General features: G+C 63.9%; 49 protein-coding genes and 1 tRNA gene (1 of these 50 running past the window's edge). 24 read left to right on the forward strand and 26 right to left on the reverse strand.

Features of this window, described 5'->3' with window-relative positions; all coding sequences use genetic code 11:
- The 10 genes from GJ700_RS25210 to GJ700_RS25255 form a co-directional block, all read left to right on the forward strand.
- Positions 1–976: WD40/YVTN/BNR-like repeat-containing protein (locus GJ700_RS25210; RefSeq protein WP_154379179.1), on the forward strand; the 976-nt coding region annotated here is incomplete at its 5' end.
- Positions 977–988: 12 nt separating this feature from the next.
- Positions 989–5,125 (forward strand): carboxylesterase family protein, encoded by a 4,137-nt coding sequence (locus GJ700_RS36285; RefSeq protein WP_195764013.1) that lies wholly within the window; start codon positions 989–991, stop codon positions 5,123–5,125.
- Between the two features lie 217 nt (positions 5,126–5,342).
- Positions 5,343–6,485: an ABC transporter substrate-binding protein gene (locus GJ700_RS25220; RefSeq protein WP_154379181.1), complete on the forward strand. Its 1,143-nt coding sequence runs from the start codon at positions 5,343–5,345 to the stop codon at positions 6,483–6,485.
- On the forward strand, positions 6,482–7,528 hold the full coding sequence (locus tag GJ700_RS25225; RefSeq protein ID WP_154379183.1) for a branched-chain amino acid ABC transporter permease: 1,047 nt from the start codon (positions 6,482–6,484) through the stop codon (positions 7,526–7,528). Before GJ700_RS25220 ends, GJ700_RS25225 begins: the two co-directional genes overlap by 4 nt.
- Positions 7,528–9,399 (forward strand): branched-chain amino acid ABC transporter ATP-binding protein/permease, encoded by a 1,872-nt coding sequence (locus GJ700_RS25230; protein ID WP_154379185.1) that lies wholly within the window; start codon positions 7,528–7,530, stop codon positions 9,397–9,399. The genes GJ700_RS25225 and GJ700_RS25230 overlap by 1 nt, the downstream gene beginning before the upstream one ends.
- An 8-nt stretch (positions 9,400–9,407) precedes the next feature.
- Complete coding sequence (locus tag GJ700_RS25235; RefSeq protein ID WP_154379531.1) at positions 9,408–10,136, forward strand: ABC transporter ATP-binding protein; 729 nt, start codon at positions 9,408–9,410, stop codon at positions 10,134–10,136.
- A gap of 66 nt (positions 10,137–10,202) precedes the next feature.
- Positions 10,203–11,996: a tannase/feruloyl esterase family alpha/beta hydrolase gene (locus GJ700_RS25240; RefSeq protein WP_154379187.1), complete on the forward strand. Its 1,794-nt coding sequence runs from the start codon at positions 10,203–10,205 to the stop codon at positions 11,994–11,996.
- A gap of 10 nt (positions 11,997–12,006) precedes the next feature.
- Entirely contained in the window at positions 12,007–13,791 is a 1,785-nt protein-coding gene (locus GJ700_RS25245; protein ID WP_154379189.1) for an acyl-CoA dehydrogenase C-terminal domain-containing protein, read from the forward strand.
- A gap of 4 nt (positions 13,792–13,795) precedes the next feature.
- Positions 13,796–14,887: a porin gene (locus GJ700_RS25250; protein ID WP_154379191.1), complete on the forward strand. Its 1,092-nt coding sequence runs from the start codon at positions 13,796–13,798 to the stop codon at positions 14,885–14,887.
- Between the two features lie 150 nt (positions 14,888–15,037).
- A complete protein-coding gene (locus GJ700_RS25255; protein ID WP_229507242.1) occupies positions 15,038–17,611 on the forward strand; it encodes an EAL domain-containing protein in 2,574 nt (857 codons plus the stop codon).
- A 12-nt stretch (positions 17,612–17,623) separates the two neighbouring features.
- Here the strand turns inward: GJ700_RS25255 and GJ700_RS25260 are convergent, their stop codons facing one another.
- The 4 genes from GJ700_RS25260 to GJ700_RS25275 form a co-directional block, all read right to left on the reverse strand.
- The gene (locus GJ700_RS25260) at positions 17,624–18,385 is read right to left on the reverse strand and encodes an SDR family NAD(P)-dependent oxidoreductase (RefSeq protein ID WP_154379195.1); all 762 of its coding nucleotides are present in this window, start codon (positions 18,383–18,385) and stop codon (positions 17,624–17,626) included.
- Between the two features lie 62 nt (positions 18,386–18,447).
- Positions 18,448–19,698 carry a thiolase family protein gene (locus GJ700_RS25265; RefSeq protein ID WP_154379197.1) on the reverse strand — a complete coding sequence of 417 codons (1,251 nt, stop codon included), beginning with the start codon at positions 19,696–19,698 and terminating at the stop codon, positions 18,448–18,450.
- A 12-nt stretch (positions 19,699–19,710) separates the two neighbouring features.
- A complete protein-coding gene (locus GJ700_RS25270) occupies positions 19,711–21,588 on the reverse strand; it encodes a feruloyl-CoA synthase (protein ID WP_229507243.1) in 1,878 nt (625 codons plus the stop codon).
- A 28-nt stretch (positions 21,589–21,616) separates the two neighbouring features.
- The gene (locus tag GJ700_RS25275) at positions 21,617–22,399 is read right to left on the reverse strand and encodes a crotonase/enoyl-CoA hydratase family protein (protein ID WP_154379199.1); all 783 of its coding nucleotides are present in this window, start codon (positions 22,397–22,399) and stop codon (positions 21,617–21,619) included.
- A 132-nt stretch (positions 22,400–22,531) separates the two neighbouring features.
- Between GJ700_RS25275 and GJ700_RS25280 the strand changes: the two genes are divergently transcribed.
- A complete protein-coding gene (locus GJ700_RS25280) occupies positions 22,532–24,103 on the forward strand; it encodes an acyl CoA:acetate/3-ketoacid CoA transferase (RefSeq protein ID WP_154379202.1) in 1,572 nt (523 codons plus the stop codon).
- On the opposite strand, the gene GJ700_RS25285 is transcribed toward GJ700_RS25280, so the two are convergent.
- Together GJ700_RS25285 and GJ700_RS25290 are read right to left on the reverse strand one after the other, a co-directional pair.
- Entirely contained in the window at positions 24,104–25,072 is a 969-nt protein-coding gene (locus GJ700_RS25285) for a PDR/VanB family oxidoreductase (RefSeq protein ID WP_154379204.1), read from the reverse strand.
- The gene (locus GJ700_RS25290; RefSeq protein WP_154379206.1) at positions 25,069–26,130 is read right to left on the reverse strand and encodes an aromatic ring-hydroxylating dioxygenase subunit alpha; all 1,062 of its coding nucleotides are present in this window, start codon (positions 26,128–26,130) and stop codon (positions 25,069–25,071) included. The genes GJ700_RS25285 and GJ700_RS25290 overlap by 4 nt, the downstream gene beginning before the upstream one ends.
- Before the next feature lie 97 nt (positions 26,131–26,227).
- Here GJ700_RS25290 and GJ700_RS25295 point away from each other — a divergent pair, with 97 nt between their 5' ends.
- From GJ700_RS25295 to GJ700_RS25305, 3 genes are all read left to right on the forward strand, one after another.
- Positions 26,228–26,707 (forward strand): MarR family winged helix-turn-helix transcriptional regulator, encoded by a 480-nt coding sequence (locus GJ700_RS25295; protein WP_154379208.1) that lies wholly within the window; start codon positions 26,228–26,230, stop codon positions 26,705–26,707.
- A gap of 73 nt (positions 26,708–26,780) precedes the next feature.
- Entirely contained in the window at positions 26,781–27,263 is a 483-nt protein-coding gene (locus GJ700_RS25300; protein ID WP_154379210.1) for a MarR family winged helix-turn-helix transcriptional regulator, read from the forward strand.
- Positions 27,260–28,105 carry a CPBP family intramembrane glutamic endopeptidase gene (locus tag GJ700_RS25305; RefSeq protein ID WP_154379212.1) on the forward strand — a complete coding sequence of 282 codons (846 nt, stop codon included), beginning with the start codon at positions 27,260–27,262 and terminating at the stop codon, positions 28,103–28,105. The genes GJ700_RS25300 and GJ700_RS25305 overlap by 4 nt, the downstream gene beginning before the upstream one ends.
- 55 nt (positions 28,106–28,160) lie before the next feature.
- Here GJ700_RS25305 and ychF read toward each other — a convergent pair whose 3' ends face one another.
- Positions 28,161–29,252, reverse strand: a complete 1,092-nt coding sequence (gene ychF / locus GJ700_RS25310; protein WP_154379214.1) for a redox-regulated ATPase YchF — start codon at positions 29,250–29,252, stop codon at positions 28,161–28,163.
- A 105-nt stretch (positions 29,253–29,357) separates the two neighbouring features.
- On the opposite strand from ychF, the gene GJ700_RS25315 reads away from it, so the two are divergent.
- Entirely contained in the window at positions 29,358–29,804 is a 447-nt protein-coding gene (locus tag GJ700_RS25315) for an acyl-CoA thioesterase (RefSeq protein WP_154379216.1), read from the forward strand.
- Here the strand turns inward: GJ700_RS25315 and GJ700_RS25320 are convergent.
- A complete protein-coding gene (locus tag GJ700_RS25320; RefSeq protein WP_154379218.1) occupies positions 29,801–30,376 on the reverse strand; it encodes a hypothetical protein in 576 nt (191 codons plus the stop codon). The genes GJ700_RS25315 and GJ700_RS25320 overlap by 4 nt on opposite strands.
- A 20-nt stretch (positions 30,377–30,396) precedes the next feature.
- Here GJ700_RS25320 and GJ700_RS25325 point away from each other — a divergent pair, with 20 nt between their 5' ends.
- Both GJ700_RS25325 and GJ700_RS25330 read left to right on the forward strand, forming a co-directional pair.
- Positions 30,397–31,014: a flavin reductase family protein gene (locus GJ700_RS25325; RefSeq protein WP_154379220.1), complete on the forward strand. Its 618-nt coding sequence runs from the start codon at positions 30,397–30,399 to the stop codon at positions 31,012–31,014.
- 152 nt (positions 31,015–31,166) lie between these two features.
- Positions 31,167–32,438, forward strand: a complete 1,272-nt coding sequence (locus tag GJ700_RS25330; RefSeq protein ID WP_154379222.1) for a cyclic di-GMP phosphodiesterase — start codon at positions 31,167–31,169, stop codon at positions 32,436–32,438.
- Here the strand turns inward: GJ700_RS25330 and pth are convergent, their stop codons facing one another.
- The 7 genes from pth to GJ700_RS25365 form a co-directional block, all read right to left on the reverse strand.
- Complete coding sequence (gene pth / locus GJ700_RS25335) at positions 32,439–33,023, reverse strand: aminoacyl-tRNA hydrolase (RefSeq protein WP_154379224.1); 585 nt, start codon at positions 33,021–33,023, stop codon at positions 32,439–32,441.
- 97 nt (positions 33,024–33,120) lie between these two features.
- On the reverse strand, positions 33,121–33,738 hold the full coding sequence (locus tag GJ700_RS25340) for a 50S ribosomal protein L25/general stress protein Ctc (protein WP_154379226.1): 618 nt from the start codon (positions 33,736–33,738) through the stop codon (positions 33,121–33,123).
- A gap of 175 nt (positions 33,739–33,913) precedes the next feature.
- Positions 33,914–34,864 carry a ribose-phosphate pyrophosphokinase gene (locus GJ700_RS25345; RefSeq protein ID WP_154379228.1) on the reverse strand — a complete coding sequence of 317 codons (951 nt, stop codon included), beginning with the start codon at positions 34,862–34,864 and terminating at the stop codon, positions 33,914–33,916.
- A 148-nt stretch (positions 34,865–35,012) separates the two neighbouring features.
- Positions 35,013–35,089 (reverse strand) — tRNA-Gln (locus GJ700_RS25350).
- A 93-nt stretch (positions 35,090–35,182) separates the two neighbouring features.
- A complete protein-coding gene (gene ispE, locus GJ700_RS25355) occupies positions 35,183–36,064 on the reverse strand; it encodes a 4-(cytidine 5'-diphospho)-2-C-methyl-D-erythritol kinase (protein WP_154379230.1) in 882 nt (293 codons plus the stop codon).
- 35 nt (positions 36,065–36,099) lie between these two features.
- The gene (locus GJ700_RS25360; RefSeq protein WP_154379232.1) at positions 36,100–36,699 is read right to left on the reverse strand and encodes an outer membrane lipoprotein LolB; all 600 of its coding nucleotides are present in this window, start codon (positions 36,697–36,699) and stop codon (positions 36,100–36,102) included.
- A gap of 21 nt (positions 36,700–36,720) precedes the next feature.
- A complete protein-coding gene (locus GJ700_RS25365) occupies positions 36,721–38,535 on the reverse strand; it encodes a tetratricopeptide repeat protein (RefSeq protein WP_154379234.1) in 1,815 nt (604 codons plus the stop codon).
- 102 nt (positions 38,536–38,637) lie between these two features.
- Between GJ700_RS25365 and mutM the strand changes: the two genes are divergently transcribed.
- From mutM to mutY, 3 genes are read left to right on the forward strand one after another with little or no spacing between them, the layout of a single operon-like run.
- Complete coding sequence (gene mutM / locus GJ700_RS25370; protein ID WP_154379236.1) at positions 38,638–39,474, forward strand: bifunctional DNA-formamidopyrimidine glycosylase/DNA-(apurinic or apyrimidinic site) lyase; 837 nt, start codon at positions 38,638–38,640, stop codon at positions 39,472–39,474.
- Positions 39,475–39,489: 15 nt separating this feature from the next.
- Positions 39,490–41,421, forward strand: a complete 1,932-nt coding sequence (locus GJ700_RS25375; protein WP_154379238.1) for a dynamin family protein — start codon at positions 39,490–39,492, stop codon at positions 41,419–41,421.
- An 18-nt stretch (positions 41,422–41,439) separates the two neighbouring features.
- Positions 41,440–42,597: an A/G-specific adenine glycosylase gene (mutY, locus tag GJ700_RS25380; RefSeq protein WP_154379240.1), complete on the forward strand. Its 1,158-nt coding sequence runs from the start codon at positions 41,440–41,442 to the stop codon at positions 42,595–42,597.
- Here mutY and GJ700_RS25385 read toward each other — a convergent pair whose 3' ends face one another.
- The 8 genes from GJ700_RS25385 to GJ700_RS25420 form a co-directional block, all read right to left on the reverse strand.
- Complete coding sequence (locus GJ700_RS25385) at positions 42,598–43,734, reverse strand: deoxyguanosinetriphosphate triphosphohydrolase (RefSeq protein WP_154379242.1); 1,137 nt, start codon at positions 43,732–43,734, stop codon at positions 42,598–42,600.
- A 13-nt stretch (positions 43,735–43,747) separates the two neighbouring features.
- Positions 43,748–45,370 carry a bifunctional shikimate kinase/3-dehydroquinate synthase AroKB gene (aroKB, locus tag GJ700_RS25390; protein WP_154379244.1) on the reverse strand — a complete coding sequence of 541 codons (1,623 nt, stop codon included), beginning with the start codon at positions 45,368–45,370 and terminating at the stop codon, positions 43,748–43,750.
- 126 nt (positions 45,371–45,496) lie between these two features.
- Positions 45,497–47,731 (reverse strand): Ig-like domain-containing protein, encoded by a 2,235-nt coding sequence (locus tag GJ700_RS25395; RefSeq protein WP_195764014.1) that lies wholly within the window; start codon positions 47,729–47,731, stop codon positions 45,497–45,499.
- Between the two features lie 45 nt (positions 47,732–47,776).
- The gene (locus GJ700_RS25400; RefSeq protein ID WP_195764019.1) at positions 47,777–49,921 is read right to left on the reverse strand and encodes a type IV pilus secretin PilQ; all 2,145 of its coding nucleotides are present in this window, start codon (positions 49,919–49,921) and stop codon (positions 47,777–47,779) included.
- A gap of 92 nt (positions 49,922–50,013) precedes the next feature.
- Positions 50,014–50,562: a pilus assembly protein PilP gene (locus GJ700_RS25405; RefSeq protein ID WP_229507244.1), complete on the reverse strand. Its 549-nt coding sequence runs from the start codon at positions 50,560–50,562 to the stop codon at positions 50,014–50,016.
- On the reverse strand, positions 50,559–51,227 hold the full coding sequence (locus GJ700_RS25410; protein ID WP_154379248.1) for a type IV pilus inner membrane component PilO: 669 nt from the start codon (positions 51,225–51,227) through the stop codon (positions 50,559–50,561). Before GJ700_RS25410 ends, GJ700_RS25405 begins: the two co-directional genes overlap by 4 nt.
- Before the next feature lie 12 nt (positions 51,228–51,239).
- On the reverse strand, positions 51,240–51,899 hold the full coding sequence (locus GJ700_RS25415) for a PilN domain-containing protein (RefSeq protein ID WP_154379249.1): 660 nt from the start codon (positions 51,897–51,899) through the stop codon (positions 51,240–51,242).
- Positions 51,899–52,978, reverse strand: a complete 1,080-nt coding sequence (locus GJ700_RS25420; protein WP_154379251.1) for a pilus assembly protein PilM — start codon at positions 52,976–52,978, stop codon at positions 51,899–51,901. Before GJ700_RS25420 ends, GJ700_RS25415 begins: the two co-directional genes overlap by 1 nt.
- Positions 52,979–53,321: 343 nt before the next feature.
- Between GJ700_RS25420 and GJ700_RS25425 the strand changes: the two genes are divergently transcribed.
- Complete coding sequence (locus GJ700_RS25425; protein WP_154379253.1) at positions 53,322–55,640, forward strand: penicillin-binding protein 1A; 2,319 nt, start codon at positions 53,322–53,324, stop codon at positions 55,638–55,640.
- An 8-nt stretch (positions 55,641–55,648) separates the two neighbouring features.
- The gene (locus tag GJ700_RS25430; RefSeq protein ID WP_154379255.1) at positions 55,649–56,134 is read left to right on the forward strand and encodes a DinB family protein; all 486 of its coding nucleotides are present in this window, start codon (positions 55,649–55,651) and stop codon (positions 56,132–56,134) included.
- Here GJ700_RS25430 and GJ700_RS25435 read toward each other — a convergent pair.
- Genes GJ700_RS25435 through cyaY form a run of 3 tightly spaced genes read right to left on the reverse strand, consistent with a single transcriptional unit; the run spans position 56,103 to position 57,291 of the window.
- Positions 56,103–56,513 carry a carboxymuconolactone decarboxylase family protein gene (locus GJ700_RS25435; protein ID WP_371868121.1) on the reverse strand — a complete coding sequence of 137 codons (411 nt, stop codon included), beginning with the start codon at positions 56,511–56,513 and terminating at the stop codon, positions 56,103–56,105. The genes GJ700_RS25430 and GJ700_RS25435 overlap by 32 nt on opposite strands.
- Entirely contained in the window at positions 56,452–56,916 is a 465-nt protein-coding gene (locus tag GJ700_RS25440) for a MerR family transcriptional regulator (protein ID WP_154379259.1), read from the reverse strand. The genes GJ700_RS25435 and GJ700_RS25440 overlap by 62 nt, the downstream gene beginning before the upstream one ends.
- Positions 56,917–56,949: 33 nt before the next feature.
- On the reverse strand, positions 56,950–57,291 hold the full coding sequence (cyaY, locus tag GJ700_RS25445) for an iron donor protein CyaY (RefSeq protein ID WP_154379261.1): 342 nt from the start codon (positions 57,289–57,291) through the stop codon (positions 56,950–56,952).
- Between cyaY and lptM the strand changes: the two genes are divergently transcribed.
- Together lptM and lysA are read left to right on the forward strand one after the other, a co-directional pair.
- Positions 57,290–57,526 (forward strand): LPS translocon maturation chaperone LptM, encoded by a 237-nt coding sequence (gene lptM, locus GJ700_RS25450; protein ID WP_154379263.1) that lies wholly within the window; start codon positions 57,290–57,292, stop codon positions 57,524–57,526. The genes cyaY and lptM overlap by 2 nt on opposite strands.
- Positions 57,526–57,671, forward strand: the start of a protein-coding gene (gene lysA, locus GJ700_RS25455) for a diaminopimelate decarboxylase (RefSeq protein ID WP_154379265.1). It continues 1,132 nt past the right edge of the window; the window shows 146 of its 1,278 coding nt (coding positions 1–146); the start codon lies at positions 57,526–57,528; the stop codon falls past the right edge of the window. The genes lptM and lysA overlap by 1 nt, the downstream gene beginning before the upstream one ends.

Raw genomic sequence — 57,671 nt, forward strand, 5'->3', positions numbered from 1 at the left:
GGCCGTGCTGACGCAGCCTGCCATCCAGTCGGCCAAGGCCGGCGCGGCCGCCATGCTGGCCGTGACGCGCGCCGGCAAGCGGCTGGTGGCGGTGGGCGAGCGCGGCATCGTGCTGCTGTCCGACGACGATGGCGTCCATTGGCGCCAGGCCGCCACTCCGGTGCAGGTCAGCCTGGCGGCGGTGCAATTCGTCACGCCGGAACTGGGCTGGGCCGCCGGCCACCTGGGCGTCGTGCTGCGCACCACGGACGGCGGCCGCACGTGGACCAGGCAGCTGGACGGCGTGCAGGCGGCTGCAGCCATGGCGCGCGCGGCCGCCACGCCGGACGCGGCGCGCGCCGCCGCGCAAATGCAGGAGGACGGGCCCGACAAGCCTTTCCTCGACCTGCATTTCACCGATGAGCGCAACGGCTATGCCGTGGGCGCCTACAACCTGCTGTTCCGCACCACGGACGGCGGCGCCAGCTGGCAACCATGGCAGGAACACGCGGCCAATCCGAAAAGCCTGCACCTGTACGCGATGCGCGCCGCCGGCGCGGCGCTGTACGTGGCCGGCGAACAGGGCACCCTGCTGCGCTCGCTGGACGGCGGCGCCAGTTTCGAAGCGCTCGCCACGCCGTACAAGGGCAGCTATTTCGGCCTGCTGGCGGCGCCCGGCGGCGAACTGGTGGCATATGGCTTGCGCGGCAACGCCTGGTGGTCCGGCGACCAGGGGCGCAGCTGGCGCCAGGTCGAGACCGGCCTGCAGCAGTCGCTGACGGCCGGCATCGTGCTTGCCGACGGCAGCCTGGCCCTGCTGAGCCAGGGCGGCGACATCCTGCTCAGCCGCGACGCCGGCCGCACGTTCGCGCGCGCACCGGTCTCGCAGCCTTTGCCGGCCGCCGCGCTGGCGCAGGCGGCCGACGGTGCGCTGATCGTGGCCGGCCTCCGTGGCGTGCAGCGGCTGCCGTCTTCCCCACAGCAAAAAACTCCCTGAGCAGGAACCCTTATGCATACCGACCAAGACCTGGACCAGCAACCCGTCATCGCGCGGCTGCAGGACTTCGACACGCGCTCCGGCAACCTGGCCGAACGCGCGCTGTTCAATTTCCGGCCCGTGATCATTGCCCTGTGCCTGCTGCTGACGGCGCTGCTGGGCTGGCAAGCCACGCATTTGCGGCTGAACGCCAGCTTTGAAAAAATGATCCCGACCGGCCACCCGTATGTCCGGAATTACCTCGACAACAAGGCCGACCTGAGCGGCCTGGGCAACTCGCTGCGGATTGCCGTGGCGGCGCGCCAGGGCACCATCTTCGACGCGCGCTACCTGGCCACCCTGCAAAAAATGAATGACGAAATCTACCTGCTGCCCGGGGTCGACCGTCCGTTCATGAAATCGCTGTGGACCGCCAACACGCGCTGGACCGCCGTCACCGAGGAAGGACTCGACGGCGGCACCGTGATCCCGGACGATTACGACGGTTCGGCGCGCAGCATGGACGTGTTGCGCGCCAACGTCGAACGGTCGGGGGAAATCGGCCAGATCGTGGCGGCGAATTTCCAGTCGTCGATGCTGTTCGTGCCGCTGCTGGACGTCAATCCGCAAACGGGGAAAGCGCTCGATTACCGCGCGTTTTCACAGCAGCTGGAAGCCATCCGCGCCAAGTACCAGGCCGAAGGCGTCGACATCCACATCACCGGCTTCACCAAGATCGTTGGCGACCTGATCGAGGGATTGCAACAAGTGCTGCTATTCTTCGTCGCCGCCATCGCCATCGCCAGCGCGGTACTGTTCTGGTACACGCGCTGCTGGCGCAGCACCGTGCTGGTGATGCTGTGCTCCCTGGTGGCGGTGCTGTGGCAGTGCGGCCTGCTGTCGCTGCTGCACTATGAACTCGATCCGTACTCGGTGCTGGTGCCGTTCCTGGTATTTGCGATCGGCATGAGCCACGGCGCGCAGAAAATGAACGGCATCATGCAGGACGTGGGGCGCGGCACGCACCGGGTGGTGGCGGCGCGCTACACGTTCCGGCGCCTGTTCGCGGCGGGCATGGCGGCGCTGCTGTGCGACGCGGTCGGCTTCCTGGTGCTGACGATGATCCAGATTAAAGTCATCCAGGACCTGGCCGCCATCGCCAGCATCGGCGTGGCCGTGCTGATCTTCACCAACCTGGTGTTGCTGCCCGTCCTGCTGTCGTACACCGGCGTCAGCGCGCGCGCGGCGGCGCGCAGCCTGCAGGACGAGCAGCAGCAACAGACGCCGTGGCTGTGGGCCCTGCTGGACCGCTTCACGCAGCGCCGCTGGGCCACCGTGACGGTGGCGGCCAGCGCCGTGCTGGCGCTGCTGGGCTATATGGTCAGCCTGCAGTTGCAGGTGGGCGACCTCGATCCGGGCGCGCCGGAATTGCGCCCGGATTCGCGCTACAACCGCGACAACGCATTCATGGTGCGCAATTATTCCGCCAGCGCCGACGTGCTGGTGGTGATGGTGAAAACCGCGCCCGACCAGTGCACGCAATACCAGACGCTGGCCAAGGTCGACGCGCTGGCGTGGCAGCTGGAACAATTGCCGGGCGTCGATTCCACCAACTCGATGGCCTCGCTCAGCAAGCTGGCCGCCACCGGCTACAACGAAGGCAATTTCAAATGGTATAACCTGACGCCGAACCAGAGCGCGCTGGGCGCGGTGCAGACGCGCGCGCCGCGCGAACTGTTCAACCAGAATTGCTCGCTGCTGTCGCTGTACGTCTACCTGAAAGACCACAAGGCCGCCACCCTCAGCGCCGTGGTGGGCGCGGTGGAGCGCTTCGCCGCCGACAACGATACGCCGCAGGAGCAATTCCTGCTGGCCGCCGGCAGCGCCGGCATCGAAGCCGCCACCAATATCGTGGTGAAGAAAGCCATGCACGACATGCTGTACTGGGTCTATGGCGCGGTGGTGCTGCTGTGCTACCTGGCGTTCCGCTCGTGGCGCGCGGTGGCGGTGGCAGTGCTGCCGCTGGTGCTGACGTCGATTTTGTGCGAAGTGCTGATGGTCTGGCTGGGCATGGGCGTCAAGGTCGCCACCCTGCCGGTGATCGCGCTGGGCGTCGGCATCGGCGTGGATTACGCGCTGTACGTGCTGAGCGTGGTGCTGGCGCGCCAGCGCGCCGGCGCCACACTGTCCGCCGCGTTCCAGCATGCGCTGCAATTCACCGGCAAGGTCGTGATGCTGACCGGCGTCACGCTGGCCATTGCCGTGGCCACGTGGATCTGGTCGCCGATCAAATTCCAGGCCGACATGGGCATCTTGCTGGCCTTTATGTTCCTGTGGAATATGGTGGGTGCGCTGGTGCTGTTGCCGGCGCTGGCGCATTTCCTGTTGCCGGGCCAGCCGGCGCGCGATCCCGATCCGGACTCGCTGCGCGTGACGACACTGGGACCGGTGGTGGGCTATGCGGAACGCCACCAGACCCACGCGTGGCTGGGATTGCCGTATGCGCAGCCGCCGGTGGGCGCGCTGCGCTGGAAGGCGCCCCGGCCGCCACTGCCGTGGGACGGCGTGCGCCAGGCGCTGCAGTATGGCGCGGTGGCCATGCAATTCGCCGGCGAAACCATCGGTGCGCCGCGCAAGCAATGGGGCCAGGTGACGGGCTCCGAGGATTGCCTGACCCTTAACGTGTTCGCGCCGCGCGCGACGCCGGATGAACTGGCGCGCCAGGCGCCGCAATGGCCGGTGATGGTGTGGATCCACGGCGGCGCCAACACGGCCGGCAGCGCTTCCGCGTACACCGCGCTGCGCAACCTGGCGGGACACGACCAGGTGGTGGTGGTGTCGCTGAATTACCGGCTTGGCATTTTCGGCTGGTTCAGCCTGGCCGAACTGGCGCAGGACGATGACACGCCGCTGGACCGCTCCGGCAATTTCGGCACGCTCGACATCATCGCCGCGCTGCAGTGGGTGCGCAGCCATATCGCGGCCTTCGGCGGCAATCCGGACAACGTCACCGTGTTTGGCGAATCGGCCGGCGGCCTGAATGTCTACACGCTGCTGGCCAGTCCGTTGGCGCGCGGCCTGTTCCACAAGGCCATCCTGCAATCGCCGATCACGCTCAGCCACAGCATGGCCGAGGCGCAAAACGCCGCCGCCGACGCGGCGCCGGGCCATGCGCTGAGTTCGCGTGAATTGCTGTCGCGCTGGTTCGCCCCGGGCACGCTGGACGCCATGCCGCCGCAACAACTGGCGCAAGCGCTGCGCGACCGTCCGGCGGCGGAATTGCTGGCCGCCGTCACGCCGGCCGGACTGGGATTTTATGAAGCGCCGGTGGTGCTGCGCGACGGCGTGGTGTTGCCGGAAGCGCCGTTCGAGCAATGGTTCGTGGACAAGGCCCGCTACAACGCGGTCCCCGTGATCATCGGCAGCAACCGCGATGAATACAAGCTGTTCATGGCGAGCAACCCGGAATTCGTGCGCCAGTTGCCAGGGGGCGTGCCGCTGATCCGCAATGCCGCGCACTATGTGCGCCATGCGCGCTACATGTCGGACCTGTGGAAAGCCAATTGCGTGGACGCGCCGGCCACCAGCATCGCGGCCTCCGGCCAGCGCGACGTCTGGGTCTACCGCTTCGACTGGGATGAGCACCCGGCGGTGCCGCTGCTGCAACTGAAACGGTTGCTGGGCGCGGCGCACGTGGTGGAAATCGCCTTTGCGCTGCGCGACCTGGACGGCGAATTCGACCCGCTGCGCTGCGCCGTCAAGGCCAACCGCGCCGGCCGCAAGCTGGTGTCGGACGCCATGGCCGGTTACTGGACCAGTTTTGCACGCGACGGCGTCCCGGGGCGGGGCGTGCGTGCCGCGCGTCCCGAGTGGCCGCGCTGGCACGGGCCCGGCGCGCAGCAGGCGTGCCAGCTGATGCTGTTCGACGCCCCGGCCGGCGGCGGCGTGCGCGCCGCCAGCCTGCGCCTGGATGCCGAGACGCTGAAGCGCGAACTGGCGGCGGACACCACGTTCCAGCACGAACCGCGCGAGCGGCTGCGCCTGTATGCGCGCATGTTCAGCTGGTCGGTGTTCGCCAACCGGGTCGGCGCGGCGGAATTCGCCCACTTCGCCGCCACCCACCAGGTGACGTGCAGCCCGGAGGACTTCCGTCCGCTGCACTGGCCGTAATTGCGGCGGCCGGCGCCGCCGCCCCGGTGGCGCCGTAACTTTTCAGCAACACCCTCCTCCGTCCCCACCGGCATAACCGGCCAGGCGGCAGGCGCCCGTGCGCCTGCCGCTTTTTAGCGCTTGCTTTCGCCGCGCCAATCGTTATACTAAATAATAGTTATACAAAATAAGTAAATGGGAACGAACCCGATCCACCATCCATTTCTGGAGACACAGCATGACCATTCCATTCCGCGCCAGCGTGCTGGCGTTCACAAGCATCCTGGCCGCCGGCCAGGCCCGTGCCGACCTCACCATCGGCGTCAGCATGCCGCTGACCGGCCCCGCTTCCGGTCTCGGCATCCCGTCCAAGAACGGATTCGCGCTGTGGCCGGCCACCGTGGGTGGCGAAAAAGTCAAACTGGTGATCCTCGATGACGCCAGCGACCCGACCCAGGCCGGCAAGAATGCGCGCCGCTTCGTTGCCGAAGACAAGGTCGACCTGATCATCGGCTCGTCCGCCACCGCGCCGTCGATGGCGATTTCCGAAGTGGCGGCCGAGGGCCAGACGGTGCAATTGTCGACCTCCCCGGTGGAGCTGCCCGAGGGTAAAGGCGGCTGGACCTTCCGCCTGGCGCAATCGAACGCCGTCATGGCCAGCGGCCTGGCGCGCCAGATGAAGGCGGCCAACATCAAGACGCTGGGCTTCCTCGGCTATTCGGACGGCTATGGCGAAAGCTGGCTGCGTGAAATCACCGCCGCGGCGAAATCCATGGGCATCCAGGTAACGGCGGTAGAGCGCTATGGCCGCGCCGACACCAGCGTCACGGCGCAGGCCCTGAAAGTGGTGGCCGCGCGCCCGGACGCGGTGCTGGTCGTCGGTTCCGGCAGCGGCGCCGCCATGCCGCACAAGACGCTGATCGAGCGCGGTTTCCAGGGCAAGATCTACCAGACCCACAGCGCGGCGTCGAACGACCTGATCCGCCTGGGCGGCAAGGATGTGGAAGGCGCCGTGGTGGTGGCAGGGCTGGCGGTGACGCCGGAAGCGCTGCCGGACAGCCATCCATCGAAAAAACTGGCGGTGGATTTCGTCGAGCGCTATGAAAAACAATTCGGCGCCGGCACCCGCAACCAGTTCGCCGCGCACAGCTATGACGCCCAGCTGCTGTTGCAGTACGTGGTGCCGGAAGCGCTGAAAAAGGGCAAGCCCGGCACGCCGGAATTCCGCGCGGCGCTGAAGCAGGCGCTGGAAAGCACGCCCAACATCCCCATCACCCAGGGCGTGATCCATTACACCCCGGCCGACCACTTCGGCCTCGGCTCCAACTCGCGCATGTTGCTGACCATCGACAAGGGCGCCTGGAAAGCGCTGGCGCCATGAATCTCGACGCATCCATCGCCGCCATCCTGCTGCTCGATGGCGCCACCAACGGCATGGTCTATGCGCTGATCGCCATCGCGCTGGTACTGGTGTTCGCGGTCACGCGCATCCTGTTCCTGCCGCAGGGCGAGTTCGTCGCGTACGGCGCGCTCACGCTGGCCATGCTGCAACAGGGCCAGGTGCCGGGACCGGTGTGGCTACTGCTGGCGCTGGCCGTATGCGCCAGCGCCACGCGGGGCTGGGACATGCTGCGCACCGGCCAGGCGCGTGCGCTGCCCGCCATGCTGTTGCGCAACCTGGTGTTGCCGGCGCTGGTGGCGGCGCTGCTGATCTGGGCCGCGCCGCGCCAGTTCGCGCTGCCGCTGCAAGTGGCGCTGACCCTGCTGCTGGTGACGGCGCTGGGTCCGCTGCTGTACCAGGTGGTCTACGAATCGTTGGCCGCTTCCAGCGTGCTGGTGCTGCTGATCGTGTCGGTCGGCGTGCATTTCACGCTGACCGGGCTGGGCCTGCTGTTCTTCGGCGCGGAAGGCTTCCGCACGCCGGCGTTCTGGGACGCGCGCTGGACGCTGAGCGGCGTCACGCTGGGCGCGCAAACCGTGGCGGTGCTGCTGGCGGCGCTGGTGCTGATGGCGGCGCTCGGGCTGCTGCTGCAACGCACGCTGTACGGCAAGGCCCTGCGCGCCACCGCCGTCAACCGGCTGGGCGCACGCCTGATGGGCGTGTCCCCCGGCCTGGCCGGCCAGTTGACGTTCGCCATGGCGGCCTTTATCGGCGCGCTGTCCGGCATGCTGATCGGGCCGATGACCACGATGTTCTACGATTCCGGCTTCCTGATCGGCCTGAAAGGCTTTGTCGCCGCCACCATCGGCGGGCTGGCCAGTTTCCCGCTGGCGGCCGGCGGTGCGCTGGTGGTGGGCTGGATCGAGTCGTTCAGTTCTTTCTGGGCCAGCGATTTCAAGGAAGTCATGGTGTTCATGGCGCTGCTGCCGATCCTGCTGTGGCGTTCCGTCGCCAGCCCGGCCCACGATGAGGAGGAAGCGTGATGCACCATCCATCCGCACTGCACACCGCGCCGGCCCCCAAGGCCACCGCTACCCCGGCGCCGGCCGCCGTCCGGCGCGGCCGGCCATGGCTGGCACCTGCCCTGCTGCTGGCGGCCTTTATCCTGTTCCCGCTGTTGCCCACTCCGCAGTTCTGGGTGGTGCAAGCCAACTACATCGGTCTGTATGCGCTGGCCGCGATCGGCGTGGTGCTGTTGACCGGCATCGGCGGCATGACGTCGTTCGGCCAGGCCGCGTTTGCCGGCATCGGCGCCTATACCAGCGCTTACCTGTGCACCGCGCACGGCGTGTCGCCGTGGCTGACGCTGGGCATCGGCCTGCTGCTGACCGGCGCCAGCGCGCTGGTGCTGGGCTGGGTCACGCTGCGCATGTCCGGGCATTACCTGCCGCTGGCGACCATCGCCTGGGGGATCAGCCTGTATTTCCTGTTCGGCAAACTGGCCTGGCTCGGCAACTACGACGGCATTTCCGGCGTGCCGTCGCTGCGCGTGTTCGGCATCGACCTGGCGCAGGACCGCGCCATGTATTACCTGGTGTGGGGCATGGTGCTGCTGGCCGCCTGGCTCAGCCTGAACTTGCTCGATTCGCGTCCCGGCCGTGCACTGCGCGCGCTGAAAGGCGGCGCCGTGATGGCCGAAGCCATGGGCATCGACACCGCGCGCCACAAGATCCTGCTGTTCGTGCTGGCCGCGCTGCTGGCGTCGGTATCGGGCTGGCTGTTCGCGCACATGCAGCGCACCGTCAACCCGTCGCCGTTCAGCATCAAGATGGGCATCGAATACCTGTTCATGGCGGTGGTCGGTGGCGTGGCGCATATCTGGGGCGCCTTGCTGGGCGCCGGCATCCTCAAGTTGATGGAAGACCAATTGCAGGTATGGCTGCCACGCCTGTTGGGCGGCAACGGCAGCTACGAAGGCATCGTACTGGGACTGGTGCTGATCCTGATGCTGAAGTACGCCCGTCACGGCGTATGGCCGCAGGTGGCGGCGCTGGCCGCGCGCGTGCTGCCTTCATGGTTCGACAAGGTGCGCCAAGCGCCCGCCCCGGCCGAAGCGCTGCCTCGGCGCGCCATGCCGCCGGCCGGCAGCCCGCTGCTGCAGGTGGACACCATGACGAAACGGTTCGGCGGGCTGGTAGCCGTCAATGGCGTCAGCTTTACCGTCAAGGCCGGTGAAATCGTCGGCCTGATCGGCCCCAACGGCGCCGGCAAATCCACCACGTTCAACCTGGTCAGCGGTTTGCTCAAACCCACCGAGGGCACGGTGCGCTTCATGGGCGAAGCGGTCGCCGGCCACGGCGCCCGCGCCATCGCACGGCGCGGCATGGCGCGCACCTTCCAGCACGTGAAGCTGCTGCCCGCCATGACGGTGCTGGAAAACGTGGCGCTGGGCGCCCACGCGCGGCTCGACAGCGTCATGGGCGTGGACGTGGCGCGCGCCATGCTGCGCCTCGACCGCCGGACCGAGGCACGCCTGCTGGCCGAAGCGGCGCGCGCGCTGGAACAGGTCGGCCTGGCGCACCTGATGCACGAAACCGCCGGCAGCCTCGCGCTGGGCCAGCAGCGCATCCTGGAAATCGCCCGCGCGCTGTGCTGCGACCCGGTGCTGCTGTTGCTGGACGAACCGGCGGCCGGCCTGCGCCACCTGGAAAAGCAGGCACTGGCCGATGTGCTGAAGCGCCTGCGCGCCGGCGGCATGAGCATCCTGCTGGTGGAACACGACATGGAATTCGTCATGCAGCTGACCGACCACATCGTGGTGATGGAGTTCGGCACGAAAATCGCGGAAGGCACGCCGGAGCAGATCCAGGTCCATCCGGCCGTCATTGAAGCGTATCTGGGGGGCATAGAATGAGCGAGCAAATGGGCAAATTCGTGCTGGAAGTGGACCAGCTGCAGGTCAGTTACGGCAAGGTGCAGGCGCTGCACCAGGTCGGACTGAAGTTGGAAAAAGGCAGCATCGCCACCGTGATCGGCCCCAACGGCGCAGGCAAATCCACGCTGCTGAACGCGGTGATGGGTATCCTGCCGTCGCGCGGCGCGATCCGCTACCAGGGCCGCGCCATCGAACGCAGCACGCTGGAACAGCGCGTGCTGGACGGCATCGGCCTGGTGCCCGAAACACGCGAACTGTTTTCCACCATGCCGGTGGAAGACAACCTGCTGCTGGGCAGCTTCCGCCGCGTGCGGCTGGGCGAGGCCAACCCGCGCGACCAGCTGGCGACCGTCTACGACATCTTCCCGCGCCTGAAGGAGCGCCGTACGCAGCTGGCCGGCACGCTGTCCGGCGGCGAGCGGCAAATGCTGGCCATCGGCCGTGCGCTGATGGCCAAGCCGTCACTGCTGATGCTCGACGAGCCCAGCCTGGGACTGGCGCCGCGCATCGTCAAGGAAATCCTGCACATCATCGGCACGTTGCGCGATGGCGGACTGTCGGTGCTGCTGATCGAACAAAACGCCCGCGCCGCGCTGCAGGTGGCCGATTACGGGTATGTACTGGAACTGGGGCAGATGTCGATGAACGGGCCCGCCGCGCAACTGGCCGGCGACCCGCAAGTGGTGCAAGCCTACCTGGGATTCGGCAAGCACTGAACAGCGCCGGCGGCCCCGCCCCGGGGGCCGCCGCGTAGTCAAAAAAAATACATCAGGAGACATGATATGCGTTTAAACCATCGCAGGACCCTGCACGCCGCCACGCTGGCAAGCGCCACCGCCGCCGCCCTCCTCACGGCCGGCTGCGGCAGCACGGAAGCGTCATCCGAACCGGCCATCCCGCGCCTCGGCGCCGCCACGCCGGGCACGCTGACCGATTGCACCGGCCTGGCCGCCAAAGCCGGACTTGCCAACACCAGCATCACGTCCGCCACGCTGGCGCCGGCCGGCAGCGTCACCCAGGTTCTCGCCGGCCAGACCGTCCCCATGCCGGAACACTGCATCGTGCTGGGTAAAATGAACCAGCGCACCAGCGCGGTCGACGGCAAGAGCTACGCGATCGGTTTTGAAATGCGCCTGCCCACGGCGTGGAACGGGCGCTTCTTCTACCAGGCCAACGGCGGCAACGATGGCAGCATCAGCGGCGGCAACGCGGCCTTCGGCAACCTGCTGGGCGGCAGCCCGGTCAGCAACGCGCTGTTGCAAGGCTTTGCCGTCATCAGTTCGGACGCCGGTCACGTGCCCGACACGTCCTACCCTTCCGGCATCAACGGGCAGACGTATGGCCTGGACCCGCAAGCCCGCTCCGACTATGGCTACAACGCGGTGGCGCAACTGACGCCGATGGCGAAAAACCTGATCAAGACCGCCTATGGCCGGGCCCCGGACCGCTCGTATTTCGTCGGTTGCTCGAACGGCGGCCGCCATGGCTTTGTCGCGGCCAGCCGCTACGCCGACCAGTACGACGGCATCCTGGCCGGCAATCCCGGCTTCAACCTGCCCAAGGCCGCCGTGGCGGAAATGTGGGACAACCAGGCGTTCGCCGCGATTTCCCCCACCGGCGCGGACGGCTTGCCCAACCTGGCGGCCAGCTTCAGCGACGCGGACCTGAAGCTGGTGTCCGACAAGGTATTGGCCAAGTGCGATGCGCTCGATGGCGTGACGGACGGCATGGTGGGCGATCCGGCCCAGTGCCAGGGCAAATTCTCGCTGGCCACGGACGTGCCCACCTGCACCGGCGCGGCCGACGGTTCCTGCCTGACGGCGGCGCAAAAGGGAGCGCTGGCCAAGGTGTTCGGCGGCGCGAAAAACGCGGCCGGCACGGCGCTCTACAGCGACTGGCCGATGGATGCGGGTATCGGCGCGCCCGGCTGGCGCATGTGGAAGATCGGCAATCCGCCGGTCCCCGCGTTCAACATCTTCCTCGGTACGCCATCGATGGCGTACATCTTCTCGACGCCACCCGCCAGCCCGCAGGTGGTGGACGGCAGCATGGCGTCGCTGATGAAGTTCACGCTGGGCTACAGCTTTGAAACCGATGCGCCGAAAATCTTCGCCACCACACCGGTCTTTACGGAATCGGCCATGACGTTCATGACCGCACCCAACCCGGCCGACCTGTCCACCTTGCGCAACCGCGGCGCCAAGATGATGGTGTTCCACGGCGTCAGCGACCCGGTGTTTTCCTATCACGACACCATCAACTGGTGGAAAGCGCTGGACACCAGCCATGGCGGCAAGGCCGCCGACTTCGCCCGCGTCTACACCATCCCCGGCATGAACCATTGCTCGGGCGGCCCCGCGACCGACCAGTTCGACATGATGACGGCGCTGGTGAACTGGGTCGAACAGGGGCAGGCGCCGGCCAGCGTCAAGGCAACCAGCCGCAGCGCCGCGCAGAACAATGGCCTGGGCAACATTCCGCCCAACCGCACCCGCCCGCTGTGCCCCTATCCGAAGACCGTGAAGTACAACGGCAGCGGCAGCATCGAAGACGCGGCCAGCTTCAGTTGCCAGTAAGGGGGCCGCGATGCTGTCGTACACCCCGCCGCTGAAAGACATGCGCTTCGTGCTGGAACAGGTGCTGGACGCGCCGCGCATGCTGGCCGCCATGCCGGCATATGCGGAAGTCGACACGGACCTGATGCGCCAGGTGTGCGGCGAGGCGGGCCGCTTCGCCGCCGACGTGCTGTTCCCCCTGAACGCGGTGGGCGACCGCGCAGGCTGCCGTTACGAACAGGGCGAGGTCCGTACGCCGCCCGGGTTTGCCGACGCCTACCGCCAGTACAGCGCAGCGGGCTGGCCTGCGCTGGCTTGCGCGCCGGAGCACGGCGGGCAAGGCTTGCCGCAAGTGCTCAACTGCGTGCTGCAGGAAATGATCAGTTCCGCCAACCATGGCTGGGGCATGTATCCCGGCCTGGCGCACGGCGCCTATGCCTGCCTGGCGCAATACGGCAGCGCGGAACTGCGGGAACGCTACCTGGAAAAGATCGTCAGCGGCGAATGGCTGGCCACCATGTGCCTGACCGAGCCGCAAGCCGGCAGCGACCTGGGCCTGCTGCGCAGCCGCGCCGAACCGGCCGGCGACGGCCGCTACGCCATCAGCGGGGCCAAGATCTTCATTTCCGGCGGCGAACATGACATGACCGCCAATATCGTCCACCTGGTGCTGGCGCGCCTGCCTGATGCAGCGGCCGGCAGCAAGGGCATTTCCCTGTTCCTCGCGCCGAAATGGCTGCCGGACGGCGCGCGCAACGCCATCCATTGCACCGGCATCGAACACAAGATGGGGATCCGGGGCAGCGCCACGTGCAGCATGCAGTTCGACGGCGCCACCGGCTGGCTGGTGGGCGAACCGCACCGCGGCCTGGCGGCGATGTTCGTCATGATGAATGCGGCCCGGCTGCAGGTGGCGGCGCAGGGCCTGGGCATCGCGGAAACCGCGTGGCAAAACGCCGAGGCCTACGCGCACGAGCGGTTACAGGGCAAGGCTGCGGCCTGTCCCGCCGGCCAGGATGGCGGGCGCGCCGATCCGATTGCCAGGCATGCGGCGGTCCAGCGCCTGCTGATGACGCAGCGCGCCTATGTCGAAGGCGGGCGCATGCTGGCTTACTGGACCGGCCTGGCGCTCGACTGCGCGGAACAGCATGCCGACCCGGCCATGCGCGAACAGGCGCACGGCCATGTCAGCCTGCTCACGCCCGTGCTGAAAGCCATGCTCACCGAGCAGGGCTTTGCGGGCGCCAGCCAGGCCTTGCAAGTGTTCGGCGGTCACGGCTACATCGCGGAAACCGGCATCGAGCAATATGTGCGCGATGCGCGGGTGGCCATGATTTATGAGGGCAGCAACGAAATCCAGGCGGTCGACCTGTTGCTGCGCAAGGTGCTGGCCGACGGCGGCGCCCGGCTGGACGACTGGCTGGCCCTGGTGCGCGCCACGGCCGCACTGGAACGCGACGGCGAACTGGCCGCGCCGGCGCAGGCGCTGGCCGCGTTGGCCGAACGCACGCAGGCGGCGGTGCGCGCCATCGCGCAGGCGGCCGCCGCGCAACCTGCGCTGCCGTACCGCGTGGCGCCCGACATGCTGCGCGTGACCGGCCATTGCGGACTGGCCTGGATGTGGTTGCGCGCGGCGCGCGCCGCCATCGACGGACAGGCGCAGGATCCGGCCTTCCACGACGCCAAACGCGCCACCGCCGGCTATTACTTTGCCTGCGTACTGCCGGAAGTGGAGCAACTGTTCGCCGTTATCAACAATTGTTTGCAGCAAAGCGCCGGGGGAGCCGGCGCCTGTTTTTATCCCCAAGGAGACTAGAAAAATGAAACAAGCAATCCGTTACGCATGCGTACTGCTGGGAGGCATGGCCGCATCCGCCGCCATGGCGCAATCGTCGGTCACGGTCTATGGCCTGGTCGATTCCGGTATCGCCTACACCACCAATATCAACGCGGCCGGCGATTCGATCACGAAAATCCCGTCGCTGACCAGCAGCTTCCCGTCGCGCATCGGCTTCCGCGGCACGGAAGACCTGGGCAACGGCTTGCAAGCCGTGTTCACGCTGGAAAACGGCCTGGCGCTGGACACCGGCACGACCGGCCAGGGCGGCCGCCTGTTCGGCCGCCAGGCGTCGGTCGGACTGAAGGGCGCGTGGGGCACGCTGACCCTGGGCCGCCAGGTCAACATGACATACCTGTCCGGACTGAAGACCGACGTGCTGGGCCCGCACCTGTTTGCCATCGGCAGCATCGATCCCTACCTGCCGAATGCGCGCAGCGACAACGCCATCGGCTACCTCGGCAATTTCAATGAATTCACCGTGGGCGCGACCTACAGCCTGGGGCGCGACGCCTCGGCGGCGGGCGGCCCCGCCGCCACCAACTGCGCGGGCGAAGTGGCGGGCAACAGCAAGGCGTGCCGCCAAATCACCGGCCTGCTGGGCTATGACAACAAGCGCTTCGGCATCACCACGTCGTACGACATCCTGTACGGCAACACCGGCGCTGCGGGCGGCCTGACCAGCAGCAATAACAGCGACCGCCGCGTCACACTGAACGCTTACGCGATGGCGGGTGAAACCAAACTGGGCGGCGGCGTGATCGCCCGCAAGACCAATGCCGCCACCGGCGTCAGCGAATCCGACCTGTATTACTTCGGCGTCAGCCACCCGCTGTCGCCGTTGCTGGTCCTGGACGGCCAGGTGGCTTACCGCGACCTGAAAAACAGCAATGCCGACGTGACGATGTACGTGGCGCGCCTGACGTATCTGCTGTCCAAGCGCACCGCCACCTATGCCGCCATCGGCCGCATGAAAAACGATGGCGCCTCCGCCGTCGCGCTGGACGCGGGCGGCACCGTGGGCGTGGGCAAGACGCAGAACGGCGTCATGGCCGGCGTGCGCCACGCCTTCTGAAGCGCATGACGGGAATGTCAGGATTTCCTGACGGGAGTTCGGGAATACCCTGATGTTCTTTTGGGTAAGGCGGCCCTACCATGGAGAATCGACCGCCTTACCTACTTGTCGCTTGCCATGATTTTTTTTGCCGCCGCCGGGGCGGTTCTCTTGCCGCCAGTCATTTTTCTCCTCATCCTGCAGGCGCGCCGCATGCGGCGGCTGGCGGCACAGGTGAGCGAGGGCGCGCTGTTCCGCAACATGGTCAACCAGGTCAGGGACGTCGCCGTGACCATGCACGACATGGCCGATGGCGGCCGCGTGATCTTCGCCAACGACGCCGCCTGCCTGCACTTCGGCGTCAGCCGGGAAACGCTGCTGACCTGGCGTCCGCCGAACTGGAACCCTACCGTGGGCGCCGCCGATATCGCGGCGCTCTACCGCAAGCTGAAACATGGCGATTCGGACACGCTGGAAACCATGCACCGCATCGCCACGGGGGACCTGGTGCCAGTGGAAGTCATGCTGCTATGCCAGGTGCACGAGGGCGCGCCCGTCATCATCGCCTACACGCGCGACATCCGCGCCCGCAAGGCCGAGGAAGCGCGGCGCCTGGCGTATGAGCGGGCCGAAGGCTATGCGCATGACCTCAACGAGCGCAAGCGCCTGGAAGCGCTGTTGCAGCGGCGCGAACACAGTTACCGCACGCTGGTCGAGAACTTGCCGGACCCGCTGTTCCGCTACGACACCGAGTGCCGCCGCACCTACGTCAGCCCGGCGGTGGAACGCGCCACCGGCAAACCCGCGTCCGAACTGGTCGGCAGGACACCGGCCGACGCGCCACTGGTTGCCGGTGCCCAGAACGAGCGGCTGCTGGCCGATATCCGCCACGTGCTGGCGAGCGGCAAGCCGGTTGTCAGCGAAATGGCGTACCAGGCCCCGGACGGACGCCTGCGCCAGTTCCAGAACCACTTCGGGCCGGAATTCGACGCCAATGGCGCGGTGACCGGCGTGCTCTCCATCATGCGCGACATTACTGAACTGAAGCGCCTGGAAACATTGATGCGCAAGCGCGAAGAGGAATTCCGCGCGCTGGTGGAAAATTCGCCGGACATCATTTCCCGCTATGACCTCGATTGCCGCCGCGTCTACACCAATCCGCGCGGCGTGGCGTCGCTGGGCGGCGACCTGGCCCGGATCCTCGGCACGACACCGGCCGACCTGCCCGGCGGCGAGCCTGGCGCGCGCTACCTGGAAGCGATTGGCGATGTGATTGCGCAAGGCAAGGAGCGCAGCATCGAACTGGAGTGGCGCACGGGCGGCCCCGAGACGTGCCTGCACGTGCGCATGTGCCCGGAGTTCGACGTCCACGGCCGCGTGAGCCACGTGCTGGCGATCGGCCGCGACATCAGCGAAATCGATGAATACCGGCGCGTGATCCACCGCCAGGCGTTCAGCGACGCGCTGACCGGCTTGCCCAACCGCACCTTGCTGTCCGACCGCATCCGCCACGCCATCGCCGATGCCGCTTACCACGGGCATCAGTTCGGCCTGATGATGCTGGACCTGGACCATTTCAAGGAAATCAACGACACCATGGGCCATGGGGCCGGTGACGCGTTGCTGCGCATGGCGGCCCAGCGCCTGCAGGCCAGCGTGCGCCCGTACGACACGGTGGCGCGGCTGGGCGGCGACGAATTCTCGGTGCTGCTGCCGAACATGCGCAAGGGTGACGACCTGGCGACGGTGGCGGGCAAGATCCTGCATGAACTGGCCGAGCCTTTCGAGGTGGAAGGCCAGGAATTGTTTGTCTCGTGCAGCATCGGCATCGCGATGTATCCGGACGACAGTACCGGCTTCGACGCGCTGTACAAATACGCCGACTCGGCGATGTACCACGCCAAGCAAATGGGACGCAACAATTTCCAGTTTTACCAGCCCGAATTCACGCGCCGCTCGCAGGATCGGCTGGAGCTGGAAGCGGCATTGCGGCGGGCGCAAAAGCGCGGCGAATTGATGCTGTATTACCAGCCGCAGATCGAACTGCAGAGCGGAGGCATGGTCAGCGCCGAGGCGCTGCTGCGCTGGCGCCGCGATGGTTATGGCATCGTGGCGCCGGACCGCTTCATCCCGGCCGCGGAAGTGTGCGGCCTGATCATCGGCATCGGTGAATGGGTCTTGCGCACCGCCTGCGGCGACGTGGTGCGCTGGAACCAGGGGCGGGCCGTCCCGGTGCGGGTGGCGGTCAACCTGTCGACGCGCCAGTTCGTGCGCAACGACCTGGCCGGTTCGGTACGCCGCATCCTCGAAGAGACCGGCTGCGATCCGGCATGGCTGGAACTGGAAATCACCGAGAGCCTGTTGCTGGAAGATAGCCGCGAAGTCGCCGCCACGCTGGAAGCCCTGCACGGCATGGGGCTGTCGATTTCGATCGACGATTTCGGCACCGGTTATTCAGCGCTCAGCTACCTGAACCGCTTCCCGGTCAGCCAGTTGAAGATCGACCGCTCGTTCGTGCAGGGCGTTCCGGCGGAGCGCGACAAGTGCGAGCTGGTCAAGGCCATGCTGTCGATCGCCGCCGCACTGCGGCTGGAAACCGTGGCCGAAGGCGTGGAAACCGCGGAGCAGGCGGAATACCTGATGGCGCACGGCTGCCGCCTGGCGCAGGGCTACCTGTTCGGCAAACCCATGCCGCTGGCGCAGTTTGGCGCCCTGCTGCTGGAACAGGACGCGCCCGTGCAATAACGCGACGGGTGTTCAGCGCGGCGGCAGGCGCAAAGCGCCGTCGAGGCGGATCACTTCACCGTTCAGCGCCAGGTTGCCGGCGATATGCAGCGCCAGCGACGCGAATTCCGCCGCCTTGCCGAGGCGCTTGGGAAACGGAATCGACGCACCCAGCGATTGCTGCACTTCTTCCGGCAACTGGTACAGCAGCGGCGTCAGGAACAGGCCCGGGGCAATCGTGACCACGCGCACGCCGAATTGCGCCAGGTCGCGCGCCAGCGGCAAGGTCAGCGACACCAGCCCGCCTTTCGACGCGGCATAAGCGGCTTGCCCCACCTGGCCATCGTAGGCCGCCACCGACGCGGTGCACACGATCACGCCGCGCTCATTGTCTTCCAGCGGGTCCAGCGCCGTCATTTCCGCGGCGGCCAGGCGGATCACGTTGAAGGTGCCGATCAGGTTGACGTTGATGATGCGGCTGAAGTCTTCCAGCGGCATCGGGCCGTCACGTCCCACCAGCCGTTTCGCGCCGCCAATGCCGGCGCAATTCATCAGGATGCGCGCCGGGCCGTGCGCGGCGCGCGCCACCGCCAGCGCTTCGCGCACGCTGGCTTCGCTGGTGATGTCGCACTGCACGGCAATGCCGCCCACCTCGCGCGCCAGCGTTTCCGCCGCCGCGATATTCACGTCCAGCACCGCCACTTTCGCGCCGGCCTGCGCCAGCTGGCGCACGGTTTCCGCGCCCAGCCCCGATGCGCCGCCCGTCACCAGGGCGGCTTGTCCTTGTAGTTGCATGTCTGTCTCTCCGTATGGATATTCGTATGGATATTCGTGTATGTGCTGCCACACGGCCAGGATCAGTCCGCGTCGGGGTTGACCACCAGCAGCGCGATGCCCTGTCCGCCGCCCACGCAAGCCGACGAAATGCCATAGCGCTGGCCGCGCCGGCGCAATTCGCGCGCCAGGGTCACGGTCAGGCGCACGCCGGTGGCGGCCAGCGGATGGCCCAGCGCGATGGCGCCGCCGTTGACGTTCAGGCGGCTGCGGTCCAGCCCCAGCTCGCGCTCGACGGCCAGCACCTGCGCGCCCTGCGCCTCGTTGATTTCAAACAGCGCGATATCGTCCAGCGCCAGCCCGCTGCGCTCGAGCAGCAGGCGGATCGCGGCGGCGGGGCCGATGCCCATGATTTCCGGCGGCACCCCCACGGCGGCGGCGGCGGCCACACGCGCCAGCGGCTGGTGGCCGTTGCGGCGAACGTAGTCGCCCGACGCGACGATGGTGGCGGCCGCCGCGTCGACCAGCGCGGAACTGTTGCCGGCCGTTTGCACACCGCCTTCGTACAACGAACGCAACTTGGCCAGCGCTTCCAACGGCGACGGACGCGGATGGGTGTCGCGCGCGACGTCGCCTGCTTTCGGCGGCAATTTGATGCCGCGCGTGGCATAGCCGTCCAGCGTGAATTGTTCATTGCCCACGGCGACGATTTCGCCGTCCAGGAAGCCCGATTCCTGCGCCGCCAGCGCGCGCTCGAACGACAGCGCCGCGTAGGCGTCGACTTCGGCGCGGCTGATGCCGTAGCGTTTGGCCAGGTTTTCCGCCGTCTGCGGCATCGTCACGCCGGGCGCGGGGTCGATCAGCGCTTCCCACATGTAATCCTTGAATTCCACGGGCGCGCCCAGCTTGAAGCCGGTGCGGTGGCCGAACGCGGCGATCGGGTTGCGCGTCATGTTTTCCGTGGCCACCACCAGCGCCGCTTCCGCGTACCCCCGCTCGATCTGGTCGCCGGCCTGGCGGATCAGTTCAAAACCCGTGCCGCAAATGCGCTGCACGTTAATGGCCGGCACTTCCATCGGCACGCCCGCATACAGGCCGATGTGGCGCGGCAGCACGAACTGGAAGAAGTCGCCCGGCGCCATGTTGCCGGTGATGACGGAGTCGATATCCGTGGCCGGCACGCCGCTGCGGCGCAGCACTTCGCGCGCCGCCTTGATGCCCAGGTCCGTGGGTGAAATGCCGCCGAAATGGCTGCAATAGTCGACCATCGGCGTGCGTACGCCGTCTATCATCCAGATGTCGTCGAAACCGGCGTAAAAACCGTGTTGTTTCATGGTGCGTCCTTGTCAGGTATTGGGAAGGAGAACGGCGGGATCGGCGTCGTCATACAGCGCCGTCACCAGCGCCGCGCGCTGCGTCAGCACGGCGCGCTGGTTGATCGATCCCTTGTCGGTGATTTCGCCCTTGTCGATGCTGGGCGGATCGAGCAGGATCAGCGCGCGCGCCACGCGGTTCGCGCTGCCGGTACCATGCTGGTACAGGCGCTGCAGCATGGCCTGGAAGAATCCGCGCACCGGCGCCGATTGCAGCACCTGCGCGTCGCTGGCATCGGCCGCATCGAAGCCGTGCTGCGCGGCCAGGCGCCGGCACTGCGCCACGTTCGGGAAAATCAGGATGCCCACTTCGGCGCGGTCGTGGCCGGCGATCACCACGTCCTGCAGGCATGGCGCGCCTTCGATGATGATGCGTCCCCGCAGCGGCCCCACGCTGACCCAGGTGCCGGTGTACAGCTTGAAATCTTCCGCCACGCGGCCGTCGAACACGAAGCCCAGGTCGGGCTGGTCCGGGTCGTACCACTTCACCGCGTCGCCGGAACAGAAATACCCTTCGTCGTCGAACGCCGCCGCACTTTGCGCGGCGTCGCGCCAGTAGCCGGGCGTGACGTTCGGGCCGTGGTAGCGCACTTCGGTCTTGTCGCCGTTGGGCACCAGCTTGACCGTGATGCCCGGCAGCGGCACGCCGATCTGCCCTGCCCGCACCTGTTCCTGCACCACGAACAGCGCCGATGGCGCGGTCTCGGTCATGCCCAGGCCGCAATTCATGACGATGCGCTCGCCGCAATCGCGTTCTGCCACCGCGTGCAACTTGTCCCAGATGGTTTGCGGCAGCGCGGCCGCCGCATAGAACTGCATGCGCAGCCGGCTGTGGAAGGTGGCGCTCAGTTGCGGGTCGGCTTCCAGCGCGTAGGCGACTTCTTCCCAGCCTTTGGGCACGTTGAAGTAGACCGTCGGCGCGATCTCGCGCAGGTTGCGCAGCGTGACGCCGATGCCTTGCGGCGTCGGACGGCCATCGTCGATGTACATGGTGCCGCCGTTGTACAGCACCAGTCCGACATTGTGGTTGCCGCCGAACGTATGGTTCCATGGCAGCCAGTCGATCAGCACCGGCGGATCTTCCGCCAGGAAGGGCCAGGTCTGGCGCATCATTTGCAGGTTGCTGCACCACATGCGGTGCGTGTTGATGACGGCCTTCGGCATCTTGGTGGAGCCGGACGTGAACAGGAACTTGGCGATGGTGTCCGGGCCGGTGGCGGCAAAGGCCTGCTCCACGGCGTCGCCGGCCGGCGTGTCCGCCAGGTCGGCATACAGCGTCGCCGCGCGCCCGGCAGGCGGATTGGCCGTCACCAGCACTTCCACGTCGTCCGCCACGCAGGCGCGGATGGCGGCGCCGAACTGTTCGCCGTCGGCCGCGAACACCATGCCCGGCGTCAGCACCGCCAGCACGTGGCGCAGCTTGTCGTAATCCTTCGACAGCAACGAATAGGCGGGTGAAATCGATGAAAACGGGATGCCCGTGTACAGGCAGGCCAAGGTCAGCATCGCGTGTTCCAGGTCGTTGTCGGACAGGATCAGCAGCGGACGCTCGGCCGACAGGCCGCGCTCCAGCAATCCCTGGCCGATGCGGCGCGCGCTGTCCAGCGCCTGGCTGTAACTGATGTGGCGCCACGCGCCATCCACGCCGCGGCGCGCCATGTAGGTGCGTTCGGGCGCGTGCGCGGCCCAATGCCGCAGGCGGTCGCCCAGGCGCGCGGGGTAGTCCTGCAATGCCTGCCGCGTGCGCACGTAGGTGGCGCCGGGCCGGCGCTCGATCTCGACACCCTTGATGCCGAATTCCAGGCGCCGGTAGCGCGGCGCGGGCATGGCTGCCGTTGATGCTGGGGTCATGTTGTCTCCTCCTGTATTTTTCTTCGGATCAGGCCTGGAACCGTACTTTGTTGGCTTTATGGTCAAGGAAGGCCAGCAGCCTGCCCCGCGTATCCGGATCGCTGACGGCCACCGCCGCCATCAGCGATTCCGTCATCATGCCATCCTGGATCGACTGGTCGGCAATCCGCGGCAGCACGTGCATCACCGCGTAATTGGTCATCGGCGCGTTGGCCGCCACCTTGTGCGCCAGCTCCATCGCCTTCGCCAGCCCCTGGCCCGGCTCCACCAGGTATTGCGACACGCCCAGCCGGTGTCCTTCCTGCGCATCGAGCACACGCCCGGTCAGCATCACGTCGGTCATGGCGGGCACGCCGATCATGCGTGAAATGCGCACCGAACCGCCGCCTCCGACGAACAGGCCGCGCTGGCCTTCCGGCAGCGCATAAAAGGCGGAATGCTCGGCCACGCGGATATGGGCCGCCGCCGCCAGTTCCAGCCCGCCGCCGACCACGGCGCCGCGCAGGACCACGATCACCGGGGCGCGTCCGAACTGCACCCGTTCGAACGCCGCATGCCACATGCGTGAGTGGTGCACGGCTTCGGTGGTGCTGCGTTCGCGCATTTCGGCCAGGTCCAGCCCCGCGCAGAAATGCTCGCCCTCGCCCGTCAGCACGACGGCGCGCACCGTGTCCGGCAAGTTGTCGAAAGTGTGCTGCAAGGCGCCGATCAGCTCGTCGCTGAGGGCGTTGCGCTTGGCCGGCCGGTTGATGGCGATGCGGGCCACCGCACCATCAAAGGCAAGGGTTATCAGGTCGCTGGTTTGCTGCATGGGGTCTCCTTTGGATCGCCGTAATTTAGTTTTAAAATATAACTATTATTCAGTATAATCAAATCGAGTGAAAACGCAAGCGCGGCGGCAACCGCCGGTGCGCGGACTTCAACCAACCAGAGGAGGAGCGAGATGAAAATCATTAAAGCCGACGATGTGGGCAGCCTGGTGGCGGATGGCGCCACCGTGTTTTTGGGCGGGCTGGCCATGACCAGCCTGGCCGAGGAAGTATTGAAAGGACTGGAGCGCAGCTTCCTGGCCAGCGGCCACCCGCGCGGCCTCACCACGTGGGCCTGTGGCGCCATCGGCAACAGCGGCGACGGCGGCATGGTGCATTTCGCCCATCCGGGCATGGTGCGGCGCGTGGTGGCGGGCCACTTCGGCCAGACCGGCAAGGAAATGATGAAAATGGTGTTCGACGGCGAGATCGAAGCCTATAACTTCCCGCAAGGCTCGCTGTCGCACATGCTGCGCCACATCGCGGCGCGCACCCCGGGCCTGCTGACCAAGGTCGGGCTGGGGACGTTCGTCGATCCGCGTTTGGAGGGTGGCAAACTCAATGTGCGCTGCAGCGAAGACCTGGTGCGGCTGGTGGAATTCGGCGGCGAGGAATGGCTGCACTATCCGGGCCCGAAAATCGACGTGGCCATCATCCGCGGCACGCTGGCCGATGAAAACGGCAACATCACGCTGGACAAGGAAGGCATGCTGCTGGAACAGTTGTCCATCGCGCAGGCCGCGCGCGCCTGCGGCGGCATCGTCATCGCGCAGGTCGAGCGGGTGGTGCAGGCCGGCAGCCTGCATCCGAAGTCGGTGAAAATTCCCGGCCTGCTGGTCGATTACGTGGTGCTGGGACGCCCGGAAAACCACATGCAGTCGATCGCCACCCAGTTCGACCCGGCCCTGTGCGGCGACGTGCGCGTGCCGCTCGGCTCACTGGCGCCGATGGCGCTCGACGAGCGCAAGGTGATCGCGCGGCGCGCCGCGCTGGAACTCACGCCGGGCGCGGTCAGCAACCTGGGGATCGGCATCCCGGCCGGCATTCCATCGATCGCGGCCGAGGAAGGTGTGGCGGACATGCTGCAACTGAGCATAGAAAGCGGCATCAATGGCGGCGTGCCGGCGCAATTCGGCGATTTCGGCCTGGCCTACAATCCGGAATCCATCATCGAGCAATCGTCGCAATTCGACTTTTATGACGGCGGCGGACTCGATGCCAGCTTCCTCGGACTGGCCCAGGCGGACAGCCGCGGCAACGTCAACGTCAGCAAGTTCAATGGCCGCCCGGTTGGCTGCGGCGGTTTCATCAACATTACGCGCGCCACGCCCACGCTGGTCTTTTGCGGCACCTTTACCGCCGGCGGATTGCAGGTCGAAGTCGGCAATGGCCGCCTGAAGATCGTCACCGAAGGCAAGTCGCGCAAGTTCATCGAGCAGGTGGAACAAGTCACGTTCAACGGGCACGATGCCGCGCAGCGCCGCCAGGACGTACTGTTCGTCACCGAGCGCGCCGTGCTGCGCCTGACCACCGACGGACTGGAACTGACGGAAATCGCGCCCGGCATCGACCTGGAACGCGACGTGCTGGCCCACATGGGGTTCCGCCCCATCATGCGCGACGTGAAGCTGATGGATGCGGCCCTGTTCCATGAGCGCTGGGGCGGATTGCAGGCGGCGCTGCAAGAGCGCCGGCAAAATCACTGATTACAAGTCCAGCAGCAGATGCGCGCCACGGGCGCGCGAACAGCACGGCGTGAACTGGTCGTTGGCGGCTTGCTCTTCTTCCGTCAGATACAGGTCGCGATGCTCCGGCACGCCATCGAGCACGCGCGTCACGCACGTGCCGCACACGCCCTGCTCGCACGATGCGGGAACGAATACCCCCGCTTCGGTCAGCACCTGCAATACGGTGCGGCCAACCGGAACGTGATACGCCTTGCCGCTGGAAGCGAGGCGTACTTCGAATTCCCGTTCGCCGTCGACGCCGGCCGGTGCGGCGGCGGCGCCGAAGTATTCCAGGTGCACCTGTTCAGGCGGCCAGCCATGCGCGGCGGCCGTGCTCCGCACATAATCGATAAAGCCCGATGGGCCGCACAGGTAGATATGGGTGCGCCGGTCCGTCTTCGCCAGCAGCGCCGGCAAATCCAGCCGCTGCCCGGGCGCGCCACTGTCGTAATGGATGTGCACCTGCGCCGCATACGGCGCGGCGGCCAGGTGCGCGCGGAACGCCGTGCGCTCCGGCGAGCGGGTGCAGTAGTGCAGTTCGAAACCGGCGCCCTGGTCGGACAGCGCTTCGGCCATCGCCAGCATCGGCGTGATGCCGATCCCGCCCGCCAGCAGCAGGCTGCCGGGCGCCTGCACCAGCGGGAAATGGTTTTTCGGCGCGCTGATCTGCAACAGCGCGCCGGCCTGCACGTCGTCGTGCATGGCCAGCGAACCGCCGCGCGACGCGGGGTCGCGCAGCACGCCGATCAGGTAGCGCTGCCGCTCATGCGGCGGATTGCACAGCGAATACTGGCGCACCAGCCCGGGACGCACGTGGACGTCGATGTGCGCGCCGGCACTGAACGGCGGCAGCGGCTCGCCATCCGCGCTGACCAGCTCGAAGCTGCAGATACCTTCCGCTTCGGCCAGCTTGCGCGCCACCTGTACTTGCAGCAATGGCCCGTTCATGCCCGCCGCTCCTGTTCCTGCCCCTGTCCCTGCTCCTGCTCGCGCCGCAGCCACTGATCGAGGATGCGGCGCGACTGCACGCCGCCCGCATCGATATTGAGCATCAGCAGCTTGCGTTCGGGATGGCGCAGGATATTGGCTTGCTGCTGCTCCAGGATGTCGCGGTCTTCCGCGAAGATATTGCCCTGGCCGGAGCGGATGGTGGCGGTCAGCTCCTCGTCGTCCGGCTTGAAATTGCGCGCCATGCCCCAGAAGTACCAGTGCGATGTTTCCGTTTCCGGCGTGATGAAATCGACCACGATGCTCGACGCCTTGTAGCGCGGATCGGCATCGTAACCGCCCTTGCCCGCATGGGCCACGCCCACTTCGATCATCACGTGGCTGGGTGGTGTGAAGCGGCAGATTTGCCAGCGGTCCACCGGCACGTCGTCCGCCAGGCCATTGCCGCGCAAGGCCGCGCGCCAGAACGGCGGCGCCATGATGTTTTCCATGTAGCGGCTGGTGATCACCTGGTCGCCCTCGACCCGCGTCTGGACGGGCGCTTCATCGATTTCCTTCTGGCCGATGCTCGACGCATGCACATAGGTTTCGTGCGTCAAGTCCATCAGGTTATCGATCATCAGCCGGTACTCGCAATTGATGTGGTAAAGGCCGCCGCCGTAGGCCCATTCCGGATTGTCGGCCCATTCCAGGTGGTGGATCTGCGCGGGATCGGCCAGCGCCTGGTCGCCGGGCCAGACCCAGATGAAGCCGTAGCGCTCCACCACCGCGTAGCTGCGGATGCACGGGAAGCCGCGCACGCGCTGGCCCGGCATGCTGACGGGTTTGCCTTCGCAACCCATGGTCAGGCCATGGTAGCCACACACCAGCTGGCCGTCGCGCACGAAGCCCAGTGACAGCGGCGCGCCGCGGTGCGGGCAAAAATCCTCCACGGCCGCCACCTTGCCGCCCTCGCCACGGTAAAACACGATTTTTTCGCCGCAGATCTGGCGGCCCAGCGGTTTGGCCTCGATTTCATCCGGCGTACACGCCACATACCAGGTGTTCTTGGGGTACATTTCGTCTCCTTTTTTATCAATATTCAGTACACTGAATGTTGTAAAGTATAGGCTTCTTCGCCGCGAAGTAAACCACCCTGACGAAATTTTTTTGCCGATGCCGCACACCGAAAGCAAACTGGAAGACTTGTACGAACACCCCGGCCACCTGTTGCGCCGCGCGCAGCAGATTTCGGTGTCGATGTTTTACGACGAGATGGGCAGCGAACTGACGCCCGTGCAATACGCAATGCTGCGCAACCTGGCCGGCCATCCGGGCACCGACCAGGTATCGCTGTCGGCCGTGACGGGGATCGACACGTCGACCGGCGCCACGGTCTGCGCGCGGCTGGAGGAAAAAGGCTTATTAGAGCGCAAAGTCATCCCCCACAACCGCCGCCAGCGCGCACTGACCATCACGGCGGCCGGCGAACGCTTGCTGGAAGACCTGGTGCCCGGCGCCCAGCGCCTGCGTCGGCGCCTGCTGGCGCCGCTGAGCGGGCCGGAGCAATTGCAGTTCATGGAATTGCTGACCCGGCTGGTCAACGCCAACAATGAGCAAAGCCGCGCCCCGCTGAGCGCACCAGGCAGCGACTGAGCAGGACAGCCGCCGCCGGCGCCTCGCACAAAATTACTTTACCACTTATATAACTGTTGATATTATTTGTTACATGAAACAAGGACTCGGTACACAATTGCGCCATTTGATTGAATTGCTGGACGGCGCGGTCGAAGCGGCGTACGTGGAAGCGGACTTGCCGGAGTACCGGCCCCGCTTCACACCCGTCATGCGGGTGCTATCGACACGCCAGCAAGTCACGATCGGCGAAATCGCCGAAGTGGCCGGCATCACGCAACCGGCAGCCACGCAGACGGTGGCGCTGATGCACAAGAAGGGCCTGCTGCTGATCGAACCGGGGCCGCAGGATGGGCGCCAGCGCATCGTCAGCCTCAGTGAAAAAGGCAGCGCCTTGCTGCCGCGCGTACAGGCATGCTGGCGCGCCACCAGGATGGCGGCGGACAGCCTCGACGCGGAGTTGGACATGCCGCTGTCGCAATGCCTGGCGCAGGCCATCGAAGTGCTGGGCCAACGCCCGTTTGGCGAACGCATCCGTTCGGCGCGGGCTGACTCACAAAAAGGAGACTACGTATGAGTGAAGCAGCGGCATTTTCTGAAGTGAAATCCCCACTGTCCGCGCGCATCTGGACCCATCCCGCAGTCCGCATCGTGGCCGGTTCCATCCTGACGATTGCCCCCTTGCCGCTGACGATGATCCTGGCCAGCAAGCTGGTGGACAAACCGTATCGCGTGGTGTGGCCGCAATTGCTGGCGGCCCTGATCTGCTTCCTCGTGTACCGCTTCTTCATCCGCAGCACGGAAAAGCGTGAACTGACGGAATTCGGAACGCAAGGCGCCGGGCGCGAGTTTGCCTTCGGCCTGCTGCTGGGCGCGACACTGGTGGGATCCGTGTTTACCTTGCTGGGATTGCTGGGCGTCTACCACGTCGACGGTGTCAACGCACTGAGCCTGGCCCTGTTGCTGCCACTGGCGGAACTGGTGCTGGTCGGCCTGTCGGAAGAATTGCTGTTCCGTGGCATCGTATTCCGCATCACGGAGCAGTCGCTTGGCAGTGGCTGGGCCATCGTGATTTCCGCCATCCTGTTCGCGCTCGGCCATTTGCCGAACGCAGGCGTCACCGTGCCGGCCATCGCGGCGCTGGCCGCCTACAGCGTGATGCAGGCAGCCATCTACATGCGCACCCGCCGCCTATGGCTGTGCATCGCCAACCACATCGCATGGAACTATTGCGTAGGCCAGGTGTTTTCCACGGCGGTCTCCGGCCACGGTCCCGAGGCGGGCGTGCTGCGCGGGCAGTTGAGCGGGTCCGAGTTGCTGACGGGCGGCGCGTTTGGCGTCGAAGGGTCCGTGGTGACAGTGGTAGTCATCGGCATGGTGGCGGCCGGGTTGCTGCTCGGCGCGCGCCGGCCTTCGTAAAGTAAAAAAGCCTGGCTTCCAATTGGAAGCCAGGCTTTGACTGGTGCAGCGTGGATCAGACGTTGAACAGGAAGTTCAACACGTCGCCATCCTTGACCACATATTCCTTGCCCTCAGCGCGCATCTTGCCCGCTTCCTTGGCGCCCGCCTCACCCTTGTATTGGATGTAGTCGTCGTACGCGATGGTTTGCGCGCGGATGAAGCCGCGTTCGAAGTCGGTGTGGATCACGCCCGCTGCTTGCGGCGCGGTGTCGCCGACGTGGATGGTCCACGCGCGCACTTCTTTCACGCCGGCCGTGAAGTAGGTTTGCAGGCCCAGCAGTTTGTAGCCGGCGCGGATCAGGCGGTCCAGGCCTGGCTCTTCCATGCCCATGTCGGCCAGGAAGGCGGCTTTGTCGGCGTCATCCAGGTCGGCGATTTCCGCTTCGATGGCGGCGCAAATGGCCACGATCGGCGCGTTTTGCGATTTCGCGTATTCGGTCAGCTGGTCCAGCAGCGGGTTGTTGGTGAAGCCGGTGTCGGACACGTTGGCCACGTACATGGCTGGCTTGGCGGTGATCAGGCACAGCGGCTTGATCAGCAGCATCTGGTCGGCGTCCAGGCCCATGGCGCGCACCGGCTTGGCTTCGTTCAGTTGCGGGACGATTTTCTCCAGCAGCGCCACCAGCTTGGCGGCATCCTTGTCGCCGGAGCGGGCTTTCTTGTTTTCACGGTGGATGGCTTTTTCCACGGTGCCCAGGTCGGCCAGCGCCAGTTCAGTCTGGATCACTTCGATGTCGTCCAGCGGGCTGACCTTGCCGGCCACGTGGATCACGTTTTCATCTTCGAAGCAGCGCACCACGTTGACGATGGCGTCGGTTTCGCGGATGTGCGACAGGAACTGGTTGCCCAGGCCTTCGCCTTGCGACGCGCCCGCCACCAGGCCGGCGATGTCGACAAATTCCACGATGGCGTTGACCATGCGCTCCGGCTTCACGATCTCTGCCAGCGCCGCCATGCGCGGATCCGGCACTTCCACCACGCCGACGTTCGGCTCGATGGTACAGAACGGATAATTTTCCGCCGGGATGCCCGCCTTGGTCAGAGCATTGAAAAGGGTGGACTTGCCGACGTTAGGCAAGCCGACGATGCCGCATTGGAGACTCATGGGAGAAGACCTTGTTAAGATGGTATTGTTCTGCTGCGCCGCGTTGCATCGATGCAGGGCGCATAAGGGATCAATTGTACCTCATTAGCCGGAGCTTCCACGACGATGCGCAATGCCGACCGTTCGCAATTCCCCCACTTCCTCGCCATTCCCACGCGCTGGATGGACAATGACATTTATGGTCATGTCAACAACGTTGTCTACTATTCCTATTTCGATACGGCGGTCAATCAGTTCCTGATCGAACGGGGCGTGCTCGATATCCACCAGGGCGAAGTCGTTGGTTTCGTGGTGGATTCCGGCTGTTCCTATTTCAGCTCGATTTCGTTCCCGGACACCATCCATGCCGGCATCCGCGTGAGCAAACTGGGCAACTCCAGCGTGCGCTATGAAATCGCGCTGTTCCGCAACGATGACCCATTACCCTGCGCTGCGGGGCATTTCGTGCACGTGTACGTGGAGCGGGCGACCAACCAGTCGGCGCCGATTCCAGATGCCGTGCGTGCGGTCCTCGCGGCCATCGGCACGCCACGGCAAGCTACCACTCCCTAACGCCCGGGCAGCGAGGCCCGGTATTGCTCGAGGTCTGCAATCGCTTTCTGGTATTCGCGTGAACGCACCAGCCGGTCCCCATAACGGATCGGACGGCGCTTGTCCCTGGCGATGGAATAGTCCGTCAAGCTGCCCCGCATGCCGCAGAATTGCCGGCACGTCGCCGCGCCCTCCGGCGCCAGGCGGTCGGTCAATACCAGGCTGTCTTTGGTCTGGGTCACCGCCAGCGTGCACGGTGGTCCGCCATCGGCGGCTTTTTCCGGGTCGTGGAAGACAAAGCGGCCTTGCTCATAGCCCGCCATGCCGGAAATCGAACACCTGTGGCCGTTATAGAACTGCAGTTCCGCGCGCACATAAATGTGCGTGTCATCGTAGGGCACGATTTCAACGATATCCTCGGATTCATACGGCGTATCGGCCTCCATCGGGGCTTTGCCTGGCGTGATGATGCCGTTCATGAACCGGTGCTTGTAGACGCCGGCCATCTCTTTCATTGCCTTGGCCGGCGGCGCTTCGGCCGATGCCGTCCCCATGGTCAGCAACATCAAAGTCAGGAATAATTTCAAGTTCACCTCGTCTCTATCTCATTGCCATGGAATTCAACCCCGCCACCCTCGACGCCAACACAGTGTACCGCCTGATGGTTCACAGCATCCTGCCCCGTCCCATCGCGTGGATCAGCACCGTCAATGCGGACGGCGTCGCCAACCTGGCGCCCTACTCGTTCTTCACCGTGGCCAGTTGCAACCCGCCCGTGCTCAGCGTGACGCAGGTGAACCCGCGCGACCGTCTCGCAAAAGATACGCTGACCAACCTGAAGGCGACCGGCGCCTGCGTCGTCAACATCGTCAGCGCGGCACTGGCGGAACAAATGAACGCCACCTGCGCGGATTACCCGCCCGGCGTCTCGGAATTCACGGCGGTCGGCATCGCCCGCGCCCCCGGCGTGGCCGTGGCGGCCGATGGCGTGGCGGAGGCGCCCGTGCGCTTCGAGTGCCGGCTGCGGCAGATCATTGAAATCAGTCCGGAACCCTCCGGCGGCACGATGATGCTGCTCGATGTCGTGCATATCCACGTGGCCGACAGCGTGCTGGCCAATGGCGTCATCGATCCGCAATTGCTCGATGCCGTGGGCAAGATGGGCGGCAATGGCTATACCCATACGCGCGAGCGTTTCGACCTGGCCCGGCCCGTCTACCGTCCGGACTGATTGACGGGCGGCTGGTCGTTACCGGCTCGCAACATAAAAGTTAACATTCCGGCATCGATAAGGCGCAGCGGATGCCAGCGGCGTTGCGAACGTATACACTGAGTAACAATGAAGTTTCCAGGACAAACTCGTCCTGGCCGAAAGAGGCGCAGATGCTTGATGATGTCAATATCACGATGAACCAGTTGCGGGTCGGCTTGTATATCGAGCTGGACCTCAAATGGTTCGAGCATCCCTTCGCCTTCAGCCACTTCAAGATCAAGACTGAAGAGCAGATCAACACGCTGCGCAGCCTGGGGTTGCAAACCGTGCGCTACAACCCGGGCCTCAGCGACATTGCCCCGCCGCCGCTCGATCAGGCGGAAGCGGAAGCACCGGATGAACCCACGCCGGCGCCGGACGTGTCGCCCGCGCTGGCCGCCAAGCGCGCCATGATGGAGCGCCTGAAACAACACCGCGCGGAAGCGTCGCGCATCGAAGGCGCCTTTGCGAAAACCGCGCGCACCATCCGTGACATTGAAAAGAACCTGTTCACCAAGCCGGAAGAATCTGCCCGCCAGGCCAATGAATTGATCGGCCAGATCAGCGATTCCATCCTGTGCGCACCGGAACTGGCCATCCACGTGATGGGCGACACGCTGGGCAATGAAGAGCTGTACTTCCACTCGCTCAACGTCACGATGCTGTCCATCATGATCGCGCGTGAAGTGCAGTTGCCGGCGGAACTGGCGTCGGTGCTGGGACTGGGCGCGCTGTTCCACGATATCGGCCGCAAGAACATCCCGGACAAAATCCTCACCAAGGTCGAGCCCTATACGCAGTCGGAGCAGCACCTGTATGAATTGCACGCGCAATATGGCTACGACATGGCGCAAAAGCTGCAACTCCCGGCGGCAGTGGGCGCCATCGTGCGCGACCATCACGAACTATTCGACGGCAACGGCTATCCGCGCCGCTTGAAAGGGGAAGCCATCGGCGTGCTGGCGCGCATCGTCGCCATCGCCAATTACTACGACGAATTGTGCAATCCGGTCAGCGTCGCACAGGCGCTGACGCCGCATGAAGCGCTGTCGATGATGTTTGCCAAGCACCGCGCCCGCTTCGATCCGAAATTGCTGCAAGTGTTTATCCGCTGCCTCGGCGTCTACCCGCCCGGCACCATCGTGCAACTGTCGAACAATATGACGGGCATGGTCGCCACCGTGAATACGGCCAAGCCGATGCGGCCGATGCTGGTGATCTATGACGCCAGCGTGCCGCGCCATGAAGCCATCATGGTGGACATGGAGCAGGAACCGGACCTGCAAATCGTCAACGCGATCCGGCCCGGGCAAGTGCCGCCCGAAGTGTATGCCTACCTGAGTCCCCGCAAACGGGTCAGTTATTATTTCGACGGCAAGTCCGGCACGCCGGAGTCCCCGTAATTACGGGGTGTGCAACTCCATGGTCGCTTTCGGGAAATCCCCGGCGACAGCGGTCGGGATAATGCGCAGCGCTTTTTCAATGGCTTCGTCGATCAGCAATTGCTCGTCGCGGCGGGGACGGTGCAGCACGAAATCGGCCACCGGTTGCGCCAGGTTCAGCGTGCGCGGGTGGCCGATGCCGATGCGCAACCGCCAGTAATCCTGCGTGCCCAGTGCGGACGTGATGTCCTTTAAGCCATTGTGGCCGCCCGACGAGCCGCCCTTCTTCAGCTTGGCCGCGCCCGGCGGCAAATCCAGTTCGTCATGGACCACCAGCACTTCATCGGGGTTGATCTTGTAAAACCGGGCCAGCGCGCCGACCGACTGGCCGGAACGGTTCATGTAGGTTTGCGGCTCCAGCAGCCACAATTCCTTGTCTCCCATCGACGTCTTGGCCATCAGCGCATTGAAGCGGGTCTCGCGCTGCAAGCGCGCGCCCGGCAAGCTGTTGGCCAGGTTGTCGACCAGCCAGAAGCCGGCATTGTGGCGGGTTTGTTCGTATTCCGGGCCGGGGTTGCCGAGGCCGACGATCAGGCGGATGGACATGAGCTGTGCTGGTCTTGAAAAAACGTGAGGATACAAAAAAACCCCGGCAAGCGGGGTTTTTTCACTTGAAAACCACCCGAAAGTGGCGCTTCAATGATTACTTCTTGCCTTTTTTGGCTTCTGGCGCAGGAGCGGCAGCAGCTTCAGCGGAAACTTGGCCAGCTGGTACCGAAACGGTAGCGATGGTCAGGTTTTTGCCGTGGGTCACAGCGGTCACGCCTTCTGGCAGTTTGATGTCGCTTACGTGAACCGACTGGCCGACTTCCACGTTCGACAGGTCAACGGTGATGAATTCTGGCAGAGCCGATGGCAGGCACAGAACTTCGATTTCGTTGGCAACGTGCGAGATGGTGGCAGCGTGCAGTTTGACAGCTGGCGAAACATCAGCGTTCACGAAGTGCAGAGCAACTTTCAGGTGAATCTTGGTGTTTGCATCAACGCGCTGGAAGTCAGCGTGCAGAACCAGTTGTTTGTAAGCGTGCATCTGGAAGTCACGCAGCAGCACTGGCTGGGTCACGCCGTCGATTTCCATGTCCAGAACGGACGAGTGGAACGCTTCTTTTTTCAGCGCGTGGAACAGTGCGTTGTGGTCCAGGGCGATCGTCACTGGGGCTTCGGAGCCGCCGTAGATGATGCCAGGGGTTTGGCCGGAATTACGCAGGCGGCGGCTCGCACCCGTGCCCTGCAGTTCGCGTTTGAATGCAACTACTTTCATTTGAAACTCCAATTTTATGTATTGGTGCCTGATACCAGGGGTGTCAGGTACCACTGAATACAAGGCTTGCGCCTCGTGTGGAAAGCGCCCCGCGACCAGGACGCTTCGGAAAAACAGCGGCGCAACCGGAAAAACCGGTCGCGCCGCTGAGGGATCGATATTATATGCTACTTATTTAATCGATGAACAGTGAGATCACGGAATCGCCCTTGATAATACGTTTGAAGGTTTCGGCCAGCAGCGGAGCGCAAGTCAGCTGGCGGATCTTCGGGCAAGCCTTGCCGGCTTCGGACAGCGGAATCGTGTCGGTCACCACCAGTTCGTCCAGCGACGAATTCGTGATGCGCTCGATTGCCGGGCCGGACAGCACCGGGTGCGTGCAATAGGCGATGACTTTCTTGGCGCCGCGCTCTTTCAGCACGTCCGCTGCCTTGACCAGCGTACCGGCGGTGTCGACCATGTCGTCCATGATCACGCAGTTGCGGCCTTCGACTTCACCGATGATGTTCATCACTTCGGAAACGTTGGCTTTCGGACGGCGCTTGTCGATGATGGCCAGGTCGCAACCCAGGCGTTTTGCCAGGGCGCGGGCGCGGACCACGCCGCCGACGTCCGGCGAAACCACCAGCAAGTTGTCTTCCGCTTTCTTTTGCAGGTCGCCCAGCAGGATCGGGGAAGCGTAGATGTTGTCGACTGGAATATCGAAGAAACCCTGGATCTGGTCAGCGTGCAGATCCATGATCAGGACACGTTCAACGCCGGCGCTTTCCAGCATGTTGGCCACCACTTTCGCGGAGATCGCAACACGGGCCGAGCGCGGACGGCGGTCCTGGCGGGCATAACCAAAGTAAGGGATGGCGGCGGTGATGCGGCCTGCGGAAGCGCGCTTGAGCGCGTCGACCATCAGGATCAGTTCCATCAGGCTGTCGTTGGTTGGCGCGCAAGTCGATTGCAGCACGAACACGTCTTTACCACGGACGTTTTCGTTAATTTCAACCATCACTTCGCCGTCGGAGAATTTCGACACGACCGCTTTGCCAACTGGAATGCCGAGGTTCTTTGCGACCCCCTCCGCGAGCGCAGGGTTAGCGTTGCCGGTAAAAACCATCAGGTTTTCGTAAGCCATAGGGAGTCCCAGAGAAAATTGATTTTTAGCGTTGATTCGGATTGACTGCCGAGAAGACTGACCGCCCGGCTTTTTGCTGATGCCGTTCGGCATCGTGTATTTTACTCCGACTGGACGCTGCTGCATCGACAGATTCGGAGAGAATTGGTGGCAGGGGAACAAGGATTCGAACCTTGGTATGCCGGAATCAAAATCCGGTGCCTTAACCAGCTTGGCGATTCCCCTACGCTGAAACTTACTGCTTGTCGTTTCGACGGCCTGCATTATACAGCGTTTTTAACGAGAAGCAAAATCTTTTTTGCTGCGTTGATTTGTTAATCAAATCAACATTGCAGAGATCGGGTGCTTTTTCAGTGATTTTGCTTTCCAGGCAGTCCAGGCGCCGCGTGCTTTTTTCAGCACCACATCAGCCTGGCCTTCATCTGAGAAGGCGCAAAACACACAAGCTCCGGAACCCGTCATCCTTGCATCGCCAAATTGCGCCAGCCATTCGATGGCTTTTGCTACTTGCGGGTACAAGCGGGTTGCAACCTGCTGCAAATCATTTCTTCCAAACTGCTTCAGCTCACGTTGTTCGCTGTAGTAGTTGCAGAAGGCCGCCATATTAACGGCTGGTGTGTTCCTTGTCAAATGCTCGCTCGTAAAAATTTGCGCTGTCGGCACCGATACGCCCGGCTCGATCACCACGTACCAGCAGTCCGGCACGTCGACCGGCTGCAAGGCTTCGCCCACGCCTTCGGCAAATGCCGTCTCGCCAAAGATGAAAAACGGGATATCCGCGCCCAGCGGCAAACCCAGCGCCATCAGCTCTTCGCGCTTCAAGCCCACGTTCCACAGCTTGTTCAGCACCATCAGCACCGTCGCCGCATCGGACGAACCGCCGCCCAGTCCACCGCCCATCGGCAATACCTTGTCGACGGCGATATTGGCGCCACGGGGCAGCATGCCCGTGCGGCGCACCACTTCCGCCTGCAACAGCTTCGCCGCGCGGATCACCAGGTCCTGCTCTTCCGGCACACCCGGGATGTCGCTGGTGCGGCGTAATTGCGTATCGTTGCGCAAATGCACGTGCAGCACGTCGCCGCGGTCGATCAGCTGGAATGCCGTTTGCAGCAAGTGGTAACCGTCCGGGCGGCGGCCGGTCACGTGCAGGAATAAATTCAGTTTGGCCGGGGCCGGGCAATGCGTCAGGCTCGTCATACGGTATAAATCGTTATTATTAATTCGCTATCGGATCACTGCGCGGGCGGGTCGATCACGATGCGGATCGTCATCGCGTCGAGCTGGCCGGTCGCGCCCCGCTCCACGTCGATGCGCTTGGGTTTCGGCGCCCCCGGGACATCGTGCCATGAAACATAGCTGAGGCGCCAGCCATCGGCCGTCGTCACTGTCGTATCCTGGGGACTGGCGCGGAAATGTTTGCCGCCCGCAGCCGTTGCATGGCCCTGCAGCCATTCACGCAGACCGGAGACGGGCAAGGTCCAGCCCAGCGCCTGCGCGCTCAGCGCATCGATGCTGTCGGCCGTGCGCAGCGGCTTGTTGCCTTCCTTGAGCGTGGCTTGCTGCGGCGTCACGGCGATTTGCGCCACGGTCTGGCCCAGCGGGCTCTTGATCGTCACGTCGGTGCGCTGCGCGCTCTGCTGCCACTCGAAACCGCCGATCAGCGATTCCTGGTTGCCATCCCTGGTATAGGTGACGTTCAGCTTGCCGGTCAGTTCAATGGTGCCGGTATACGGCGCAACGGGGCCGGACGGCGGCGCACCCGCCGGGCGCTCCGGCGCGGAGGCGCAGCCAGCCAGCGCAACTGCCAGCAGCAGCGGTATCAGTTTATGCATAAGGTCTTGAAAGAGAGTGAATCACAGGCTCGTGTTCAACCGCGCCAGGGTACTCTTCAATACATCGTTGTGCGGATCCTTGGCGCGCGCTTCGCGCCACAATCCTTGCGCACCGGCCTTGTCGCCCTGCGCCCACAGCACTTCGCCCAGGTGCACGGCGATTTCCGGATCGCTGCGCAATGCATACGCGCGGCGCAACAGGGTTTCCGCTTCCTTCAATTTACCCAGGCGGAAGTTCACCCAGCCCAGGCTGTCCATGATGAACGGGTCGCCCGGCGCCATTTGCATGGCCTTGTCGATCAGGGCGAACGCTTCATCGAGGCGCTGGTTGCGCTCCGCCAGCGAATAGCCCAGCGCGTTGTAGGCATGGTGGTTGTCCGGCGACATTTCCATCACTTTGCGCAGGCTGGTCTCCATCAGTTCGACCTTGCCCATTTTTTCCGCCGCCAGCGCGAAGTCATACAGCAAGTCCGGGCTGTTCGGGAAGCGCAGCACGCCGTCTTCCAGCACCTTGTAGGCTTCCAGGCCCTGGCCGCCATCGCGCAGCAATTGCGCGTCGGTCTGGATGATTTGCGCCTGTTCGGCCGGGTCTTCCGTCTTGATTTGCGCCAGCAGCTTGCGGGCGCCTTCCAGGTCGCCCATGCGGGCCGTCAGGTGCGCGCGCTTCAGGCGCACGGTCAGCATCATGCGCGGCTCGCCATTGTCCACACGGTCCAGCCAGCCCTGCGCCGCGGCCAGGTCGCCCTTTTCTTCAGCGATTTGCGCCAGGATCAGCAGCGCCTTGGTGGGATCGCGGTCTTCGCCGCCATCTTTTTCCAGCACGTCGACAAAGCGCTTGAAATAGCCTTCGGCGGCAGCCACGTCGGTCGCCTGCATGGCCATGATGCCCAGCGCATACAGGGTGGCCGGATTATCCGGTTGCCCTTTCAACAAGGTCAGGAATTCATTGCGCGCCTTGTCATACTGTTTTTGCTCGACCAGCATGCGCGCATAGGCGGCGCGCACTTCGCGCGATTGCGGATATTTCGCGAGGAAATCCGTCACCAGTTTCGTCACCATCTCCGGATCGGGCGTCACTTGCGCCATGGTCAGCAGCGCCAGTTCGGAATCCGGTTTGATGTCCAGCGCCCGGCGCGCTTCGGTGGCGGCGCGCAGCGCTTCGTTATTGGCAAAGGCGCCCTGCGCCAGCACCAAGTGGGTTTCCAGCTGCCCCGCATACGGCGCCAGCACGCGCTCCATCAGCGCAAAAGCGGCGGCCTTGTCTTTCGCGCGCAGCAGGAATTGCTGCATCTGGAACATGGCCAGGCCCCGCGCGTTGGGCGGGCTTTTCTTCAAGCGCTGCGTGAACGCCTGTTCCGCCTCCGTCAAGTCGTCGCCCAGCACGGCAAAGCCGAGGAAGTATTGCGCCGCCTCGTCGGATTCGGGCGCCAGTTCGCGCCACAGGCGGATCGCCGCCATGGCTTCGCCGCCCTGCTTGGCCGTCAGCGCCATTTCCGCGGAACGCTGCGCCAGGCGCGGATCGCGGGTCTGCTGCGCCAGCACCATCATGGTCACGTAGGCGCTTTGCCATTGGCCCCGCTTGAAATCCAGCTCCGCCTTGGTCAGCTTGTAAAACAGGTCCGACGTCAAATCCACACTGGGCAGCGCTTCGTTGGCTTGCACAGCGGCGGCGGCCGCGACGGCCTGCGTGGCCGGCGTATCTTCCTGCGGGTTGGCGGTGACAGGTGCAGCGGGCTGGGCAACCGGCGCGGGCGCCTCGGCTGGGGCGTGCCAAGGCGCAACAGCGCAGCCGGACAGCGCTGCCGACAGGGTTACAATGGCGAAAGCGTTTTTCAAAGGGTGATCCTGACTTTTCGGAAACTTATTTCGATTTTACGCCAACCATTCCCCCGCCGTGCGTTTGCCCGGCCTTACATTTGTAAGGAAATTTGTTTCTCCATGCCTGAATTGCCAGAAGTCGAAGTGACGCGCCGCGGCATCGCCCCCCATATCGAGCGCCGTACCGTGCGCGACGTGGTCATGCGCCGCAGCGGCTTGCGCTGGCCATTCCCCGCCGGGCTGGCGAAAGCGCTGGCCGGCCGCACCGTGCTGGACACTGGCCGGCGCGGCAAATACCTGCTGCTGAACTTTGAGCACGGCACGCTGATCATCCACCTCGGCATGTCCGGCCACCTGCGCGTGCTGCCGCAGGGTATCCCGCCGGCCAAGCACGACCATTTCGACCTGGTGGTGGAAAGCGCGCAGGACGGCATCCAGGTGCTGCGCCTGACGGACCCGCGCCGTTTCGGCGCCGTACTGTGGCACAGCCGTGACGACGGCAAACTGGAGGAAAACCTGCTGTTGCGGGGGCTGGGCGTGGAACCGCTTGAAGCGGGGTTCACGGGCAAGCTGCTGTATGACCAGACGCGCCAGCGCAGCGCCGCCGTCAAGCAAGTGTTGCTGGCGGGCGATATCGTGGTCGGCGTCGGCAATATCTATTGTTCGGAAAGCCTGTTCCGGGCCGGCATCAATCCGAAAACCCCGGCCCGGCGCATCAGCCTGGCGCGCTATGACAAGCTGGCGCAAGCCATCCGCGACGTGCTGGCCGAAGCCATTGTGCAGGGCGGCAGCACGCTGCGCGACTTTATCAGCGTGAATGGCCAGTCCGGCTATTTCCAGCAGACATATTTCGTCTATGATCGTACTGGCATCCCCTGCCGCGTGTGTGGCACGCCGATCCGGCAGATCAAGCAGGGGCAGCGGTCGACGTTTTACTGTGTACAGTGCCAGAAATAACCTTGAAAGGTTGATATGGTTGTGAGGGACCTGGAACAATACAGCGCATGGCGCCACGGCGTGATTTCCGCCCTGAAGCAATACCAGGCCTGGATTGCCAGCGCCGAACTGGCCGATGCCGCCACCGAGCAGCGCCTTGCCCGCACTTTGGCGCGGCTGTCCGACGACAAGCTGTCGGTGGCCTTCGTGGCGGAATTCTCGCGCGGTAAATCCGAACTGATCAACGCCATCTTCTTTGCCGACTACGGCCAGCGCATCCTCCCTTCCGCCGCGGGCCGCACGACGATGTGCCCCACCGAATTGCTGCACGACCCGGCATGGCCGCCGTGCATCCGCCTGCTGCCGATCGAAACGCGGGCCGACAACCTGTCGACCAGCGATTACCGCGACCAGGCGTCGGCCTGGACCATGCTGCCGCTGGACCTGGACACGCCGGAATCCATGCACGACGTGTTCCGCCAGGTATGCCTGACGCGCCACGTCAGCGTGGAGGAAGCAAAGCGCTACGGCTTGTATGACGAAAACGATCCCGACATGGCCGCCACGCTGGACGACGACGGCCTGGTGGAAATTTCGCTGTGGCGCCATGCCATCATCAACTTCCCTCATCCGTTGCTGAAGCAGGGCCTGGTCATCCTCGATACGCCGGGCCTGAACGCCATCGGCACGGAACCGGAACTGACGCTGAACCTGATCCCGCACGCGCACGCCGTGCTGTTCATCCTGGCTGCCGACACGGGCGTCACCAAGAGCGACATCGAAGTGTGGCGCCAGCATATCGGCGGCGGCGCCGGCCGCCTGGTGGTGCTGAACAAGATCGACAGCATGTGGGATGAATTGCGCAGCGACGACGAAGTCAATGGCGCCATCAGCCGCCAGCAAGAACATGCGGCGCATATGCTGTCGCTGGAACCGCGGCAAGTGTTTCCCGTCTCCGCGCAAAAAGCGCTGGTGGCCAAGATCACCAACGATGCGAAATTGCTGGAAAAAAGCCGCCTGGGCGAACTGGAGCGGGCGCTGTTCGACGAGCTGATCCCGGCCAAGAAAGACATCGTCCGCAAACAGCTGGCGCAAGACTTGCACACGCTGTCTCAGGCGCAGCAGGCGCTGATCGGTGCGCGCATGCGGGGCATCGTCGAACAATTGCATGAATTGAAAAGCTTGCGGGGCAAGAACCAGAGCGTCATTGCGCACATGGTCAAGCGGGTGGAAGCGGAAAAGAAGGAGTTCGACAGCAGCCTGTTCAAGCTGCAAGCCACGCGCGCCGTGTTTACGCGGTTGTCGACGGAACTGTACACGAACATGGGCATGGATATCCTGCGCGACCACGTGCACGTGGTGCGCAACGCCATGGCCAGCACCCGCTTCACCCTGGGCATGCGCGAAGCCGTGAAAGCCTTCTTTGCCGGCATCCGCCAGGACTTGCACGCGTCGGAACACAAGATCGATGAAATCCGCGACATGATGGACGTCATGTACCGCAAATTCTCGGCCGAACACGGCTTGTCGCTGGCGCCGCCGATGGCCTTCACGCTGGATAAATACCGCGATGAAATCGCCGACATCGAAGATATCTACGACAAGCAGTTCGGCACCATGACCTTGCTGACCACCAGCCGCGTGGTGCTGATCGAGCGTTTCTTCGATTCCATCGCGTCCAGCGTCAAGCGCTGCTTCAAGGCCGCCAATGCGGATGCGGAAGCATGGCTGAAAGTCATCATGGCGCCGCTGGAAGCGCAAATCCGCCAGCACAAGGAACAGTTGAAACACCGCCAGGCCTCGATCCAGCGCATCCATGACGCCACCGACGACCTGGAACAGAAGATTGAAGCCTTTGAACAGTCGCAGGCGGAACTGGAACAGCAAAAGGCGCGGCTGACCGAACTTTCAGGTTCTATCAGCATTGCCATCAACGCGGAATTCGTGGAGATGGAGGCGGCGGCGTAACAGCGTAAAATAGCGGGCATGAAACGACTGACCCATCCGCTGGCCCCTGCCGGTTCCGGCGACACGGATTATTCCGACCCCACCTTTTCCGCCACCCTGATCGCATGGCAACAACAACATGGCCGGCACACGCTGCCATGGCAAAACACGCGCAACGCGTATCTGGTCTGGCTGTCGGAAATCATGTTGCAGCAAACGCAAGTGTCCGCCGTGCTGGGTTATTACGCCCGTTTCCTGGAGCGCTTCCCTACCCTGCAATCGCTGGCCGAAGCCCCGGTGGAAGACGTGATGGCGCAATGGAGCGGCCTGGGTTACTACACGCGGGCCCGCAACCTGCACAAGTGCGCGCAACAGGTGGTCGCGCAATACGGCGGCGTGTTCCCGTCCGACCCGGTGCTGCTGGCGGAATTGCCCGGCATCGGCCGCTCGACGGCGGCCGCGATTGCCGCGTTTTCATCGGGCACGCGCGCGGCCATCATGGATGGCAACGTCAAGCGCGTGTTTGCCCGCGTGTTCGGCATCGATACCTTCCCCGGCGAGAAAAAAACGGAAGCCGCCATGTGGCGGCGCGCGGAAGCGCTGTTGCCGGAAGCGGGGATCGAATCCTATACGCAGGGCTTGATGGACATGGGCGCCACCCTGTGCACGCGCTCCAGCCCCGATTGCGGCCGCTGCCCGATGCAGCCGCGCTGCGTCGCGCATGCGACGGACCGCGTCAAGGACCTGCCCGTGCGCAAGCCGAAAAAAGCGTCGCCGGAAAAGCATGCGGTGATGCTGGCCATCGTGCACGGGGGCCAGGTGCTGCTGGAACAGCGCCCGCCCACCGGCATCTGGGGCGGCCTGCTGTCGCTGCCCGAACTCGATGGCCATACGCCGGCCGAAGACGACGACATTCCGCCGGTCGACGATACGTTGCTGCTGGCTGCCGTGCAGCCGTTTGGCGTGATCGATACGCACGAGCGGCTGCTCAACGTCACGCACGTGTTCACGCATTACAAGCTGCACATTGCGCCGTTGCTGGTGACGTTGCGGCAACGGGCTGCATTTGCCGGCGAGGGACGGTATCAGTGGCTCGATGCGGCCAGGGTGGGAGATGCGGCGCTGCCGGCGCCTGTCAAGAAATTGCTGCTGGACGTGCTGGGCGATGCCGGCGACAGCCAGGGGCGGTTGCTGTAATTACAGCTCATCCATCGCAAACAGCCGCCGGTATTCCTTGAATGCGTACCGGTCCGTCATGCCTGCAATGTAATCGGCAATCTTGCGCGCCTGGCGGTGCACGTCGCCGGACGTGTCCAGGTAATCCGGCGGCAGCAGCACGGGATCGTGCACGAACGCTTCATACAATTCGCGGATGATGCGGCTGGCTTTGACCCGCATGCGGTTGACCTTGTAGTGCGTGTACAGGTTCGCGCGCAGGAAGCGCTTCAGCTCCGTCGCATCCTTGCGCATTTGCGGTGAAAAGCGGATCAGCGGCGGCGCGGCGCGCACGTCTTCGATGCTTTTCGGCGCCGCCTCGGCCAGCAATTCACGCGACGTCACCAACAAATCGTCGGCCAGCGCCGTGATCACGCGGCGCAGCGTTTCGTAAATCGCGCGCCGTCCCGCCAGCCCCGGATAACTGCGCTGCACGTCGTGCCAGATGCGGGCAAAGAAATCCACCTGCTCCAGTTGTTCGATCGTGATCAGGCCGGAACGCAAGCCATCGTCGATATCGTGGCTGTTGTAGGCGATTTCATCGGCCAGGTTGGTCAGCTGCGCTTCCAGCGAAGGTTGCGTGCGGTCGATGAACCGCTGCGCAACGGGACCCAGCAGCTTCGCATTGTTCAGCGAACAATGCTTCAAGATCCCTTCGCGGGTGGCGAACATCAGGTTCAGGCCATCGAAGGCGCCATACATTTCTTCCAGCTCGTCCACCACGCGCAAGCTTTGCAGGTTGTGCTCGAAGCCGCCGTGGTCGTGCATGCACTCGTTCAGCACATCCTGGCCCACGTGGCCGAACGGCGTGTGGCCCAGGTCGTGCGCCAGCGCCACGGCTTCCACCAGGTCTTCATTGAGGCGCAGGTTGCGCGCCAGCGAGCGGCCGATTTGCGCCACTTCCAGGCTGTGCGTCAGGCGGGTGCGGAACAGGTCGCCCTCGTGGTTGAGGAAAACCTGGGTCTTGTATTCGAGGCGGCGGAACGCCGTGGAGTGGATGATGCGGTCGCGGTCGCGCTGGAACTGGCTGCGCGACGCGTGCGGAGTTTCATCGAAACGCCGCCCCGCATCCTTGTCCGACTGTACGGCATAAGGGGCGAGGTGGGTTTCGTAACTCATGCTGAACTCCTTGTTATTCCTTCGTGCAGGCAGCCAATGTCGCCAGCAGCAGATCCTGCGGCGCATTGGTGATCGATGGTTTGCCCAATGGTTTCAACAAAATGAACTTGATGGCGCCGCCTTCGTTTTTCTTGTCGACTTCCATCAGTCCCAGCCAGCGCTGCGCACCCAGGTCCGGCGCCACGGTCGGCAAACCGGCCGCTTTCACCAGCTTGCGCACGCGCTCCACGGTGTCCGCATCGATCAAGCCCATGCGGTGCGACAAGTCCGCCGCCATTACCATGCCGCAGCCGACCGCTTCGCCGTGCAGCCAGGCGCCATAACCGAGGCCCGCTTCGATCGCGTGGCCGAACGTGTGGCCGAAATTCAGGATCGCGCGCAGGCCGCCTTCGCGTTCATCCTGGCGCACCACATCGGCCTTGATTTCGCACGAACGGGCAATCGCATAGGCCAGCGACGCCTTGTCGCGCGCCACCAGCTTTTCAATATTTGCTTCGATCCAGTCAAAGAATTCCGCGTCGATGATGGCGCCATGCTTGATGACTTCCGCCAGGCCGGCCGACAGTTCGCGGTCCGGCAGCGTTTCCAGGGTCGACGTATCGGCAATCACCACGCGCGGCTGGTAAAACGCGCCGATCATGTTCTTGCCCAGCGGGTGGTTGATGCCGGTCTTGCCGCCCACCGACGAATCGACTTGCGACAGCAACGTGGTCGGCACCTGGATGAAATCGACGCCGCGCATGTAGCTGGCGGCCGCATAACCGGTCAGATCGCCGATCACGCCGCCGCCCAGTGCGATCAGCGTGCACTTGCGGTCGGCCTTGTTGGCCAGCAGGCTGTCGAACACCTGCATCAGGCTCGACCAGTTTTTATGTTCTTCGCCGTCCGGCAGGATAATGTCCAGCACTTGTTTGCCATTGGCTTGCAGCGCGCTTTTCACCTTGTCCAGGTACAGCGGGGCCACCGTGGTATTGGTGACGATGGCGACTTTGCTGCCAGCGGTGTGGCGCGCCAGCAGCGCGCCATCGTCCAGCAGCGATGGGCCAATGGAAATGGGATAGCTGCGCTCGCCCAGGTCGACGTTCAGGAGGATGGTGGTTTGGTCAGTCATCGAAGGTTGTGCTTCCGTGAGGCAGTTGGGCGCCGCATCGCAGGCACGGGCATCCAGCTGGTTCAAAATCATGTGAACCATCGATTGTACGTTAGGTCGGCCGGTATCGACGACCAGGTGCGCCAATTCCTCATATAGCGGCTCGCGCTGCGCCATCAATTCTTCCAGCTTTTTGCGGGGATCGGCGGTTTGCAGCAGGGGCCGGTTCTTGTCGTGGGCCGTGCGCTGCAAGATGCTGTTGATGCTCGCGCGCAAGTAAATCACCGTGCCCCGCTCGCGCAGGTACTGGCGCGATTGCGGATTGAGGATGGCGCCGCCGCCCGTCGCCAGCACGATGCCCGATTGCGCCGACAATTCCCGGATCACTTCCGCTTCGCGCCGGCGGAAGCTTTGTTCGCCTTCGATTTCAAAAATCCACGGGATCGACGCGCCCGTGCGGGCTTCGATTTCATGGTCGGAATCAATGAACTGCATGCCCAGCTTGCGTGCCAGCAGGCGCCCGATGGTGGTCTTTCCTGCCCCCATCAGCCCCACGAGAAAAATGTTACTTCGATAAGTTTCAGCCACTTGAACCAACTTTTCTGAAAACACGAACGCCGGCACATGGCCGGCGCGCGCGTAGCGTTTACGTATTCCGTCTTATGGACGTGTTTATGGACATGTAAACGCTAGTTTAAACGGATACGAAGTCACATTCCCTTTAGGCGTGGTTACCGTCACATTGAATGTGCCTGCAAGCGGGGTCAGACATGGTTTGGCCTGGGCGCTGCCGATCGAAATCTGGTGATACGAACCTTGCCGTATAGAACTATTGTCTATGCCGGTACCGGTCAGCACATCGCCGGTCGCCGTGTGCGGGAACACATTCTGCACGGTCGACGGCGACACGCCGATACCCACGGCATTGACGACACTGGTGATTTCCACCTTGGTGCCGGACGGCATCGGATTATTGTTTTCATCGTTGATTTCCAGCGTGATCACTTTGGATTCCGTGGAAGCCACCGAGCCGAGGTCGGTCGGCGCCCCCGTGAGGCGGAGTGGCGCGGTCGGCGCGTCAAACCAGTACACATTGGTGGCAAAGCTGCCGGACAGGAATATAGCCGCCTTGGCAAACAGCGTATTGGTGCCGTCCGTCGTGCTGGCGCAAATGGTGGCCAGGCCGGTGCGGACGGAATCGTTGGAAACGGCGCCGGCGGAACCGGTATTGCATGGCGTCGACGGTACGTTCGGGGATGCCACACGTGGCGCCTGCGTACGGAAATCGACCGAGCAACCGCCATTGACCGTGTTGCAGGCGCCCTTGCTGGACGTGCCGATCGAACCGAGGTTGGTCTGGAATACCACCGGCAAGCCATCCGGCACGGGATTGCCCGCCTGGTCCGCTACCAGGATATTCACGTTGGTGGCCGGCGTGACGGGACCGCTGTCATAGCCCCAGCCTTCGACGTTCGGGCTGACGACCGACAGCGAGAAGGCGCGCTGGACCGGCAGGCCGGTGGTCACCACGATGGAATCGGACGTGGTGGACGCGCCATTGTCCAAGGTCGCCGTGATGCGGAACGAGGTTGGCACCGAACCGGAATTGACGGTGGTGATGACGTCGCCGTTGGCATCCGTGCTGTCGCTGAGCTTGTTGATGGTCACGCTGGTCGACGTCGTGCTGAACTTGACGTTCTGGCCGGCCAGCGGTTTGCCGAAGGTATCGAACACCTTGAAGGTCAGGGTCGCGGTTTCCGTGCGGCCGATACCGCCCTGGCCCTTGATGACGATCGAACGGTCCGTCGGCGAAGCGGCGGAGAACTGGATCGACGCGGCTTTCGGTGCGGCGATGACCAGGTTGGCCGTGCTGGCTTTCGTGATACCGGACGCGGACGCCGTGATCTGGTCGGTATTGCCGCAACCCTGGTCGCGGTACACCACTTGCGCGGTGCCGTTCGACGTCGGCGCCGTGGCCGCCAGCGTTGCCTTGCCGGCCGTGACGCAATTCGACGCAAATGCGATATTCAATTGCTGTTCCGTGTACTTGGCGCTGCCGGCCAGCACGTCGACCGTGATGACGGACGAGCCATACGCCGGGATGCTGGCTGGAGACAGGCTCAGCGGACCCAGCACGATGGCGGTGGCGCCCACGCTGAAGTTGGCGGTCGCGTCCAGCGACGTACCGGCCACCACCACGGCGGCGCTGACGGTGCCGGCGCCCGAAGCGGACAGGCTGGCCGGACGCATGGTGACCTCGGCCACGCCGTTGGCGTCGGTCAGCGCGGTACCGGCCGAGGGCGAGAACGCCACCAGCTTGTCGTCCGCCGTAAACGACACCAGCGCATTGGCCACCGGCTTGTTGTCTTTATCGCGCACCGTGGTGCGGGCCGTCAGCGGCGTGGCCGACGACAGCGAATTGCTGGCCGCACCAGCGCTGTTCACCAGCGTCATGGTGGCGGTCGGCACGGTTGGCGGTACGATACCTACCACCTGGATTTTCTTGGTGGCCGATACCGTTCCCACCGTGGCCGTGACGGTGATCGTGCGCAGCGACGTATCGCCCTTCACGTTGAGCCGCGCGGTGGCGGTGCCGGTGGCGTCGGTGGTTTTGCTCACCACCACGATGTTGCCGGAATCCGCCTTGAAATCGACAGTCTGGTTTTCCATCACCAGGTTATTGGCATCCTTGACCAGCGCCGAAAGCGTCACTTCCGTGCCGTCCGCGCCGGACGACGCGATGGTGTCCGCGCTGGAAACCAGCACCACGCTGGTGACCTTGGGACCCGTGGTCGTGCCATTGTTGTTGGTGCCCGTGGTGGCGCCAGGGTTGCCGCCGCCGCCGCCGCAGGCGGCCAGCAGCGTGGCGCAGCACAGCAGCGCCAGCCATTCCCTGAGTGTGCTCATCAAACCAGTTGTCGTTTTATACATAGAGTTCCTCTCTTGCCTGCATTATCGTGCTGAAAGACGTTCCGCGACAATCTTCGGCGTAATAAACACCAGCAGCTCGGTTTTTTCATTGGTGCGGCCAGTGTTCTTGAACAGCATGCCCAGCACGGGCACGTCGCCCAGTACCGGCACTTTGGAGACGGTGGTGCGCTCGATCTGCTGATAGATACCGCCCAGCACCACGGTGCCGCCATTTTCCACCATCACCTGGGTTTTCACGTGCTTGGTGTCGATGGCAAAACCGGCGCGGGTTTCCTGGCCCACGCTATCCTTGTTGACGTCCACGTCGATGACGACATTGCCATCGGGCGTGATTTGCGGCGTCACTTCGAGCCGCAGGTTCGCCTTGCGGAATATGATCGACGTGGCGCCGCTGCTGGTCGCCACCTGGTAAGGCAGTTCCAGGCCCTGCTCGATGGTGGCGATCGCCTTGTCCGCCGTGACGACACGGGGGCTGGAAATGATCTTGCCATTGCCATCGGCTTCCAGCGCGGACAGTTCCAGGTTCAGGAAGCGGTTGGCCGCCGACGAAAACAGGCTGACCGCCAGGTTGGCCGCCGCCAGCCCGTTGATGGGCGCGGCCGGCAAGTTCAGGAATTGCGAATTGGTATAGCCGTCGCCCTTATCCGGCGTCTGGCCCGTGACCTGGCCAATGCCCGTCAGGTTGCCGCCGATGGCGATTCGGCTGTTGGAATTGCCGATCTGGTAACCCGTATCGCCGCCCCGCAAGGTACGCAAATCCGCGAAGCCGAGCCGCGCGCCCAGGTTGCGGGTGAACGAATCGGATGCTTCCACGATGCGCGCTTCGATCAGCACCTGCTTGGTGGCGACGTCCGTCTTGGCGATCAGCTTGCGGATATCGTCCAGCTTGGACGCGATATCCGTGACGAACAGCTGGTTGGTGCGCGGTTCGATGATGGCGCTGCCGCGCTTGGACAGGATGCGGTTCTTGCTGTCACCGCCCCCCTCCAGGCCGAACACGGTCTTGAACGATTCCGCCTTCTGGTAATTGAGCTGGAAGATTTCAGACTTCAGCGGCTCCAGGTCGGCAATCTGCGCGCGCTGTTCCAGTTCCAGCTTTTCCTTGGTCAGCAATTCCTCCTTGGGCGCAATCCACAGCACGGAGCCATTCTTGCGCATGTCCAGGCCCTTGGCCTGCAACACCACGTCCAGCGCCTGGTCCCACGGCACTTCGCGCAGGCGCAGCGTCAGGTTGCCCGATACGCTGTCGCTGGTGATGATGTTCAGGCCCGAGATATCGGCAATCGCCTGCAGCGCCGCGCGCACTTCCACGTTCTGGAAATTGAACGACAGCTTTTCACCCCGGTAGCCCTGCGTGCCCTGCGTCAGCTTGTTCGGGTCTTCCTTCAGTGGCCGCACATCGATCACCAGTTGCGTATCGCTCTGGTAGACGCTCTGTTCCCACAAGCCCCTGGCGTCGACCGTCATGCGCACATTGTCGCCCTGCGGCACGGTCGTCACTTGCGTTACCGGCGTGCCGAAGTCCGTGACGTCGATACGGCGGCGCAGGGTTTCGGGCAAGCCGGTTTTCAGGAATTCCACCACCAGCCCATTCGCATTCGGACGCACGTCGACCGCCACCTGGCTGTTCGGCAAATCCACGACGATGCGGCCTTCCCCATTGGCGCCGCGGCGGAAGTCCAGGTCCCGCAACAACTGTTTTTGCGCTTTATCGGCGGACTTGGCCGAATTTGCTCCCTGCCCCACCGGCAAGCCGGTGGAGTCGACCGCTGTCGCCAAACCGCCGGAGCCGTCGATCGTCACGATGATGGCGTTGCCGTCGATGGTGGCGGCGTAATTCAAATTGCGTTTCAGGTTGAACACCAGGCGGGCCCGTTCGCCTGCCTGCACCAGGTTCACGCTGCGCAAATCCCCCTGATTGAATTCATACGTATTCTTGCCCGTCAAATTCACGGTGGCGCCGAAGTCCAGCGCAATGCGCGCGGGGTTGGTGATCGTGAAGCCGATCGGCAGCTTTTCCGGCGCGTTTTTCATGGCGATCTTGACGATCACGTTGGCGCCCTGCTGGTTGGCCGTGACCGACTCGATCGCATTGGCTGCCATCGCCGCGGGCTGCGCCGAGTTGGCTGAGGGGGCGGAAGGCGCCTGGGCCAGCGCCGGCTGCATCATCAGCGGCGGAAGCAGCAGCGCTGCCATGGCCAGCACGGCGCGCCAGGCTGGCCGGGCCTGGTATGGCGAGGCGGAAGTCATGAGGGGGCTCATTTGTTGCTCTCCTTACTTTCCTGCAACTCCAACTTGGACATGCGCTCGATCCAGTCGCCAGTGGCATCCTGCACGATTTCCTTGACGGTGATGGCATCTTCCGACACGGCCGTGATCAGGCCGAAGTTTTGCCCGAGATGCTGGCCGGGACGCACCTGGTATACGGATTTATCGATTTGCAGTAAGGCAAACATAGTTTTGGATTTTTCCAGGGTGCCGACCATTTTCATGGCGTCGAGCGGGAAGCCTTCAAGGAATTCCTTGCGGCGCGTGGTATCGGGGCGCACGCCGCCGCCCGCATTGGCCTGGCGCGCCAACTCGGCCAGCAATTTGTTCTGGTTGAACGGATCGACCTCCGCCGCCGCGCTGTAGGCAAACGGGATAAAGGTCTTGGGTTCGGCGATGGGTTTGACGGCCACCTTGGCCTGGCTGTCCGTCTGCTTCATCCACTCCTTGACTTCCTGGACGTCGCTGTCGCCGCAACCGGCCAGCGCCATTGCCGCCATCGCTGCCATCGTCACTGTCTTGAAAGAGAAGCGCTTCATTTTTTCGCCGCCTTCTTCTTCTCGGCTGCCGCCTTGCGCTGCGCCGCCACTTCTTCCGGATCCAGATAGCGGAAGGTCTTCGCCACCGCGTCCAGGGTCAGGATATTGCCGCCCTGCTGGGGCGCCGACAGTTGCATATTGTTCAGGGTGACGATGCGGGGCAGATTCGCCATGTCGCTGGCGAACGCGCCGATGTCATGGTAGTTGCCCGTTACCTTGATATTGATGGGCAGTTCCGCGTAATAATCCTTGACCACCACCTGGCCCGGCTTGAACAGCTCGAACTGCAGGCCCCGGCCAAGACCCGCCTGGTTGATGTCCGACAGCAGCGCCGCCATTTCCGCCTTGCTCGGCAATTGCTTTTGCAGGCGCTCCACGTACTGGTCGACCTGCACTTTTTGCGCCCGCAGCGCTTCGAGGTTGACGGCTTGCTGCGATTTTTCCGTATATTCAGCCTTCAGCTTGGCTTCCTGTGCGGCGCCCGCTTCCTGTTCGTCGAACTGGCCGCTCCAGTAGCCGAAATAGCCGGCCACCACCACGCCCAGCGCCACACCCACGGCGCACAGGATGCGGGGCGCAATCGGCCACATGCCCGGATGGCGGCCGTTCAAGCCCTGGAACTGGGCTTGCAGCGATTCGCTTAGTTGTTTGACGTCGATGGCCATAGTGTTCTCTGCTCAGGGCTTCGCTGACGCATTGGCCGCATTCGCCGTGGCGGCGGCTGCCGGCTTTTGATCACCGGGTTTGCCCGGCTTGCCGTCTTCCAGCTGGTCTTTATCGCGCGGACGCTTGATGCCGACGATCATGTTGAATTCCACGACTTTCTTCGCGGTCTTGCCCTGCCCCATGCCGGTCGCCTTCACTTCCACCAGGTCCGGTTTTTCCAGCCACGGCGACACGCTGGACACATTGCGCAGCAATTCCGACACGCGCTCCTGCGATTGCGCATAGCCCTGGATGACGACGCGCTGCCCATCCTGCTTGAAGCTCTTCAGGTAGACGCCGGCCGGCGTTTGCTTGACCAGTTCATCGAGCAGGTAGACCGGCTGGTTGCGGTCGCCCTGCAAGTCTTCCACCGCTTGCTGGCGCGCTTTCAGCGCTTCGATCTCTTGCTTCAACGTGGCGATTTCCGCGATCTTTTTATCCAGCACCACGATGGCGTTCTTGATGGCCAGGTTGCGCTGCTCCTGGATGGCGATGGCGCGCGCGTTGTAGCCGCCCACCACCAGCACGATCGCGGCGCCAATCACGACGCCCAATACCATCAGCGCGTAAAACGCGGCTTTTTTCTGTTTGCGCTTTTCCTCGCGGTGCGGGAGCAGGTTTATCCGGATCATCAGCCGAACCTCCGCAACGCCAGCCCACAGGCAACCAGGTAAGCGGGCGCTTCGCTGCGCAACGCCTGTTCACGCACGCCGGCGCCCAGCGCCATGCCCTTGAACGGTGAAATCACTGCCGAATTGATCTTGGTGCGGCTGGCCACGATATCGAGCAATCCCGGGATCAACGCACAGCCGCCGGCCAGGTACAACTGGTCCACCCTGGTGTATGGCGTGGACGTGTAAAAGAATTGGATGGCGCGCGTGACTTCCATGGCCGCGCTTTCCAGGAACGGTTCCAGCACGTCGGCCGCATAGTTTTCCGGCAAGTCGCCGGATTTCTTTTTCGCTTCCGCTTCGTCATACGACAGGCCGAAGGCGCGCACGATATCCTGCGTCAGCGTATTGCCGCCAAACGGCTGTTCCCGCTCATAAATCGCCACGCCATCGAGCAGCACGGAAATATGCGTGACTTGCGCGCCGATCTGGAACAGCGCGACGATCTGGCCCGCGCTGGCGCCAGGCACCTGAGCCAGCACCCGGTCCAGCGCGGCGCGCGCCGCATACGATTCGATATCCATGACGGCCGCCTTCAGGCCGGACGCTTCCGCAATGGCCACCCGGTCTTCGACTTTTTCACGGCGCGATGCGGCCAGCAACACTTCAACGTCATCTTCCGACGCGGGCGACGGGCCGATCACATCGAAGTCCAGGCTGACTTCATCGAGGGCGAACGGGATATATTGGCTGGCTTCGGATTCGACCTGCACTTCCAGCTGGTCTTCCGACATCCCGGCCGGCAACGTGATTTTCTTGGTGATGACGGAGGCCGGCGGCATTCCGAGAGCGACCAGCTTGGCGCGGGTGCCGCTTTTTTTCCAGACGCGGCGCAGCGCTTCCACCACCTGGTCGAGATTTTCAATATTGCCGTCAATGACGGCGCCGCGCGGCAACGGTTCCGACGCATAGCGCTCCAGCCGCAATCCTTCTTTGCCAGCCTGGGCCAGTTCCACCAGGCGGACACTGGAAGTGCTGATGTCGACGCCCACCAGCGGCGCATTTCCCCTGCCGAACAGCGTGCTCAGGTCCAGGTTCATAGCGGTTCCCCGCCATGTTGCAACTGGTCACACACCGTTGTTGATCGCATAAAAAGACTCGATTTGATGCCTGCGGTTGAGGGCGAAAGAGGGTAAAAACGGGACAGTACATCAGATGCTAGCAATAAGGCCGAGAGAGTGTAAAGGTATTTCTACCGTGCACAATTGCTCATTTGTGCACCCGGCACCACACTTGAAACTCACTCTGTAGCCTTGAATTCAACTCACTTATTTAGTTGCTCATAGTAAATATTTCACGCCTGTTGCCTGTCCGCTAAGCCCGCCGCAAGCTATCAGGCGTCGCTTATAATGGCCCGGACCCAAGACCCGAGAGACTACGTGCATGACCACTGCAGCCAATGACACTCCGGCCCGCTCGCGCGGCCTGCTGTTTACCATCATCGCTTCCCTTGCCGGCGTGGCGCTGGCCGGCGCGCTGCTGCTGGTATTCGGCCTGGCGCTGGCCTACCCCAATTTGCCGGAACTTGATTCCCTGACGGATTACCGCCCCAAAATGCCGCTGCGGATCTTTTCCGCCGACGGCGTCCTGATCGGCGAATTCGGCGAAGAGCGCCGCAACCTCGTGCGCATCAAGGACATCCCCGACGTCATGAAAAAAGCCGTGCTGGCCATCGAGGACAGCAATTTCTATGAACACGGCGGCGTCGACTACACCGGTATCCTGCGCGCGGCTGTCCACAATGCGACAGGCGGCGCGCGCCAGGGCGCGTCGACCATCACCCAGCAAGTTGCCCGCAACTTCTTCCTTTCCAGCGAACAGACGTTCAAGCGCAAACTGTATGAAATGCTGCTGGCCTGGAAAATCGAAAAGAACCTGACCAAGGACCAGATTCTCGAGGTCTACATGAACCAGATCTATCTGGGCCAGCGCGCTTACGGCTTTTCGTCCGCCGCCCAGATTTATTTCGGCAAAAATCTGAAAGACATTAGCGTTGCCGAAGCGGCCATGCTGGCCGGCCTGCCGAAAGCGCCGTCGGCCTACAACCCGGTGGTGAACCCGAAACGGGCCCGCACGCGCCAGCAATACATCCTGCAGCGCATGAACGAGCTGGGTTACATCACGCCCGCCCAGTACACGGCCGCGAAAGCCGAGCAATTGCGCATCAAGACCGACAGCAGCGAATTCGGCGTCCATGCGGAATATGTGGCGGAAATGGCGCGCCAGCTGGTGTATGAGCAATTCAAGGAAGATACGTACACGCGCGGCCTGAACGTGTTCACCACCATCACCAAGGCGGACCAGGATGCCGCTTACCTGGCCCTGCGCCGCGGCGTGATGGATTATGAAAAGCGCCATGCCTACCGCGGGCCGGAAGCGTACATCGACATCCCCGCCAACAAGGAAGAAGCGGACGAGGCGATTGAAACGGAACTGGCGGGCCGCCCGGACAGCGATGACATCGTGGCGGCCATGGTGCTGCAAGTGTCGCCGACCAAGGTGGTGGCGGTCACGGCATCGGGCGAGGAAATCACGATCACCGGCGAAGGACTGGAAGCGGCCCGCTCGTGGCTGACGGACAAGGCGGCGCCGAATAAACGCATCCGCCGGGGCGCCGTGATCCGCGTGCACCAGGAAGGCAAGGACTGGGAAATCACGCAAATGCCGGAAGTCGAATCGGCCTTCGTGTCGGCATCCACCGAAGATGGCGCCATCAAGGCGCTGGTGGGCGGCTTCGATTTCAACCGGAATAAATTCAACCACGTGACGCAGGCATGGCGCCAGCCCGGCTCGTCGTTCAAGCCATTTATTTACTCGGCATCGCTGGAGCGCGGTCTGTCGCCATCGACCGTCATCAATGACGCGCCGATCTCGTTCGACGCGGGCCAGACCGGCGGCCAGGCGTGGGAACCGAAGAACTACGACGGCAAGTACGAAGGTCCGATGACGATGCGCAAGGGCCTGACGAAATCGAAAAACATGATTTCGATCCGCATCCTGCACCGCATCGGCGCCAAATACGGCCAGGAATACACGACCCGCTTCGGCTTCGACGCGGAAAAGAACCCGCCATACCTGACCCTGGCGCTGGGCGCCGGCGCCGTGACGCCACTGCAGGAAGCGGGCGCGTACGCCGTGTTCGCAAACGGCGGCTATAAAGTCACGCCGTACCTGATTTCCAAGGTGACGGATGCGAACGGCAAGGTGCTGTCGCAGGCATCGCCGGACCGGGCAGGCGATCCCAACAACCGCGTGATCGACGAGCGCAACGCCTTCCTGATGGATTCCATGATGAAGGACGTCGTCAAATACGGCACCGCGACCAAGGCGCTGGTGCTGAAGCGCCCTGACATCGCCGGCAAGACGGGCACCACCAACGATTCCATCGACGCGTGGTTTGCCGGTTACCAGTCGAAACTGGTGGCGGTAGCCTGGATCGGCTTCGACCAGCCGCGCAACCTGGGTAATAAAGAAACCGGCGGCGGCCTGGCGCTGCCGATCTGGATCGGCTACATGCAAAAAGCGCTGAAAAACATCCCGATCGAAGAAAGGCCGGTGCCGGAGGGCATGATGGTGGTGGATGGCGAGTATTACTACGCCGAGAACCCGCCAGGGATGGGGGTGCAGAGTCTTGAGGGGGCTTCGCGGGGGACGCCGGCGGAGGAGAAGGCGAAGGATGCGGTGAAGAACGAGTTGTTCTGACGGTGAAGATGCTCATCGACATATTCAAATACAAACAATGGGCCGACCGGCGCACGCTCGATGCGGTGGCGACCATCGATCAGCACGCGTTTGCCGGGGCGCTGGCGTTTGCACGGCAACAGCTGAACCACATGGTGCGGGTGGAAGAGTTGTTCAAAGCCCGGCTCCTGGGTGAACCTGAACCGCATGCTTCCACCAACACGGAACTGGTTCCCGACCTGACGTCGCTGGGTCAGCGCATCACCGCGTCGAATCGCTGGTTCGCCAGCTTCGTTAAAGAGATAAAGCCTCCCTTGCTCGACGAACGGTTGCATTTCCAGTTTGTCGATGGACAGCAGGGAAGCATGACACGCCAGGAAATCCTGTTCCATATCGTCAACCACGGGACGTACCACCGGGGCGCCATCGGCCATGCGCTGGACTTGGCAGGCGCGGCGCGACCTGCCGATACCTACACCGTCTTCATTCACGCGGCCGAGCCAGACCGTCGGTGACGGCCGCCTCGTTTTCCTGCGCAAACACTTCCCGCGCCGCCGCCAGCCCATTCAATGCAGCCGGAAAACCTGCGTACACGGCCATTTGCATGATGGTTTCAATGACTTCCGTGCGCGTAACACCCACGTTGAGCGCGGCATGGATATGCACTTTCAGTTGCGGGGCCGCGTTGCCCATGGCGGTTAAGGCCGCCACCACGGCGATTTCCCGGCTGCGCAAGTCCAGTCCCGGCCGCGAATAAATGTCGCCGAATGGGAATTCGATCAGGTAACGGCCAAAGTCCGGGGCAATGTCCTCCAGGCTGGCCAGCACGCGCTCACCGGCCGCGCCGTCGATTTCCCGTAATTTTTCCAACCCGCGTTGATAACGTTCGCTCATCGTTTGCTCCTTCATCTATGGTGGGGTGCAACGCGAGCGACTGTTCCAATGTGCGGTAGTGCGTGATCTTGGCCTCCAGGGCTTGTGCCGCTTGCCGCATGGCCTCGATTTCCGCCAGCACGTCCGCCAGGTGCGTTTCCAGCATCCGGCGGCGCTCCGGTACCGTCGAGTCGCCCGCGCTGCGGAGTTCTGCGAACGCCAGCATCTTGCCGATCGGCATATTGGTCGTCCGCAGCCGCAACAGGAATTCGATCCACGCAATATCCGAGGCCGCGTACCGGCGCTGCCCGCCGGGAGCGCGGGGCACAGGAGCAATCAGCCGGATACGCTCGTAATAACGCAGCGTGTGGGCCGTCAGTCCTGTGCGTTTTGCCGCTTCGTCTATGCCGAGGAAGGATTCCATGAAGGGAGCATAGAAGTTAGAGCGCGCTCGAAGTCAAGGACTGACTTCGCTGACGACGACAGGCGCCCCGCCCTGCTCCGTCGTAATGTCCGACAACGCCTGGAACAATTCCTTGCCGGTCCGGGTATCGAGCCACTTGCCATCGACCCGCTTGTAGTGGAAACCGCCGGAACGGGCCGCGACCCAGATTTCCTGCATGGCTGCCTGGCTGTTGACGATGACCTTGGAACCGTTGTCGCAAAACTCGATTTCCAGCACGTTGCCGCTGCGGCTGCACTCGACGTCCACCATGTCTTGCTCATACAAGCGGTCCAGCGCGCGCTCGATGGCGGCCAGGGTGGCGTCCGCGGCGTCCAAAAATTCTGATTCGGTCATGCTACACTCCAAGATCTTCTGTCAAACCCTGATTTTAATCGTGAAGTCCACTTTAGCGCTGCACATCTCTGCGGTGGCCTGCTTGTCCGCCCTGCTGGCGGGCTGCGGCCAGACCGGCCCGCTGTACTTACCAAAACAGCCGGCCAAGCCAGCCTCTGCCAATACCCAGGGCAAACCCGGCGTAGCGCCCCCTTCCGCTCCGGTACCTTCCACTCCTCCCGCATCCCAACAATAATGTCGCAATTTACTTACCAGGACGGCGTGCTGCACGCCGAAGGCGTGTCCCTGGCCGCCATCGCCGAGCAATACGGCACTCCGACCTATGTCTACTCCAAGGCCCAGTTGCTGGCCAATTTCGATTCGTACCAGAATGCCTGCGC

Source organism: Pseudoduganella rivuli (genome assembly GCF_009674485.1).
GTDB classification, from domain to species: Bacteria; Pseudomonadota; Gammaproteobacteria; order Burkholderiales; family Burkholderiaceae_D; genus Rugamonas; species Rugamonas rivuli_B.

Excerpts from the sequence above, each read along its gene's own strand:
- GJ700_RS25395 (WP_195764014.1), bottom strand. The coding sequence starts at position 47,731 with ATGAGCACACTCAGGGAATGGCTGGCGCTGCTGTGCTGCGCCACGCTG.
- GJ700_RS25440 (WP_154379259.1), bottom strand. The coding sequence starts at position 56,916 with ATGGAATCCTTCCTCGGCATAGACGAAGCGGCAAAACGCACAGGACTG.
- GJ700_RS25245 (WP_154379189.1), top strand. The coding sequence starts at position 12,007 with ATGCTGTCGTACACCCCGCCGCTGAAAGACATGCGCTTCGTGCTGGAA.
- mutM (WP_154379236.1), top strand. The coding sequence starts at position 38,638 with ATGCCTGAATTGCCAGAAGTCGAAGTGACGCGCCGCGGCATCGCCCCC.
- GJ700_RS25425 (WP_154379253.1), top strand. The coding sequence starts at position 53,322 with ATGACCACTGCAGCCAATGACACTCCGGCCCGCTCGCGCGGCCTGCTG.
- GJ700_RS25300 (WP_154379210.1), top strand. The coding sequence starts at position 26,781 with ATGAAACAAGGACTCGGTACACAATTGCGCCATTTGATTGAATTGCTG.
- GJ700_RS25270 (WP_229507243.1), bottom strand. The coding sequence starts at position 21,588 with ATGACCCCAGCATCAACGGCAGCCATGCCCGCGCCGCGCTACCGGCGC.
- GJ700_RS25290 (WP_154379206.1), bottom strand. The coding sequence starts at position 26,130 with ATGTACCCCAAGAACACCTGGTATGTGGCGTGTACGCCGGATGAAATC.
- GJ700_RS25265 (WP_154379197.1), bottom strand. The coding sequence starts at position 19,698 with ATGAAACAACACGGTTTTTACGCCGGTTTCGACGACATCTGGATGATA.
- GJ700_RS25250 (WP_154379191.1), top strand. The coding sequence starts at position 13,796 with ATGAAACAAGCAATCCGTTACGCATGCGTACTGCTGGGAGGCATGGCC.
- GJ700_RS25420 (WP_154379251.1), bottom strand. The coding sequence starts at position 52,978 with ATGAACCTGGACCTGAGCACGCTGTTCGGCAGGGGAAATGCGCCGCTG.
- GJ700_RS25400 (WP_195764019.1), bottom strand. The coding sequence starts at position 49,921 with ATGCAGCCGGCGCTGGCCCAGGCGCCTTCCGCCCCCTCAGCCAACTCG.
- GJ700_RS25410 (WP_154379248.1), bottom strand. The coding sequence starts at position 51,227 with ATGGCCATCGACGTCAAACAACTAAGCGAATCGCTGCAAGCCCAGTTC.
- ispE (WP_154379230.1), bottom strand. The coding sequence starts at position 36,064 with ATGACGAGCCTGACGCATTGCCCGGCCCCGGCCAAACTGAATTTATTC.
- GJ700_RS25305 (WP_154379212.1), top strand. The coding sequence starts at position 27,260 with ATGAGTGAAGCAGCGGCATTTTCTGAAGTGAAATCCCCACTGTCCGCG.
- pth (WP_154379224.1), bottom strand. The coding sequence starts at position 33,023 with ATGTCCATCCGCCTGATCGTCGGCCTCGGCAACCCCGGCCCGGAATAC.
- aroKB (WP_154379244.1), bottom strand. The coding sequence starts at position 45,370 with ATGGGGGCAGGAAAGACCACCATCGGGCGCCTGCTGGCACGCAAGCTG.
- GJ700_RS25405 (WP_229507244.1), bottom strand. The coding sequence starts at position 50,562 with ATGAAGCGCTTCTCTTTCAAGACAGTGACGATGGCAGCGATGGCGGCA.
- GJ700_RS25385 (WP_154379242.1), bottom strand. The coding sequence starts at position 43,734 with ATGAGTTACGAAACCCACCTCGCCCCTTATGCCGTACAGTCGGACAAG.
- GJ700_RS25340 (WP_154379226.1), bottom strand. The coding sequence starts at position 33,738 with ATGAAAGTAGTTGCATTCAAACGCGAACTGCAGGGCACGGGTGCGAGC.
- GJ700_RS25280 (WP_154379202.1), top strand. The coding sequence starts at position 22,532 with ATGAAAATCATTAAAGCCGACGATGTGGGCAGCCTGGTGGCGGATGGC.
- GJ700_RS25375 (WP_154379238.1), top strand. The coding sequence starts at position 39,490 with ATGGTTGTGAGGGACCTGGAACAATACAGCGCATGGCGCCACGGCGTG.
- GJ700_RS25240 (WP_154379187.1), top strand. The coding sequence starts at position 10,203 with ATGCGTTTAAACCATCGCAGGACCCTGCACGCCGCCACGCTGGCAAGC.
- GJ700_RS25260 (WP_154379195.1), bottom strand. The coding sequence starts at position 18,385 with ATGCAACTACAAGGACAAGCCGCCCTGGTGACGGGCGGCGCATCGGGG.
- GJ700_RS25285 (WP_154379204.1), bottom strand. The coding sequence starts at position 25,072 with ATGAACGGGCCATTGCTGCAAGTACAGGTGGCGCGCAAGCTGGCCGAA.
- lptM (WP_154379263.1), top strand. The coding sequence starts at position 57,290 with ATGCTACACTCCAAGATCTTCTGTCAAACCCTGATTTTAATCGTGAAG.
- GJ700_RS25235 (WP_154379531.1), top strand. The coding sequence starts at position 9,408 with ATGGGCAAATTCGTGCTGGAAGTGGACCAGCTGCAGGTCAGTTACGGC.
- GJ700_RS25345 (WP_154379228.1), bottom strand. The coding sequence starts at position 34,864 with ATGGCTTACGAAAACCTGATGGTTTTTACCGGCAACGCTAACCCTGCG.
- GJ700_RS25225 (WP_154379183.1), top strand. The coding sequence starts at position 6,482 with ATGAATCTCGACGCATCCATCGCCGCCATCCTGCTGCTCGATGGCGCC.
- GJ700_RS25330 (WP_154379222.1), top strand. The coding sequence starts at position 31,167 with ATGCTTGATGATGTCAATATCACGATGAACCAGTTGCGGGTCGGCTTG.
- GJ700_RS25415 (WP_154379249.1), bottom strand. The coding sequence starts at position 51,899 with ATGATCCGGATAAACCTGCTCCCGCACCGCGAGGAAAAGCGCAAACAG.
- GJ700_RS25360 (WP_154379232.1), bottom strand. The coding sequence starts at position 36,699 with ATGCATAAACTGATACCGCTGCTGCTGGCAGTTGCGCTGGCTGGCTGC.
- GJ700_RS25315 (WP_154379216.1), top strand. The coding sequence starts at position 29,358 with ATGCGCAATGCCGACCGTTCGCAATTCCCCCACTTCCTCGCCATTCCC.
- GJ700_RS25220 (WP_154379181.1), top strand. The coding sequence starts at position 5,343 with ATGACCATTCCATTCCGCGCCAGCGTGCTGGCGTTCACAAGCATCCTG.
- GJ700_RS25430 (WP_154379255.1), top strand. The coding sequence starts at position 55,649 with ATGCTCATCGACATATTCAAATACAAACAATGGGCCGACCGGCGCACG.
- cyaY (WP_154379261.1), bottom strand. The coding sequence starts at position 57,291 with ATGACCGAATCAGAATTTTTGGACGCCGCGGACGCCACCCTGGCCGCC.
- GJ700_RS25275 (WP_154379199.1), bottom strand. The coding sequence starts at position 22,399 with ATGCAGCAAACCAGCGACCTGATAACCCTTGCCTTTGATGGTGCGGTG.
- GJ700_RS36285 (WP_195764013.1), top strand. The coding sequence starts at position 989 with ATGCATACCGACCAAGACCTGGACCAGCAACCCGTCATCGCGCGGCTG.
- ychF (WP_154379214.1), bottom strand. The coding sequence starts at position 29,252 with ATGAGTCTCCAATGCGGCATCGTCGGCTTGCCTAACGTCGGCAAGTCC.
- GJ700_RS25325 (WP_154379220.1), top strand. The coding sequence starts at position 30,397 with ATGGAATTCAACCCCGCCACCCTCGACGCCAACACAGTGTACCGCCTG.
- mutY (WP_154379240.1), top strand. The coding sequence starts at position 41,440 with ATGAAACGACTGACCCATCCGCTGGCCCCTGCCGGTTCCGGCGACACG.
- GJ700_RS25435 (WP_371868121.1), bottom strand. The coding sequence starts at position 56,513 with ATGAGCGAACGTTATCAACGCGGGTTGGAAAAATTACGGGAAATCGAC.
- GJ700_RS25230 (WP_154379185.1), top strand. The coding sequence starts at position 7,528 with ATGCACCATCCATCCGCACTGCACACCGCGCCGGCCCCCAAGGCCACC.
- GJ700_RS25295 (WP_154379208.1), top strand. The coding sequence starts at position 26,228 with ATGCCGCACACCGAAAGCAAACTGGAAGACTTGTACGAACACCCCGGC.